General features: G+C 32.8%; 55 protein-coding genes (1 of these 55 running past the window's edge). 27 read left to right on the forward strand and 28 right to left on the reverse strand.

Annotated elements, in window-relative coordinates:
• The 9 genes from metG to RMO70_RS04390 form a co-directional block, all read left to right on the forward strand.
• Window positions 1-2,032 (forward strand): methionine--tRNA ligase (gene metG / locus RMO70_RS04350; protein ID WP_310555196.1); only part of this gene is annotated, 2,032 nt, incomplete at its 5' end.
• Window positions 2,033-2,047: 15 nt separating this feature from the next.
• Window positions 2,048-3,484 carry a hypothetical protein gene (locus RMO70_RS04355; RefSeq protein WP_310555197.1) on the forward strand — a complete coding sequence of 479 codons (1,437 nt, stop codon included), beginning with the start codon at window positions 2,048-2,050 and terminating at the stop codon, window positions 3,482-3,484.
• Window positions 3,485-4,174: an HAD family hydrolase gene (locus RMO70_RS04360; protein WP_310555198.1), complete on the forward strand. Its 690-nt coding sequence runs from the start codon at window positions 3,485-3,487 to the stop codon at window positions 4,172-4,174.
• Window positions 4,175-4,241: 67 nt separating this feature from the next.
• Window positions 4,242-4,865: a chloramphenicol acetyltransferase gene (locus RMO70_RS04365; protein WP_310555199.1), complete on the forward strand. Its 624-nt coding sequence runs from the start codon at window positions 4,242-4,244 to the stop codon at window positions 4,863-4,865.
• Window positions 4,865-5,767 carry a histone deacetylase gene (locus RMO70_RS04370; protein WP_310555200.1) on the forward strand — a complete coding sequence of 301 codons (903 nt, stop codon included), beginning with the start codon at window positions 4,865-4,867 and terminating at the stop codon, window positions 5,765-5,767. The genes RMO70_RS04365 and RMO70_RS04370 overlap by 1 nt, the downstream gene beginning before the upstream one ends.
• Before the next feature lie 85 nt (window positions 5,768-5,852).
• Window positions 5,853-6,263 (forward strand): BrxA/BrxB family bacilliredoxin, encoded by a 411-nt coding sequence (locus RMO70_RS04375; protein WP_310555201.1) that lies wholly within the window; start codon window positions 5,853-5,855, stop codon window positions 6,261-6,263.
• A gap of 85 nt (window positions 6,264-6,348) precedes the next feature.
• Window positions 6,349-7,080 carry a lysophospholipid acyltransferase family protein gene (locus RMO70_RS04380; RefSeq protein WP_310555202.1) on the forward strand — a complete coding sequence of 244 codons (732 nt, stop codon included), beginning with the start codon at window positions 6,349-6,351 and terminating at the stop codon, window positions 7,078-7,080.
• 57 nt (window positions 7,081-7,137) lie between these two features.
• Window positions 7,138-8,127, forward strand: coding sequence for an acyl-ACP desaturase (locus tag RMO70_RS04385; protein WP_310555203.1), 990 nt, complete (start codon window positions 7,138-7,140; stop codon window positions 8,125-8,127).
• A gap of 80 nt (window positions 8,128-8,207) precedes the next feature.
• Window positions 8,208-8,855 carry an HD domain-containing protein gene (locus tag RMO70_RS04390; protein WP_310555204.1) on the forward strand — a complete coding sequence of 216 codons (648 nt, stop codon included), beginning with the start codon at window positions 8,208-8,210 and terminating at the stop codon, window positions 8,853-8,855.
• A 3-nt stretch (window positions 8,856-8,858) separates the two neighbouring features.
• On the opposite strand, the gene RMO70_RS04395 is transcribed toward RMO70_RS04390, so the two are convergent.
• The 6 genes from RMO70_RS04395 to RMO70_RS04420 form a co-directional block, all read right to left on the reverse strand.
• Window positions 8,859-9,977: an ATP-binding protein gene (locus RMO70_RS04395; RefSeq protein ID WP_310555205.1), complete on the reverse strand. Its 1,119-nt coding sequence runs from the start codon at window positions 9,975-9,977 to the stop codon at window positions 8,859-8,861.
• A gap of 147 nt (window positions 9,978-10,124) precedes the next feature.
• Window positions 10,125-10,907: an enoyl-CoA hydratase-related protein gene (locus RMO70_RS04400; protein WP_310555206.1), complete on the reverse strand. Its 783-nt coding sequence runs from the start codon at window positions 10,905-10,907 to the stop codon at window positions 10,125-10,127.
• 11 nt (window positions 10,908-10,918) lie between these two features.
• On the reverse strand, window positions 10,919-12,337 hold the full coding sequence (locus tag RMO70_RS04405) for a HAMP domain-containing sensor histidine kinase (RefSeq protein ID WP_310555363.1): 1,419 nt from the start codon (window positions 12,335-12,337) through the stop codon (window positions 10,919-10,921).
• Window positions 12,338-12,393: 56 nt separating this feature from the next.
• Window positions 12,394-12,948 (reverse strand): CopD family protein, encoded by a 555-nt coding sequence (locus RMO70_RS04410; protein WP_310555207.1) that lies wholly within the window; start codon window positions 12,946-12,948, stop codon window positions 12,394-12,396.
• 14 nt (window positions 12,949-12,962) lie between these two features.
• Window positions 12,963-13,994 carry a ferrochelatase gene (hemH, locus tag RMO70_RS04415; protein ID WP_310555208.1) on the reverse strand — a complete coding sequence of 344 codons (1,032 nt, stop codon included), beginning with the start codon at window positions 13,992-13,994 and terminating at the stop codon, window positions 12,963-12,965.
• A gap of 83 nt (window positions 13,995-14,077) precedes the next feature.
• Complete coding sequence (locus RMO70_RS04420; protein ID WP_310555209.1) at window positions 14,078-14,950, reverse strand: AraC family transcriptional regulator; 873 nt, start codon at window positions 14,948-14,950, stop codon at window positions 14,078-14,080.
• Window positions 14,951-15,179: 229 nt separating this feature from the next.
• On the opposite strand from RMO70_RS04420, the gene hemA reads away from it, so the two are divergent.
• The 16 genes from hemA (at window position 15,180) to RMO70_RS04500 (ending at window position 30,128) form a co-directional block, all read left to right on the forward strand.
• Window positions 15,180-16,421, forward strand: a complete 1,242-nt coding sequence (hemA, locus tag RMO70_RS04425) for a glutamyl-tRNA reductase (protein ID WP_310555210.1) — start codon at window positions 15,180-15,182, stop codon at window positions 16,419-16,421.
• Window positions 16,422-16,547: 126 nt separating this feature from the next.
• Window positions 16,548-16,805 carry a GxxExxY protein gene (locus tag RMO70_RS04430; protein WP_310555364.1) on the forward strand — a complete coding sequence of 86 codons (258 nt, stop codon included), beginning with the start codon at window positions 16,548-16,550 and terminating at the stop codon, window positions 16,803-16,805.
• A gap of 129 nt (window positions 16,806-16,934) precedes the next feature.
• The gene (gene hemC / locus RMO70_RS04435; protein WP_310555211.1) at window positions 16,935-17,855 is read left to right on the forward strand and encodes a hydroxymethylbilane synthase; all 921 of its coding nucleotides are present in this window, start codon (window positions 16,935-16,937) and stop codon (window positions 17,853-17,855) included.
• Complete coding sequence (locus RMO70_RS04440) at window positions 17,855-18,529, forward strand: uroporphyrinogen-III synthase (RefSeq protein ID WP_310555212.1); 675 nt, start codon at window positions 17,855-17,857, stop codon at window positions 18,527-18,529. Before hemC ends, RMO70_RS04440 begins: the two co-directional genes overlap by 1 nt.
• Window positions 18,530-18,602: 73 nt before the next feature.
• Window positions 18,603-19,628: a uroporphyrinogen decarboxylase gene (gene hemE, locus RMO70_RS04445; RefSeq protein ID WP_310555213.1), complete on the forward strand. Its 1,026-nt coding sequence runs from the start codon at window positions 18,603-18,605 to the stop codon at window positions 19,626-19,628.
• Window positions 19,629-20,122: 494 nt separating this feature from the next.
• Window positions 20,123-20,662, forward strand: a complete 540-nt coding sequence (locus RMO70_RS04450) for a GNAT family protein (RefSeq protein ID WP_310555214.1) — start codon at window positions 20,123-20,125, stop codon at window positions 20,660-20,662.
• Complete coding sequence (locus tag RMO70_RS04455) at window positions 20,659-21,378, forward strand: DUF3667 domain-containing protein (protein WP_310555215.1); 720 nt, start codon at window positions 20,659-20,661, stop codon at window positions 21,376-21,378. The genes RMO70_RS04450 and RMO70_RS04455 overlap by 4 nt, the downstream gene beginning before the upstream one ends.
• A gap of 3 nt (window positions 21,379-21,381) precedes the next feature.
• Window positions 21,382-22,284: an oxygen-dependent coproporphyrinogen oxidase gene (hemF, locus tag RMO70_RS04460; protein WP_310555216.1), complete on the forward strand. Its 903-nt coding sequence runs from the start codon at window positions 21,382-21,384 to the stop codon at window positions 22,282-22,284.
• A gap of 20 nt (window positions 22,285-22,304) precedes the next feature.
• On the forward strand, window positions 22,305-23,327 hold the full coding sequence (gene hemB, locus RMO70_RS04465) for a porphobilinogen synthase (RefSeq protein ID WP_310555217.1): 1,023 nt from the start codon (window positions 22,305-22,307) through the stop codon (window positions 23,325-23,327).
• Between the two features lie 4 nt (window positions 23,328-23,331).
• Complete coding sequence (locus RMO70_RS04470) at window positions 23,332-23,703, forward strand: c-type cytochrome (protein WP_310555218.1); 372 nt, start codon at window positions 23,332-23,334, stop codon at window positions 23,701-23,703.
• A 135-nt stretch (window positions 23,704-23,838) separates the two neighbouring features.
• On the forward strand, window positions 23,839-25,176 hold the full coding sequence (locus tag RMO70_RS04475) for an ammonium transporter (RefSeq protein ID WP_310555219.1): 1,338 nt from the start codon (window positions 23,839-23,841) through the stop codon (window positions 25,174-25,176).
• A gap of 42 nt (window positions 25,177-25,218) precedes the next feature.
• Window positions 25,219-25,689 (forward strand): methylated-DNA--[protein]-cysteine S-methyltransferase, encoded by a 471-nt coding sequence (locus RMO70_RS04480; RefSeq protein ID WP_310555220.1) that lies wholly within the window; start codon window positions 25,219-25,221, stop codon window positions 25,687-25,689.
• A 103-nt stretch (window positions 25,690-25,792) separates the two neighbouring features.
• The gene (locus RMO70_RS04485; RefSeq protein ID WP_310555221.1) at window positions 25,793-26,506 is read left to right on the forward strand and encodes a 3'-5' exonuclease; all 714 of its coding nucleotides are present in this window, start codon (window positions 25,793-25,795) and stop codon (window positions 26,504-26,506) included.
• 10 nt (window positions 26,507-26,516) lie between these two features.
• Window positions 26,517-27,527: a hypothetical protein gene (locus RMO70_RS04490; RefSeq protein WP_310555222.1), complete on the forward strand. Its 1,011-nt coding sequence runs from the start codon at window positions 26,517-26,519 to the stop codon at window positions 27,525-27,527.
• 70 nt (window positions 27,528-27,597) lie between these two features.
• Entirely contained in the window at window positions 27,598-29,037 is a 1,440-nt protein-coding gene (locus tag RMO70_RS04495; RefSeq protein WP_310555223.1) for a nucleoside recognition domain-containing protein, read from the forward strand.
• Window positions 29,038-29,171: 134 nt separating this feature from the next.
• On the forward strand, window positions 29,172-30,128 hold the full coding sequence (locus tag RMO70_RS04500; protein WP_310555224.1) for a leucine-rich repeat domain-containing protein: 957 nt from the start codon (window positions 29,172-29,174) through the stop codon (window positions 30,126-30,128).
• A gap of 87 nt (window positions 30,129-30,215) precedes the next feature.
• On the opposite strand, the gene RMO70_RS04505 is transcribed toward RMO70_RS04500, so the two are convergent.
• From RMO70_RS04505 to dprA, 9 genes are all read right to left on the reverse strand, one after another.
• Window positions 30,216-32,972, reverse strand: coding sequence for a M4 family metallopeptidase (locus tag RMO70_RS04505; RefSeq protein ID WP_310555225.1), 2,757 nt, complete (start codon window positions 32,970-32,972; stop codon window positions 30,216-30,218).
• 244 nt (window positions 32,973-33,216) lie between these two features.
• Window positions 33,217-33,870, reverse strand: coding sequence for a CoA transferase subunit B (locus RMO70_RS04510; RefSeq protein WP_310555226.1), 654 nt, complete (start codon window positions 33,868-33,870; stop codon window positions 33,217-33,219).
• Window positions 33,871-33,927: 57 nt separating this feature from the next.
• A complete protein-coding gene (locus tag RMO70_RS04515) occupies window positions 33,928-34,626 on the reverse strand; it encodes a CoA transferase subunit A (protein WP_310555227.1) in 699 nt (232 codons plus the stop codon).
• A gap of 98 nt (window positions 34,627-34,724) precedes the next feature.
• Window positions 34,725-37,052, reverse strand: coding sequence for a transglycosylase domain-containing protein (locus tag RMO70_RS04520; protein ID WP_310555228.1), 2,328 nt, complete (start codon window positions 37,050-37,052; stop codon window positions 34,725-34,727).
• A gap of 1 nt (window position 37,053) precedes the next feature.
• Entirely contained in the window at window positions 37,054-37,554 is a 501-nt protein-coding gene (locus RMO70_RS04525) for a gliding motility lipoprotein GldH (RefSeq protein ID WP_310555229.1), read from the reverse strand.
• Window positions 37,529-38,791 carry a regulatory iron-sulfur-containing complex subunit RicT gene (locus tag RMO70_RS04530; protein WP_310555230.1) on the reverse strand — a complete coding sequence of 421 codons (1,263 nt, stop codon included), beginning with the start codon at window positions 38,789-38,791 and terminating at the stop codon, window positions 37,529-37,531. Before RMO70_RS04530 ends, RMO70_RS04525 begins: the two co-directional genes overlap by 26 nt.
• A gap of 244 nt (window positions 38,792-39,035) precedes the next feature.
• Entirely contained in the window at window positions 39,036-40,388 is a 1,353-nt protein-coding gene (locus RMO70_RS04535; RefSeq protein WP_310555231.1) for a rhodanese-related sulfurtransferase, read from the reverse strand.
• Between the two features lie 147 nt (window positions 40,389-40,535).
• Window positions 40,536-40,931, reverse strand: coding sequence for a hypothetical protein (locus tag RMO70_RS04540; RefSeq protein WP_310555232.1), 396 nt, complete (start codon window positions 40,929-40,931; stop codon window positions 40,536-40,538).
• An 81-nt stretch (window positions 40,932-41,012) separates the two neighbouring features.
• Window positions 41,013-42,113, reverse strand: a complete 1,101-nt coding sequence (dprA, locus tag RMO70_RS04545; RefSeq protein WP_310555233.1) for a DNA-processing protein DprA — start codon at window positions 42,111-42,113, stop codon at window positions 41,013-41,015.
• Between the two features lie 76 nt (window positions 42,114-42,189).
• Between dprA and RMO70_RS04550 the strand changes: the two genes are divergently transcribed.
• Both RMO70_RS04550 and RMO70_RS04555 read left to right on the forward strand, forming a co-directional pair.
• A complete protein-coding gene (locus tag RMO70_RS04550; RefSeq protein WP_310555234.1) occupies window positions 42,190-43,152 on the forward strand; it encodes an SPOR domain-containing protein in 963 nt (320 codons plus the stop codon).
• A 103-nt stretch (window positions 43,153-43,255) separates the two neighbouring features.
• Window positions 43,256-43,765, forward strand: a complete 510-nt coding sequence (locus RMO70_RS04555) for an acyl-CoA thioesterase (RefSeq protein WP_310555365.1) — start codon at window positions 43,256-43,258, stop codon at window positions 43,763-43,765.
• A 58-nt stretch (window positions 43,766-43,823) separates the two neighbouring features.
• On the opposite strand, the gene RMO70_RS04560 is transcribed toward RMO70_RS04555, so the two are convergent.
• The 13 genes from RMO70_RS04560 to RMO70_RS04620 all read right to left on the reverse strand — a co-directional run.
• Complete coding sequence (locus RMO70_RS04560) at window positions 43,824-45,035, reverse strand: M23 family metallopeptidase (RefSeq protein ID WP_310555235.1); 1,212 nt, start codon at window positions 45,033-45,035, stop codon at window positions 43,824-43,826.
• Window positions 45,036-45,815, reverse strand: a complete 780-nt coding sequence (locus RMO70_RS04565) for a DUF4292 domain-containing protein (protein WP_310555236.1) — start codon at window positions 45,813-45,815, stop codon at window positions 45,036-45,038.
• Window positions 45,816-45,819: 4 nt separating this feature from the next.
• Window positions 45,820-47,148: a tetratricopeptide repeat protein gene (locus RMO70_RS04570; protein WP_310555237.1), complete on the reverse strand. Its 1,329-nt coding sequence runs from the start codon at window positions 47,146-47,148 to the stop codon at window positions 45,820-45,822.
• A 134-nt stretch (window positions 47,149-47,282) separates the two neighbouring features.
• Window positions 47,283-48,293, reverse strand: coding sequence for a sugar phosphate nucleotidyltransferase (locus RMO70_RS04575; RefSeq protein ID WP_310555238.1), 1,011 nt, complete (start codon window positions 48,291-48,293; stop codon window positions 47,283-47,285).
• 76 nt (window positions 48,294-48,369) lie between these two features.
• Window positions 48,370-48,804: a dUTP diphosphatase gene (gene dut, locus RMO70_RS04580; RefSeq protein WP_310555239.1), complete on the reverse strand. Its 435-nt coding sequence runs from the start codon at window positions 48,802-48,804 to the stop codon at window positions 48,370-48,372.
• Window positions 48,805-49,017: 213 nt separating this feature from the next.
• Window positions 49,018-50,499 carry a polysaccharide biosynthesis C-terminal domain-containing protein gene (locus tag RMO70_RS04585; RefSeq protein ID WP_310555240.1) on the reverse strand — a complete coding sequence of 494 codons (1,482 nt, stop codon included), beginning with the start codon at window positions 50,497-50,499 and terminating at the stop codon, window positions 49,018-49,020.
• Window positions 50,500-50,593: 94 nt separating this feature from the next.
• The gene (locus RMO70_RS04590; protein WP_310555241.1) at window positions 50,594-51,082 is read right to left on the reverse strand and encodes a hypothetical protein; all 489 of its coding nucleotides are present in this window, start codon (window positions 51,080-51,082) and stop codon (window positions 50,594-50,596) included.
• A 22-nt stretch (window positions 51,083-51,104) separates the two neighbouring features.
• The gene (locus tag RMO70_RS04595) at window positions 51,105-52,625 is read right to left on the reverse strand and encodes an AAA family ATPase (protein WP_310555242.1); all 1,521 of its coding nucleotides are present in this window, start codon (window positions 52,623-52,625) and stop codon (window positions 51,105-51,107) included.
• Between the two features lie 78 nt (window positions 52,626-52,703).
• A complete protein-coding gene (locus RMO70_RS04600) occupies window positions 52,704-53,534 on the reverse strand; it encodes an ATP-binding cassette domain-containing protein (RefSeq protein ID WP_310555243.1) in 831 nt (276 codons plus the stop codon).
• Window positions 53,535-53,536: 2 nt separating this feature from the next.
• On the reverse strand, window positions 53,537-54,310 hold the full coding sequence (locus tag RMO70_RS04605) for an ABC transporter permease subunit (RefSeq protein WP_310555244.1): 774 nt from the start codon (window positions 54,308-54,310) through the stop codon (window positions 53,537-53,539).
• An 85-nt stretch (window positions 54,311-54,395) separates the two neighbouring features.
• Window positions 54,396-56,210 (reverse strand): OmpA family protein, encoded by a 1,815-nt coding sequence (locus RMO70_RS04610; RefSeq protein ID WP_310555245.1) that lies wholly within the window; start codon window positions 56,208-56,210, stop codon window positions 54,396-54,398.
• A gap of 19 nt (window positions 56,211-56,229) precedes the next feature.
• Window positions 56,230-57,069, reverse strand: coding sequence for a DNA damage-inducible protein D (dinD, locus tag RMO70_RS04615; RefSeq protein WP_310555246.1), 840 nt, complete (start codon window positions 57,067-57,069; stop codon window positions 56,230-56,232).
• A 3-nt stretch (window positions 57,070-57,072) separates the two neighbouring features.
• Window positions 57,073-57,671: the 3' portion of a hypothetical protein gene (locus RMO70_RS04620; protein WP_310555247.1), read on the reverse strand. The gene runs 526 nt beyond the window's last position; the window shows 599 of its 1,125 coding nt (coding positions 527-1,125); the start codon falls outside the window, past its right edge — the gene reads right to left on this strand; the stop codon is at window positions 57,073-57,075.

A 57,671-nucleotide genomic window follows, 5' to 3' on the forward strand; every position in this document is an offset into this window, starting at 1 on the left:
TACGGCAGCTTTGCCATATACAAACGGGCCTATTCACATTGGGCATTTAGCCGGTGTTTATGTGCCATCAGACATTTATGCACGCTATTTGCGACTGCAAGGAAAAGATGTGGCGTTTATGTGCGGTAGCGACGAACACGGTGTTGCCATATCGATGAAAGCAAAAAAAGAAGGCATTTCTCCACAAGAAGTGATTGATAAATATGATGGAATTATCAGGAAGTCGTTCCTAGATTTTGGGATTTCGTTTGATAATTATTCGAGAACTTCGGCGAAAATTCATCACGAGACAGCTTCGGAATTTTTCAAGAAATTGTACGATAATGGCGATTTTATTGAAGAAGTTACCGAGCAATTGTATGATGCGAAAGCCAATCAGTTTCTTGCCGATCGTTTTGTGGTGGGAACTTGTCCGAAATGTGCCAACGAAGAAGCGTATGGCGACCAATGCGAAAAATGTGGTTCGACCTTGAATGCAACGGATTTAATAAATCCAAAATCGACAATAACTGGAGAAATTCCGACCTTAAAATCGACCAAACACTGGTTTTTACCTTTGGACAGATACCAAGATTTTTTGAAAGAATGGATTCTAGTTGGTCACGCCAAAGATTGGAAAACCAACGTACTTGGACAAGTAAAATCGTGGTTGGACGATGGTTTGAAACCTCGTGCCGTTACAAGAGATTTGGACTGGGGAATTGATGTTCCTGTGGCTGGAGCCGAAGGAAAAAAACTATACGTTTGGTTTGATGCGCCTATTGGCTATATTTCGGCAACCAAAGAATGGGCAGCTCGTGAAGGCAAAAACTGGGAAGATTACTGGAAAAAAGAAGATACGAAACTAGTCCACTTTATAGGAAAAGATAATATTGTTTTTCATTGTATAATTTTTCCGGCGATGTTGAAAGCCGAAGGAAGTTATATTTTGCCAGAAAATGTGCCTGCGAATGAGTTTTTGAATTTGGAAGGAAACAAACTTTCAACTTCAAAAAATTGGGCGGTTTGGTTGCACGAATATTTGGAGGATTTTCCAGACAAGCAAGATTCGTTGCGTTATGCGTTGACTTCGAATGCACCAGAAACGAAGGATAACGATTTTACTTGGAAAGATTTTCAGGCGAGAAATAATAATGAATTGGCAGCAATCTTTGGAAATTTCATCAATCGAGTGGTGGTTTTGACCAACAAATATTACGAAGGAATTGTACCAACACCAAACGAATTTTCGGAAGTTGATGAAAGAACATTGGCTGAGTTGAAAGCCTATCCAGCCGTTATTTCATCTTCTATTGAACGTTATCGTTTTAGAGAAGCGCAAGGCGAATTGATGAATGTTGCCCGTTTAGGAAATAAGTATTTGGCCGATGAAGAACCTTGGAAAGTGATGAAAGACAATCCAGAAAGAGTGAAAACACAAATGTATGTGGCATTGCAAATTGCGGCTGCTTTGCAGGTTTTGTGTGAGCCATTTTTGCCTTTTACATCTAATAAATTGGCGGCCATTTTAAAAATAGACAAATTGAGTTGGAACTCCGTTTCAGAAACTTCTGATTTGATTCCTTATGGTCACAAAATTGGCGAAGCGGAAATATTATTCTCGCAAATTGAAGACGATCAAATTCAAAAACAAATTGACAAACTAGAAGCAACAAAAAAAGCCAATGAGATTTCTCCTATCGTCGAAATGACAAAACAAAAAGAGTTAATTCAGTTTGAAGATTTTGCCAAAATGGACATTCGTACTGGAACGATTTTGGAAGCCGAAAAAATGCCTAAAGCCAATAAATTATTAATTCTGAAAGTCGATACAGGAATAGATGTTCGCACCATAGTTTCAGGAATTGCCGAACATTTTTCACCCGAAGAAGTGGTTGGAAAACGCGTGACGGTTTTGGTAAACTTGGCACCAAGAAATTTGCGTGGCGTGGATAGTCAAGGAATGATTTTGATGACAAATTTACCTGATGGGAAATTGGTTTTTGTAAATCCAGATGTGGATGGTGTTGGGAATGGGGAAACTATAAATTAAAAAAAAATTAAAAAAATGATTAAAAAAATTACAATCTTCGCATTATTATTGAGTTTTAGTTCTTTTTCGCAAGAATTAGTAGGTTCAATTCCTTTAGAGTTGAAGAAAGGCACAGATGTTTTTCAAATTGTGAATGAAACAACAAAACAAACTACTTTCTTTTTAAGTGATAATAAAAAAGTGAAAGCCATTCGATTAAATGAGAAAATGCAAGTTGTGGACACTATGTCTGTACCAAGACCAAATAGCAAATATTCTAAAATGATTGGTACTTGTGGCGATAAATCAAATCCAATGCTATTTTGGGCCTCCTCAAATGATAAAGAAATTTTAACTCAAAAATTTAAGTTTTTAGAGCATAAAACTTCCGAGCAAAAATATGATTTGACTTTTATAGGAGAAAAAGTAGTTGAAGAATTTTCTTTAAATGGTAATTTTTATATTATTTCAGTGATTAAAAACACCAATTCTCTAAAATTTTATGTTTTCAATGAAACTGAAAAAACTGAAAAAACGATAGATTTAAATGGTTTTAATTTTTTAGATTCCGATATTAAAAGAACAACTTTTTATAATGTACTTTTGGAAAACTTTTACGGAAAACAAGAATCTGGATCCATCGAAAAAATAACATCCGACAGCCCAATTTCATTAGCATTGAGTTACAAAAAGAGAAAGGTTTATTTAGAAAACAACAAATTAACTTTTACTTTTGATAATAATTCACTTTATACCCAATTAATAATGGTTGATTTGAAAACCTTTATTGTAAAAGAAAAAATGATTAAAAAACCAGATTTAATGAAAGATCCTTCAGCAGAAGTAAATGAACTTGAATCAAATTCTTTTTTACATCAAGATAAACTATTTCAAATAAAATCTTCACCAAATTTGATTAAATTTTCAATAAAAGACTTAGATGATAAGATTTTATATGAAAATACAATTCACAAAGAGAAACCAATCGACTTTAGTAATTCAGAAGTTTTTTTAGAAAATGGAAGTTCAAAAAACAAAAAGACTATCGAAAACTCTAAATTCATTAGAAAAGTAAATAATCAATCTCCTGCTATCTCCTGCTATAAACAAGATGATACTATTTTGGTAACAATTGGAAGTGTTTCTCAAGTTCAACAACAAATGAGTAACAAAATGATGGTTGGAGCTATGTTTGGAGTTGCGGGAGTTTTGCTTGCATCAGCATTGAGTAGTCCTACAATGGAAAACTTTAATGCTTATGCAAACAGAGAAGTAACCTACGTTAATTGCCTTTTTAATCAAACAGGAGAACATATAACTGGAAGTGTAAAACCTTTGGCATTTGAAAAAATAAGAATTTATCTTGAAAATAACCCAACTGTTTCTTCTCAAACTATTTTCAAACTTGAAAACGATTATTATTTAGGATCGTTTTTAAAAAATGAATATTCATTTCGAAAATTTGTCAACTAAATGAACCTAAAAGTAATCGCTTTCGACGCCGACGACACACTTTTCTTGAACGAACCCTACTTCCAAGAAACGGAACAAAAATTCTGTGCATTGATGAACGATTACTTGTCGCATCAAGGATTGTCTCAAGAATTGTTTCGTGTAGAAATTCAAAATTTACCTTTGTACGGTTATGGAATCAAAGGTTATATCTTGTCGATGATTGAGGCTGCAATGAAAATTTCTGACAATACGATTTCTATGGAAATTATTGAAAAAATAATTGACTATGGAAAAGAATTGCTTCAGAAACCTATCGAATTATTGGATGGTGTGGAAGAAACACTAGAAGCATTAAAAGGAAAATACAAGCTTGTTGTGGCAACAAAAGGCGATTTGAAAGACCAACAACGCAAACTTCACGATTCAGGTTTAGGTCATTATTTTCACCATATTGAAGTAATGTCAGACAAACAAGAAATAGATTATCAAAAATTAGTAAAACGTTTAGATATTGAGCCTTCCGAGTTTTTTATGATTGGAAATTCTCTCAAATCAGATGTTTTACCAGTATTGGGAATTGGTGGTTATGCTGTTCATATTCCATTTCACACCACTTGGGAACACGAAAAAATAAGTCATAAAGTAGAACATCCTAATTTTAAAACTTTTGAAAAAATAACAGAAGTACTACCTATTCTATTAAAATAAATCGACTTTTAATTTGTTAATTTTTTATAAATTACTAAAAATTAGCTAATTAACGGTAACTATAAAAATGAAACAAAAGCTAAATCTAGAAACTTGGAACCGTAAGGAACACTATTTGTTTTTTAAACAAATGGAAGAGCCTTTTTTTGGCATTACCACAACTATCGATTGTACCAAAGCGTATGAAAAAGCCAAAGAATTAAACGTCTCTTTTTTTACCTATTATCTTCACAAAACTTTGGTTGCAGTAAACGAAATTGAAAATTTCAGATACAGAATACTAAATGACGAGATTTATATTTTTGACCAAATCGATGCTTCTGCAACCATATTGCGTGCTGACGAAACCTTTGGATTTTCGCAAATAGAATTTTCTGAAGATATTTTAAAATTTTCTAAAAACACCGAAAACGAAATTACTAGAATCCAAACAACGACAGGGCTTTTTACAAGAGATTTTACCGAAAATTTAATTCATTTTTCGGCTTTGCCTTGGATTAATTTTACTTCATTTACACACGCTCGAAGTTTTACTTGGCCTGACAGTTGTCCTAAAATATCCTTCGGAAAAATGATGGAAGAAAACGGTAAAAAAACAATGGCGATGTCTGTTCACGTACACCACGGATTAATGGACGGATTTCACATTGGACAGTTTGTGCATTTGTTTCAAAAATTACTAGATAAATAATGCTCCCCATAGCTTTCCATCCTATTTATAAACACCCTTTACCTGAAGGACATCGATTTCCAATGTTAAAATACGAATTATTGCCAGAGCAATTATTATATGAAGGAACAGCAGACAAATTAGATTTTTTTGAACCTGAAATTGCAGATTTAGAACATATTTTAGCTGTTCACACTCCAGAATACGTCGATAATCTATTGAATTTAACACTAGATGCAAAAGTTGCTCGAAAAATAGGTTTCCCATTATCTGTTCAATTAATCGAAAGAGAATTACGCATTGCAAACGGCACAATTCTAGGATGTGAAAAAGCATTGCAAACAGGTGTGTCATTTAATATTGCCGGCGGAACACACCACGCATTTACTAATCGAGGTGAAGCATTTTGTATGTTGAACGATCAAGCAATTGGAGCACAATACTTGTTAGATAAAAAATTAGCTTCAAAAATACTTATTGTAGATCTCGATGTGCATCAAGGAAATGGAACAGCAGAAATTTTCAAAAACAATTCTAATGTTTTTACTTTTTCGATGCACGGAAAAACAAATTATCCCTTCAAAAAAGAGGTCTCCAATATGGATATTGCACTAGAAGACGATACAAACGATAGTGAATTTTTATCTATTTTAAAGGAAAATTTACCAAAAGTGATAGAAAATCATAAACCTGATTTTATTTTCTATTTGGCTGGAGTCGATATTTTAGCAACTGATAAATTAGGAAAACTAGCTTGTACAATTGATGGCTGTAAAAAAAGAGATGAAATTGTGTTTTCTCTTTGCAGAAAACTAGAAATACCAGTTCAAGTAAGTATGGGAGGTGGTTATTCGCCAAAAATTAAAACAATAATTGAAGCACATGCCAATACCTATCGAGTTGCAAAACAAATTTTCGATTAACTTTCGTTAAAAAACTACTAACATTCGGCTTACTTCCTGTCAAACTTTGTAACTTTGTAACTCAGTAACTTATTAATACAAAATTATGTATCCAGCAGAAATGGTAAAACCAATGCGTGACGAGTTAGTCAATGTAGGTTTTCAAGAATTATATACCGCATCAGAAGTAGAAAATACAATTGCTAAAGAAGGAACAACTCTTGTAGTAGTAAATTCCGTTTGTGGTTGCGCGGCAAGAAATGCACGTCCAGGAGCTTCTATGAGTTTAGACAATAGCAAAAAACCAACAAATTTAGTAACTGTATTTGCAGGTGTCGATAAAGATGCTGTGGATGCAGCTCGTAAGTTGATGTTTCCCTTTCCACCTTCATCACCAAGTATGGCTTTGTTTAAAAATGGAGAATTGGTGCATATGTTAGAACGTCATCATATTGAAGGTCGTCCAGCAGAATTGATTGCAGAAAACCTAAAAGATGCTTACAACGAATATTGTTAAAAAAAATTATAAAACGCAAATCTAAACCACGTTTTGCGTGGTTTTTTTATTTAAAAAAGTATATTTGGAAGATATTTCAAATAAAATGGAAAAAATAATATCATATCCAATATCTATAATTTATTATTTGTGTTTTGTGATTTGTCTTTTGATATTTCACCCAATACAATGGATTTGCCTGAATGTTTTTGGCTATCAGACACATAAAAAAAGTGTAGATTATTTGAATTTTTTTTTAGTGAAATGTACTAATTTATTAGGAACAACGTATCTATTTGAAAACAAAGATTCAATCCCCAAAAATGTTCCTATTATTTTTGTTGCTAATCATCAAAGTATGTATGATATTATTGCAATAATTTGGTACTTACGTCGTTTTCACGCCAAGTTTGTAAGCAAAAAAGAATTGGGAAAAGGAATACCAAGTGTTTCATACAATTTGAGACACGGCGGTTCTGTTCTAATTGACAGAAAAGATTCAAAACAAGCCATATCAGCCATTTCTGGATTGTCAAAATACTTAGAAAAAAACAAACGATCGGCAGTAATTTTTCCAGAAGGAACCAGAAGCAAAACCGGAACACCAAAGAGATTTGCTGAAAGCGGACTCAAAATGCTCTGTAAATATGCCCCATCTGCATATATTGTGCCAATAACAATTAACAATTCGTGGAAAATGGTTAAATTTGGAACTTTTCCGATGGGTTTAGGAAACAAACTACAATTTGTCATTCACGATGCTATTGCAGTAAAAGACTTTCCATTTGAAGAACTGATGAAACGCACTGAAAAAGCAGTAATACAATCCATAAAATAAAAAACATTTGAATTTTAGGTCAAATCCTAAATTGCAAATTCTAAATTCTAAATTAAAATGTCAACACACAATATACGCTTAGAAGTAATGAAATCATTGGAAAATAAAATTGATGGATTTGTCGATCAATATCTTATTCCTGTGGAAAAAATATGGCAACCTACTGATTTTTTGCCCAATTCAGAAAACGAAAATTTCTTTGAAGAGGTAAAAGAATTGCGAGAAATAGCTAAAGAATTGCCTTATGATTTTTGGGTAACTTTAGTTGGTGATACCATAACCGAAGAAGCACTACCAACCTACGAATCGTGGTTGATGGATGTGGATGGTGTAGGGCAAGTAGAAAACAATGGCTGGTCAAAATGGGTTCGCCAATGGACAAGCGAAGAAAACCGACACGGAGATTTACTCAACAAGTATTTGTATTTATCAGGTCGTGTTAATATGCGTGAAATCGAAATTACAACCCAACATCTTATTGCTGACGGTTTTGATATTGGAACTGGTCGTGATCCATACAAAAATTTTATATATACCAGTTTTCAAGAACTAGCAACCTATATTTCACATAATCGAGTGGCTCAAATCGCCAAGCAATATGGCGACAACAAGTTGTCTAAAATTTGCAAAATGATTGCAGGAGACGAAATGCGTCACCATCATGCCTACTCGGAATTTGTAAATCAAATTTTTAAAGTAGATCCTAGTGAAATGCTTATTGCTTTCAACTTTATGATGAAACAAAAAATAGTTATGCCAGCACAATTTTTGCGAGAATCAGGCGAAAAAATAGGTTCTGCATTCTTGAATTTCTCGGATTCAGCACAACGAATAGGGGTTTATACCGCTAACGATTATGTAGATATTATGCAGAAACTTATTGAAAAATGGGAAATCAGTACACTTTCTGGACTAACTGACGAAGCCGAAAAAGCGAGAGATTACTTGATGAAATTGCCAGCAAGAATGGCAAAAGTTTCTGAAAGATTGATTATTCCTGTGGAATCACAATTATTTAAATGGGTAGAACCAGCTATGGTAAGATAATTAAAAATGGATTAAAAAAATTACAAATGTTGATTATTGAAATCGTTTCAATAATCAACATTTTTTATAAATAGAATATTATGGATAATTTGATTGAAAAAACAATCGCATTTGTAAAACAACAACTTCAAAATGCCGAAGGCGGTCACGATTGGTTTCACATTGAACGTGTTTATAAAAATTCCGTTTTAATTGCTAAAGAAGAAAATTGTAATTTAGAAATTGTTCAACTTGGTGCATTACTTCACGATATTGCTGATAGTAAATTTCACAATGGCGATGAATCTATTGGTCCAAAAACGGCTAGAAATTTTTTGGAATCTGTAAATGTTTCGGAAGAAACAATTGCACACATTATATGTATAATCGAAAATATTTCTTTTAAAGGCGGAAATTTTGACAAGAAATTCACATCTAAAGAACTTGAAATTATACAAGATGCCGACAGATTGGATGCCATTGGAGCAATAGGAATTGCTAGGACTTTTAATTATGGTGGATTTAAAAATCGTCAGTTATACAATCCTGAAATTCTTCCAAACTTAAATATGAGTAAGGAGGAATATAAAAACTCGGAAGCACCAACATTGAATCATTTTTACGAAAAATTGTTGCTTCTTAAAGATAAAATGAATACCGAAACTGGTAAAAAAATTGCTCAAGAACGTCATAATTATATGGAAACGTTTCTGGAGCAATTTTATGGGGAATGGAATGGAAACAAGTAAATACTATAACAAATAATCCCAAAAATTCTCTTTGTGAATGACTTGGGTTGTTTTTGGGTGGTATTTCTCTGTAAATGATTTTGTGAATTTTACTTTGACATTTGGATTGAATTTAATTTCAAACGCTTCAATTTCGTCGTTTTTTATTTCCAAAAAATCAATTTCTGCTTGTTGTGTGTTTCTCCAAAAATAAGTGTCTTTATATTGTCTTTCATAAGATAATTTCTTTTTTCTTTCGCTAATAATAAAATTTTCCCATAAAGATCCGTAATCATCGCGAAGTTCTATGGGTTTAAAGTTTTTGATTATTCGATTGCGTAAACCATTGTCCCAAAAATATATTTTCTTGCTTTTTTTAATCTCATTATCCTGATTTTTACTAAAAGCATTTAAACTAAAAACGATGAAGTTTTTTTCGAGAATATCGATATACTTTTCAACCGTTAACCGATTTATTCCTAAATCATTGGCTAAAGAATTTGTGCTAATTTCTGAACCAATTCTAAATGCCAACATCTGAACTAATCTTTGTAAACTAGATGATTTTTTGACACCTTCTAGGTTTAAAATATCTTTATAAAGGAAACCCTCTGTTAGATCATTTAATATTTTTTCTTCTTTACCCAAATTTGTAACTACTTCAGGATAATATCCATAAACCAAACGATGGTTTACCAATCTTGTTTCTTCTATAAAATTAGTGTGTTGAACCATTTCCGAATAACTCAACGGAAAAAGTTGTAGTTCTTCCTTACGACCAACCATAGATTCTTTGGTTTTATCAGCCAATTCAAATGCACTACTTCCTGAAGCAATAACTTGAATTTCAGGAAAATTATCCACCATTCTTTTTATTAATAATCCAATATTATGAATCATTTGAGCTTCATCGATAACCAAAATGGAGTTGCCACCAACAATTGCTTTTAGCCTATCGGAAGTTATGTTTTCTAACAAAAGCTGAGTGTCTGGCTCATCACCATTAAGCCAAAGAAAGCTGTTTTGTTTGATAGTGTTTCTTATCAGAGATGTTTTACCAACTTGACGAGCACCAAATACCAAAATCGCTTTTCCCTTAAAAAGATAAGAATCTATTTCTGATTGTTGGGTTCTAGCTATCATATTGCATCGATTTATAATGCAAATATATAATAATTTGATATTACAACATCATAAAAGTATAATAATTTAATATTATAATATTATAAAAATATAATAATATGATATTACGATATCAAAAAAAGTATAATAATATGATATTTGGAATGTTTAACTCCCTGTAAAAACTGCTCTTCTTTTTTCTAAAAAAGCCGTAGTTCCTTCTTTAAAATCATCGGTAGCGAAACACTCTCCAAAAGTTCTAATTTCCACATCATAACCATTTACACCGTCTTTAAAATTGGCATTCACAGCTTCAATAGCTTTGGAGATTGCGACTGGTGAATTTCGCATAATTTTATCTGCCAAAGTATTATAAGTAGCATACAAATCGGCTTGAGGGACAACGTGATTGACTAATCCATAAGCTTTTGCAGTTTCTGCATCAATCATTCCAGCGGTCATAATCATTTCCATAGCACGTCCTTTACCAACTAGTTGTGGCAAACGTTGGGTTCCGCCATATCCAGGAATTACTCCAAGTGAGGTTTCTGGCAAGCCCATTTTGGCATGATCAGAAGCTATTCTGAAATGGCAAGCCATTGCTAGTTCTAGTCCGCCACCAAGTGCAAAACCATTAATGGCAGCGATGACTGGAGTTTTCAAATTTTCGATAAAATCGAAAAGTATTTCTTGTCCTTTTGCTGCTAGTTTTGCTCCATCTTCTGATGAAAAATGAGCAAATTCAGAGATATCGGCACCAGCCACAAAAGCTTTTTCACCACTTCCTGTAATCACAATTACTTTAATTTCTGGATTTTTTTCTGCCGTTTTTAAAGTTTCGTGCAATTCTTGAATGGTTGCTTTGTTCAACGCATTTAACTTTTCTGGACGATTTATAAAAATAGTTGCAATGCCCTTTTCGTGTTCGATGATGATATTTTGTAAAGCCATAATTTGGTTTTTTATTGTTTAATAATAGGTAGAGTAACTTTAAAAGTAGTTCCTTTTCCTAATTGTGATTCAAAAGTAATAGTTCCGTTGTAATTTTCGATAATATTTTTAATAATTGCTAATCCTAAACCCATTCCGCTAGATTTTGTAGTAAATTTTGGTTCAAAAATACGTTCAAAATCTTCTTTTAAAATGCCTTTTCCGTTGTCTTTTACTTTTATAATGGCATTGTTAGATTCCTTTTTTACTGTAACAATAATTTGTTTGTTTTCTTGTTCCTCTGAGATAGCCTGTATAGCATTTTTAACCAAATTGTTTACAATACGTATCAATTGGGTTTTATCAATTTTAGTAATTATTTCTTCTGAATCGGATTCAAACTGGATGAATTCTTCATTGAAAATATCCAAAGTCAGTTCCACAATATCCACGACATTCAACGTCTCGTTTTGTTGTGCTGGCATCGATGCAAAGTTAGAAAAAGCAGAAGCCACAGCACTCATCGTGTCTATTTGTTGAATCAAAGTTTTGGAGTAATCGTCTAGTTTTTGATTAACTAAAGGATCGTTAACATCAAATTTTCGTTGAAAACTTTGCACTGTTAATCGCATTGGTGTGAGAGGATTCTTGATTTCGTGAGCCACTTGTTTTGCCATTTCACGCCAAGCCTCTTCTCGTTCGCTTTGTGCGAGTTTGTTGGCACTTTCTTCCAGTTCGTCAATCATTTTATTATATGATTTTACGAGTCTGTCAATCTCGTAACTGTTGCTGGTTAACTCAATTTTTTCATTTTTTTCGGTCAAACTAGTTTCTGTCAATTTATCTGAAATTGTTTTCAGTGATTTTGTTATAAATCTTGACAAATAGTATGCAATAAATACAGAAACAATAATCATTGAAATGTAAACCAATCCAAAAACGGAAAGAAAATTTTCAAGTTCATTTTTATAAAAAGTATCGTCTTCCTTATATGGTAATTTTAAAATTCCAATGGGTTTGTTTTCTACATAATCCATCAGATAACTATAGGAATATCGGTATTTATCACCTTCTTTTTCTGCTAAAGTCACAAAACGATTTTCGTTAGAGAGCTTTACATTTTCAAGGATATAAGTAGGGATAATTGGTGCCTTTTCAATTTTTGCATTAGGTGCATTGGAATTGATAAGCAACAACCCATCCAAATCATAAACATTGATAACAAGATTATGAATGTCTGATATTTCGAAAATTCTAGATTGAAAGATAGACGGAATATTTTGTGTTATTAATGGATGTGGTGTCTTGGAAAGAATATAAACAATGTGTTCTTTGATTTGTTTTTCCTTACGCTCCAATCTTTCTTGATGGTATTCTTGGCTTTCTATTTGAAATTGAATAATAGAAACTGATGCAACTAAAATCGAAGAAATAATGGTGATAAGAATCATCGAAAGAAAAATTCTTACACGCAACGACCAACTTTTGATAGACAAAATAGTATGCATTAAGATTTGTTTTTGGCTCTTATTCGTTTATAAAATTTAAAACCTAACATTAACAAAATTGAAAATAGAATAATTCCGACAACTCCATAAATCCAATTAAATTCGTTTTTTAAAACCACCAAAAAAACAACAGCAAATAAGATTATTGTGGCTCCTTCATTCCAAAGACGCATATAATTAGAAGAATATTTGAATTTTTCATTTTGTAATTGCTTAAAAATTTGATGGCATTTTAAATGATACAAATACAGCACAAAAACAAAGCCAAGTTTCACGTGCATCCAAGGCATTTGCAACCAAGCTTGTCCCAAAGGCGTAAAAAATAACATCCAATAAGCAAAAAAACTCGCTAAAATGGCGCTTGGCCAAGTAATAATGTACCACAATCTGTAGGACATTATTTTAAATTGAGAAAGTATAATTTCTCGATCTGGCGATGGTTTTTGGTTGGCTTCTATTTGATATACAAACAAACGAACAATGTTAAATAATCCCACAAACCATGTGATTACAAAAATTAAGTGAAGTGATTTTAGGTAATTGTAAAGTTCCATTGAAAATCTATTATCTATTCTCTATATTCTTTTACTTTATTAAACTCACCAATCCAATCTGCAACCAATTCACACCAGGCATCTTCATCATTCAAACAAGGAATAGCGGTAAACTCTTCACCACCGTGATGCAAAAATTCTTCGTTGGCTTCCATTGCAATTTCTTCTAAAGTTTCTAAACAATCTGATACAAATGCTGGAGTTACAACAGCCAGTTTCTTGATTCCTTTTTTAGGCATTTTGTTGATTTCAACGTCGGTATATGGTGTCAACCATTTATCACCAGCCAATCTTGATTGGAATGTTTGACTGTATTTCTCTTTTGGAATATTCAAATATTCAGTAACCAATTTTGTGGTTTCATAACATTGATGACTATAACAAAACTCGTGTGCCGGCGAAGGTGTGCTACAACACGTTCTATCAATTTTGCAATGCGATTTGGTTATATCGGTTTTACGAATATGACGTTTCGGAATTCCGTGGTACGAAAACAATAAATGATCGTATTCGAAACCTTCTAAATGCTTTTTGATACTTTCGGCTAAAACCTTGATGTAATCAGGTTTGTTGTAAAAAGCAGGAACCGTAGTGAATTTCATTTCTGGAAAATGTTTGGCTCGCAATTCTTCTGCCAAAACCAAAATTGTAGTCGTGGAAGCCATTGCGTGCTGCGGATACAAAGGAAAAAGCATTACTTCATTCACACCTTTGTCTTTCAATTCTTGCAAGCCTTTCATAATGGTAATCGTACCATAACGCATTGCTAATACTACTGGAATATCGACTAGACTTTGTACTTTTTTGTGCATTTTTTTAGAAATCACAATCAGTGGAGAACCTTCGTCAGTCCAAATCCTAGCATAGGCTTCTGCTGATTTTTTTGGTCTGGTTTGCAAAATAATGCCACGAACCAATAAAGCTCGCAACAAAAATGGAACATCTATTACAAATCGATCCATTAAAAATTCATCTAAATACGGCTTAACATCTTTTGCGGTTGGGCTTTCTGGCGAACCAAGATTTACGAGTAATACTCCTTTCATAGTAATTTTAAAATTTTTATAAAAGTAACTATTCTTACTTTTTTATCGGTTTGATTAACATTTTTTTATTTGTTGTTTGGGTTTTAAACATTCACATTTAACCCCATCAAATATTTTTTCGGCGTAGTGCCAAATTTCTTTTTGAACGCTGCAATAAAATGACTTCCTGTGCTATAACCTATCTTTAAACCCACTTCATTCACATTATACGAACCCGAATCAAGCAATTGTCTTGCATATTCCATTTTGTGATCAAACAAAAATCCGTAAACCGTATCTCCATAAATTTGCTTAAAACCCATTTTGAGTTTCTTCAAATTCAATCCTATTTGATCAGAAAGTTCCTGTAAACCTGGAGGTTCTGCCATATTAGCAATTATAATTTCTTTGGCTTTTTTAATTTTCAATACATTTTCTTCGTCAATCAAAAACGGACATTGCTCGGCGTTTGGATCTTCGTTTCTGTTGAAAAACAAACTTAGTAATTCGTATCCTTTTCCTTTATAATACAAGTTTTTAATGGATGGATTTAAGTTGTAATGAAACATTTGGTTCAGTACAATTGCCATTGATGGAGAAATGTTTTCTTCTCCATAATATTTTTTATCCTGATTTTCTATGCTCAAAAACGGAATGTGTTCAGTGTCTGCAGAAAACAATCCGTGAAATTTTTTGATAGAAACCAAAATCGAAATCACCCAAGATTTAGGCGCAATTTCCAAATGCAATGGCAATTCTTTCTGTGGATTGTAAAAAAGCAAAGACTTTTCTTCTTTCAAATCTAAAGTATAATTTCCTTGATTGAAAATAAATTTTGCATTGCCTTTTAACCCAAAATGAAACTGAATCAAGTCGTTATGAACTTGACGTTCGAACGAGATCTTCTCGTCAGAATCATTCTGAAAACGAATTAAAATAAAATCGTCATCAATTTTTATTTCTTCTCTAGAACCCACAGCGATATTTTTTTAAGTAAATAAAAATCAAAAGTGAATTATTTATTTAGAATTGTTCTAAATTAATAAATTCAAAAGTGTTGATTTTAATACAAATTTAAAAGAAATAACGATAAAAAGACACTTTTAATTGTAAAAATCTTTAAGCGACACAAATAGACCTTCTAGCGTTACTTTTGTAAAGACGATAGTAATACTTTTGTTTTGCTTTTTACTTGAAGTGAAAACTATGGAGAACAATACAATGTCAAAGCACGTTTCTTTTTACGCCATTGGGCTAAATTACAAGAAAGCCGATGCCGTGATAAGAGGGAAATTTAGCATTGACACACAATCTAAATCCAACTTATTATTACAAGCCAAAGAAGAAGGAATCGAGAGTTTAATCGTTACTTCTACCTGTAACAGAACCGAAATTTACGGTTTTGCACAACACCCATTTCAATTAATCAAATTACTTTGCGAAAATTCTAACGGAACCGTAGAAGATTTTCAGAAAGTTGCATATGTATATAAAAACCAAGAAGCTATTTCCCATTTATTTAAAGTAGGCACTGGTTTAGATAGCCAAATTTTGGGCGATTTTGAAATTATAAGTCAAATAAAAATTGCTTTTAATGAGAGCAAATTGCTCGGATTAGCCAATGCTTTTATGGAAAGATTGGTAAATGCAGTAATTCAAGCCAGTAAAAAAATAAAAACCGATACCGAAATTTCTTCAGGAGCCACCTCAGTTTCGTTTGCTTCGGTTCAGTACATTCTAAAAAACGTAGAGAACATTAAGGATAAAAACATTTTGCTTTTCGGAACTGGAAAAATAGGAAGGAATACCTGTGAAAATTTGGTAAAACATTCCAAAAACGAACATATTACTTTAATAAACAGAACGAAAGACAAAGCCGAAAAATTAGCTGGTAAACTCAATTTGATCGTTAAAGATTATGCAGATTTGCAGCTAGAACTTCAAAAAACAGATGTTGTTGTTGTAGCAACTGGGGCACAAAATCCAACTATTGACAAGGCGATTTTAAACTTAAAAAAACCATTGTTGATTCTGGATTTATCAATTCCAAAAAATGTTCACGAGAATGTAAAAGATTTAGAAAATGTAACGTTAATACATTTGGACGATTTATCTCAAATTACAGATGAAACACTCGAAAATAGAAAACTACACATTCCTGCCGCAGAGGTTATTATAGAAGAAATTAAAGACGAATTTATTGCTTGGATGAATGGCAGAAAATATGCTCCAACGATTCACGCTTTAAAAGCAAAATTAAATACAATTAAAGAAAAAGAATTAAATTTTCAACGTAAAAAATTATCTTCTTTTGATGAAGAACAAGCAGAACTTATTAGCAATCGCATCATTCAAAAAATAACCAATCATTTTGCAAATCATTTAAAAGATGAAGACACTATGGTGGATGAAAGTATCAATTATATTAATAAAATATTTCAATTATAGCTTAAAATTATTTTTAGTTAAAATTAAAACATTAAGAAATTAAGAATCATTAAGAATATTATAAAATGACTAAAAAAGAAATAACCAAATTATCTTTTGAAATAACTGTATTTGCAATAAAAGTTCATAAAAGACTGGGGGCCAGGTTTACTAAAAAGTGTTTATGAACAGTGTTTAAAGTTCGAATTAGAGAGAAATGGTTATGATGTAAAACAACAACTTGTCGTTAAAATTGAATATGATAATTTAGAACTTGAATCAACATTAAGGATAGATTTATTGGTTAATGATAGCGTGATTGTTGAACTTAAAACAGTTGAAAACATTTTAACAATACACGAAGCGCAACTTTTAACCTATATGAAATTATTAGAAAAACCTTAAGGATTACTAATAAATTTCTACACAACAAATATCTCAAAATCATTGAAACCATTTGTTAATGAGTTTTTTTCAAGATTAGAAGATTAAAATCTTAATGAACCTTAATTTCTTAATGTTTCAAAAATAATAATGGTAAATAAAACAATAAAAATAGGAACTCGTGATAGCGAACTCGCACTTTGGCAAGCCAAAACGGTCGAAAAATTACTCAACGATTTAGGTTATAAAACCCAAATAGTTGCTGTAAAATCGCAAGGCGATTTATTGTTAGACAAACCACTCTATGAACTCGGAATTACGGGAATTTTCACCAAAACATTAGATATTGCAATGATAAATGGCGAAATCGACATTGCCGTGCATTCTATGAAAGATGTTCCTACAGCATTGCCAATCGGAATGATGCAAGCCGCAGTTTTGAAACGCGCCAACGAGAAAGACATTTTGGTGTACAATAACAATCTAGATTTTTTAGATTCAGAAGGGACAATTGCTACTGGAAGTTTGCGTCGTCAAGCGATGTGGCTCAACAAATATCCGAATCACAAAGTGGTCGATTTGCGTGGAAACGTGAATACTAGAATGCAAAAGCTAAAAGATAATAATTGGAACGGAGCCATATTTGCAGCCGCAGGATTGGAAAGAATTAACATCAAACCAGAAAATTTTATCGATTTAAATTGGATGATTCCTGCGCCTGCACAAGGCGCAATGGTAATACACGCAATGCAAAAAGACGAGTTTTGTAAAGTTGCTGTTGCCGAATTAAACAATCTCGAAACCGATATTTGTACCTATATAGAACGTCAATTTCTTAAAACTCTTGAAGGCGGTTGTACAGCACCAATTGGCGCATTAGCCACTTTCGATGAAGATGAAATAACCTTCAAAGGTGCTTTATTATCCATTGATGGAAAACAAAAAATTGAAGTCGATAAAGTTGTTCCAATTCAAGAATGGAAAAAATTAGGATATAATTTAGCCCAAGAAATTCTTAGTGCTGGAGGAACAGAATTGATGACAACTATAAAAAATAGTTTGAAAAAATAATGGAAAAACAAACAAGCATATTATCTACAAAAACATTGTCTTCAGAACAAAGACAGGCATTTATCGATGCTGATATTGATATTTTGGAAGAAGATTTTATCGAAATAGAAAATACTGATTTCGAATTAAAAAACATCAATGATAACCTTATTTTCAGTAGTCAAAATGCGGTTTTAAGTTTGATAGAACAACCCAATTGGGAAACACTAAAAACAAAATCTGTTTTTTGTGTTGGTATAAAAACCAAAGAATTGTTAGAAATAAATGGCTTTTCCGTAGATGTTTATATGGATTATGCATCCGAATTGTCAGAAATTATAACATTAATTTACGCTAATGATAGTTTTACTTTTTTTAGTGGCAACTTGCGCAAAGAAACATTACCTGAAGCATTAAAAGCTGAAAAAATTAAATTTAACGAAATTGAAGCATATCAAACAAAATTAGCGCCTTTTAAATTATCAAAGGAAGAAAAATTTGATGGTATTTTGTTTTTTAGTCCATCGGGAGTTGAAAGTTTTTTGATAGATAATAAAATCAAAACGGAAACTTGTTTTTGCATTGGGGAATCCACAGCAAGTGCATTACATAAAATTACAAAAAACATAATTATTGCCGAAAATCCAACTATAGAAGATGTGATTGCAGAAGTAATAGAATATTACAATAATTAAAACTTCGCGACTTTACAATTTTGCGAAAAAGAATTCGTGAAAATTTGTGTAATTCGTGGTTAAAAATAAAAAAATGATCAAAAACGACCTGTTTCTAAAAGCCTTAAAAGGCGAAACCGTGCAACGACCACCAGTTTGGATGATGCGTCAAGCGGGAAGATATTTACCAGAATTCATCGCTTTGCGTGACAAATACGATTTTTTCACACGCTGTCAAACACCAGAATTGGCTTCAGAAATCACGGTGCAACCCATTCGTAGAATTGCTCCAGATGCGGCAATTTTATTTTCGGATATTTTGGTTGTGCCACAAGCGATGGGCATTGAAGTGTTGATGAAAGAAAATCTTGGGCCATTTTTACCCAATCCAATAAGAACCATTCAAGATGTGGAACGGGTAATTGTTCCAGACGTTCACGAAACTTTGGGTTATGTTTTTGATGCCATCAAACTTACCAAAGAAATGTTGAACGACGAAGTGCCACTAATTGGTTTTGCGGGTTCGCCGTGGACGATTTTTTGTTATGCTGTAGAAGGAAAAGGCTCTAAAAGTTTTGACACTGCCAAAGGATTTTGTTTTTCCAATCCAGTTGCAGCGCATGTTTTATTGCAAAAAATAACTGATACTACGATTGCTTATTTAATCGAAAAAGTAAAAGCTGGTTGCAACGCCATTCAGATTTTCGATTCTTGGGGCGGAATGCTTTCTCCTGTGGATTATCAAGAATTTTCCTGGAAATACATCAACCAAATTGTGGAAGCATTGGCTGAAATTACACCAGTAATTGTTTTTGGAAAAGGATGTTGGTTTGCATTAGGCGAAATGGGAAAATCAAAAGCATCCGCACTTGGAGTAGATTGGACTTGTTCGCCGAGAAATGCACGTTATTTGTCTGGTGGGAATATAACGTTGCAAGGAAATTTTGATCCTTCGAGATTGTTATCGCCTATTCCAACCATCAAAAAAATGGTGCACGAAATGATTGACGAATTCGGAAAAGACAAATATATTGTAAATCTTGGTCACGGGATTTTACCAAATATACCTGTGGATCACGCAAAAGCGTTTGTTGATGCTGTGAAGGAATATAATCCGTAGATAATATTTTATGGGAGAAGATTTTATAAAAAGTAATTTAATACAGCCCATCTTTTTTGGCTTTGGATTAGTTACTTTTATTTTAATCTATTTCAAAATAGTTTTAAAAATTAACACACAAAGACTTATAAATTCTTCAATATATATTATTAGATTTTCGGGAATACTATTTTTATTATTATGGAGTTTTTCGTTAATAAAAGATGAAAACTTAATAAATCGATTTAAGGGTAAATATTGGTTTTTAGGTTGGTTTTTAATGTTTACATATCCTATTTAAGTCAAGTATTTTGGTTCAAAAAAATTAGAAATTCAAATTTATTAACTTATCTAATTTCAATACTTTTTATTATTTCAAATTTGATTTTTTCTGGAAAAATTACTTGTTTTGATGGTGATTGCGATTTTAATTCTTTTTTGACTGAAATTTTAAAACAACTTGGAATTTACATTTTAATTCTTTTATCAGTAACTTACATTACAAAAAACAACAAATGAAATTCACTAACTGGAAACTTGATAAAATAGAAAACATTCTTGCTGAAGATTTTTTTGATTTGATTGATAAAAATAGAAATCATATCAATAAAACATTTCCCGTTACGGTTTCTAATTGTATTGATTTGGAAATGTCAAAATCATTTGTTGCAAATAATATTCAAATCGAAAAAGAAAAAACAGGTTTTTATTTTTACATAAGAAATATAGAAACCAACCATTTAATAGGTTATATTGGCATTAAAAAAATTGATTATAATATTTCAAAATGTGAATTATTCTATTTCATTGACAAAGATTTTGAAGGAAAAGGAATCATTTCAAAAGCAATTTCTGATGTAATCGTTTTTTGTTTTAAAGAATTATTGATGAACAAGATCTATATTTGTACTTCCAAAATAAACTTTGGGAGTCAGCAAATCGCATTAAAAAACAAATTTATACAAGAAGGAGTTTTACGTCAAGAATTCAAAAATGGCGAAGGTGTTTTGGAAGACATTAACTATTATGGATTATTGAAATCAGATTATAAATGACAAATTGTAAAAACTGTAACCATCAAGTTGTAGATGACTTTTGTTCAAAATGTGGACAACCAAAGAACATAAAAAGAATTGATTTTCAGTATATGGTTCATGAAATTCAACATCTTCTTCATTTTGAAAAAGGGTTCCATTTTACAGCTTGGCAACTAATCATAAAACCAGGAAAAACAATTCGTACCTATTTGTTTGAAAACAGAAATAAATATGTAAAACCAATCGTTTATTTGTTTTTCGCATCGTTAATTTTTACTTTGTTTACCTCATTTTTTCATATCACATATACTTATTTAAATGTAGGTTATATTGAACCGTTAAAAGATAAAGTAAATTTAAAAGTCATAGACAATTGGTTAATTAACCATATTGCGTACACCAACATTATTGTTGGATTCTGTATAGCACCTTGGTTGGTATTGTTATATAGAAAGAGAAAATACAATATTTTCGAAATGATTGTAGTGATGTCCTATGTTTTAGCGACAGGTTTACTTATTATTTTACCACTAATTGCGTTAATTAAAATTACAAGTTCTTTTAGTAATTTGACCATCTTCTTTATTGTTTATCAAATTTGGGCAATTGGACAGTTTTTTGGAGAGAGAAAAATAGTAAACTATCTAAAAGCATTATTGGCATTTATATTAGGCGTATTAACGCACGTTGCCATCTTTTTTGTAATTGGATATGTCAATAAATATTATATGTAAGCCATGAAAAATAAATTCTATAAATACATACAAAATCTGCAAGACCAAATCGTTTCAGGATTAGAAGCTGTCGAAGGAAAAGCCAAATTCCGAGAAGACATTTGGGAACGACCAGAAGGTGGTGGCGGAAGAACACGAGTTATCGAAAACGGTGATGTATTTGAAAAGGGCGGTGTTAACATTTCCGCAGTACACGGAAAATTGCCGGATGCTATGCAAAAGATGTTTGGCGTTGGTGAAGCTGATTTTTTTGCATGCGGATTGAGCTTAGTTATTCACCCAAAAAACCCAATGGTGCCAACAGTTCACGCCAATTGGCGTTATTTCGAAATGTATGATGACGATGGCAAAGTCATCAATCAGTGGTTTGGAGGAGGACAAGATTTAACCCCATATTATTTATTTGAAGAAGACGCCATTCATTTTCATCAAACTTGTAAAACGGCTTGTGACAAACACAATGTGGATTTTTATCCAAAATATAAAAAACAATGCGATGAGTATTTCTGGAATGCACACAGAAACGAAGCACGAGGCATTGGCGGATTATTTTTTGATTATTGCAAAACCACTCAAGAAATGTCAATGGAAAATTGGTTTAATTTTGTAACCGAAATTGGCAATAGTTTCCTAGAAGCTTACATTCCAATAGTAGAAAAAAGAAAAAACATACCATATTCAGAAGCGCAACGAAGTTGGCAAGAAATTCGTCGTGGTCGTTATGTCGAATTCAATTTGGTTCACGATAAAGGCACGTTATTTGGTTTAAAAACCAATGGTAGAATCGAAAGTATCTTAATGAGTTTGCCACCGCATGTACAATGGGTTTATGACCATCATCCTGAAAAAGGAAGCAAAGAAGAAAAATTGATACATGTTTTAGAAAAACCAAAAGATTGGATATAGAATTCCAAAATTAAAACTTAATGAACCTTAATTTCTTAATGGTTCAAAAAAATAAATATATGTTAAGAAGAAACCGTCGTTTAAGAAACAACGAATCTATAAGAAGTCTGGTTCGCGAAACTATTTTGCATCCAAACGATTTTATAGTTCCCCTTTTTATAGTTGAAGGGTCGAATATAAAGGAAGAAATTCCGTCGATGCCCAATTATTTCCGAATGAGCTTGGATAATATCGAAAAAGAAGTCAAAGAACTTCAAAGACTCAACTTGAAATCGGTATTGCTATTTGTAAAAGTTCTCGATAATTTAAAAGATAACGCTGGAAAAGAAGCGCTTAATCCAAACGGTCTAATGCAGCGCGCTATAAAAACAGTGAAAAATGTTGCGCCTGAAATCATAATAATGACTGATGTGGCCTTAGATCCATATTCCATTTATGGTCACGACGGCATTATAGAAAACGGTCAAATTGCCAACGATTCAACAGCTAATTTTTTGGCAGAAATGAGTATTTCTCACGCACAAGCTGGAGCCGATTTTGTAGCGCCAAGTGATATGATGGATGGTCGAATTCAAACTATTCGCCAAGCTTTAGAACAAAATAATTTCATCAATACAGGAATTTTAGCCTATTCTGCTAAATATGCTTCAGCACATTACGGCCCATTTCGTGACGCTTTAGATTCTGCTCCAGTTGATTTGATGGATATTCCAAAAGATAAAAAAACTTATCAAATGGATTACCACAATCGTATCGAAGCCATTCGTGAAACCGTTATGGATGTTAAAGAAGGCGCCGATATTGTGATGGTAAAACCTGGAATTTCGTATCTTGACATTGTTCGAGAAGTTAAAAATGCAGTTGATGTTCCTGTTGCAGTGTATCAAGTTTCAGGCGAATATGCAATGATAAAAGCAGCTTCAGAAAGAGGCTGGCTGGATCACGATGCCATTATGATGGAACAAACTACATCTATAAAACGGGCTGGAGCCGATATGATAGCCAGTTATTTTGCTAAAGATATTGTAAAATTGATTTCCTAAAATAATGAAAAAATTAATTCTAGTATTGTTTTTTAACCTTCTCTTTTCTTGTAAAGAAGAAAATAAAAAAGAACAATTATACCCAGAAACAATTCAAACACCTATCCAACTTGGGCAAGAAATTTTTGAAGGGAAAGGAAATTGTGTGGCGTGTCATTTGGTAAACAAAAAAGTAATTGGCCCAAGCATTCAAGAAATGGCAAAAATTTATAAAGATAAAAAGGGAAGCATCATTGATTTTTTGAAAAACGATGCGAAACCCATTGTAGATCCAAGTCAGTATGACGTTATGAAAACTAATTTTATAATTACAAAAAGTATGTCAGACGAAGAGTTAAAAGCAATTGAGGCTTATATTTATTATAATATAGAATAATTAATTATTTAATAAAAAATGTGTAAATAATTTATTAAATTAATAAAAATCAAAAATAGCCCTCTTTTTTTTAACCGTAAATATAAAAATAACATATTTTTTTTTAATTTTACCCTAAATTTAATAAGGTAAAATATGAAAACTGGTAAAAAATGGATTGTTTCGTTTGTGATAATTACTATTGTATCCATACTTGGATTGTTCTGGAAAGAGAATCCTAAAATAGATAAAACCAATTTTAACGACGAAACCTTTCTAAATTTTGCCGATATCGCTTGGATATTAACATCATCTTGTCTGGTTTTAATAATGACTCCTGCATTATCTTTTTTTTACGGCGGAATGGTTGGTAAGAAAAATGTAATATCCACTATGTTGAAGAGTTTCATTTGTTTAGGTGTAATTACAATTCTTTGGGTAGTTGTAGGTTTTAGCTTGTCTTTTGGGTCTCCTCTTGGATTTAGTATAAACGGTGTTCATTATGGTATTTTTGGAAATCCATTCGATTATTCATTTTTTGACCAAGTTGGTGCTTTACCTCACAAAGTATTAGGAACTACTATTCCATTTGCACTTTTTGCGCTTTTTCAAATGAAATTTGCCATTATTGCTCCAGCTATTATCACAGGAGCATTAGCAGAAAGGGTTCGTTTTATTTCCTTTTTATTATTTATTAGTCTTTTTTGTGTGTTTATTTACGCCCCTATTTGTCATATGATTTGGCATCCCAACGGATTATTCGGAAGTTATTTTGGAGTAAAAGACTTTGCTGGCGGAACCGTAGTGCATATGAGTGCTGGTTTTGCTTCGTTGGCAGGTGTTTTAGTTCTTGGGAAACGAAAAAACAAAGAACATATTCCAACAAATATTCCATTCGTACTTTTAGGAACAGGGCTGTTGTGGTTTGGTTGGTTTGGTTTTAATGCTGGTTCTGCACTTGCTGCCAATGCAACTGCTGTAATGGCTTTTGCAACTACTACATTAGCATCTGCAACTGCAATGATCACCTGGATATTTTTTGACAGATTAAATGGTCGAAATGTTTCTGCTTTAGGAGCTTGCATTGGTGCGGTTGTTGGGTTGGTAGTGATAACTCCCGCAGCTGGATTTATCACAATCCCTGAAAGCATCTTTTTTGGTTTTATAGGAGCAGTAGTTTCTAATAAAATGATTTATTGGGAGAAACTAAAATCAATTGATGATACTTTAGATGTTTTTGCCTGTCATGGCATTGGTGGAATTACAGGAATGATTTTAACTGCAATTTTTTCTCATGGCGAAAATTCGAGCTTACTTCATGGCGGCATCACAGTTTTTTCAAAACATATGATGGCATTGGTTTTAATTTCAATTTTTACATTTGGTGGTGCCTATTTACTTTTCAAACTCACAAATTCAATAATTTCCTTGAGAGTTTCCGAAGATTCAGAAGATTTAGGACTGGATATTTCTCAACACAACGAAAGAATATAGTCTTCTTTGTTTTAATAGCCAGAAGTTTGCTATTTTTATCAAATGGAAACTTGCTTCATCAACACACCTTTAGGAATTGCCAAAATTGTTGGTGATGAAAATGGTATTTCTGAAATTTCAGTTATTGATGATGGCAAAATTTCAAATAAAATTCCTGAAATTCTTCAAGAAGCCGTTGCACAATTTCAAGACTATTTTGAAGGAAAACGAACTGATTTTTTTTTAAAAATTAATCCAAAAGGAACTGATTTTCAACAAAAGGTTTGGCAAGAATTATTGAATATTCCTTTTGGGAAAACCATAAACTATTTAGAATTAGCCAAAAAATTAGGTGATCCAAAAGTTATTCGTGCTGCTGCATCTGCAAATGGCAAAAACCCATTATGGATTGTTGTTCCGTGCCATCGAGTTATTGGAACCGACGGTTCACTTACGGGTTACGCTGGCGGATTGTGGCGTAAAAAATGGTTGTTGGAACACGAAAACCCAACAAATCAACAAAGTTTATTTTGATATTTTAAACACAAATTGCGCTAATTAGCACTAATTATTTTATATTCGTGAAATATAATTAGTTTTTACTTTTGTGTAAATTTGTGAAATTCGTGTCAGAATTATGATTGAAAAAATTCGCTTAGACAATATACTTTTCCTCGATATCGAAACTGTTCCTGAAGAAGAAAATTTCCATTCGCTTGACGACGAAATGAAACAACTATGGGAACTCAAAACCCAATACCAGCGCAAAGACGATTTCTCGGGAGAAGAATTTTATGACCGAGCAGGAATTTGGGCAGAGTTTGGGAAAATAGTTTGTGTTTCAGTTGGTTATTTTACGACCAAGGGTGACATTCGTAATTTTAGAGTGACATCATTTTTTGGAGAAGAAAAGAAAATTTTACACGATTTCATCAATCTTTTAAACAATCATTTCAACCAACCTCAACACGTTTTGTGTGGTCATAATGCCAAAGAATTTGATATTCCTTTTATTGCTCGACGGATGATCATCAATCAAATCTCTATTCCAAACAAGTTGAATTTATTTGGAAAAAAACCATGGGAAATTCCACATTTAGACACTTTAGAATTATGGAAATTTGGCGATTACAAACATTTCACTTCGTTAAAATTGATGTGCAAAGTTCTAGGGATTCCAACTTCAAAAGGCGATATTGATGGTAGCCAAGTGGGTCATGTTTTTTATGTTGAAAAAGATATTGATAGAATTGTGACGTATTGCGAAAAAGACACCATTGCAGTTGCTCAAATTTTCTTGCGATTGCGAAAAGAAGATTTATTGATTGAAGAGGAGATTATTCACGTTTAAAAATTCACTTATGGATTTATATAATTATTCAGATGTTATTGAGTATTTAAATAAAAATATCGGATTTTCAGATGAAGAGATTTATGATTTTAAAAAACAAGATTTATCAGATAACTTTAAAGATATATTTGGAAAATATTTCTTTTTTTGTCAAACTAATTTGTTAGAAGAAAATCAAAAATTTAATATTTATCCTGCAAGTTTTTATTTCAAAAACGATTCTACAAATAACGCCGCTGCGGATTACTATGAAAATGGATTTTATCTAATTAATATAAATGAAGGTTTTTTTTATAATTTATATGAAATATTTTTAGGAGATAATAATCTATTTAAAATAAATAAGACGCTACAGGAACTTTTGTTCTTAAACAACGGTAATAAAATATCAGTAAATTATTTAATGTTTCAAGCATCTACATTATTTACGTTTTATCATGAGTTAGGACATTTAATCCAATATTCTGGTATGTATGGTAAAAGTTCAAATTTGAACAATAGTGAATCATATAAAAATGATGCTAAACCATTTGATTTTAATAACCATTTGATGGAATATGATTCAGATTTGTATGGAGCAAGTTATGTATTGAATCATATTTTAATTTATTTTGATGAATTAGATTATGAATTAAAAAACACACAAAATTATGAAAAAACACTTTCATTAGGTCTTTCATCGATAATAATAAATTTCCTTCTTTTACTTGGTAAAGATTATAAATCAACAAAAGTTTTCTATCGTGAAACTTATCATCCGCATATTTATATTCGTATTTTTTACATAATGGATCATTTCATATCAAATTCAGTTGACGAAAAATATGAGGTTAAAAGTAATAATGTTTTAAAAAGTTCAATTGATATTGTTTCACAATTCTTCCCTGATGGAAATTTAATTTTAAAAAATCTATTCAATAGTTTATTAAATGATTTTGATAATATTAAAAAATATTATGATGACATTTATGATGGTTCAGAAAAATTAATGTACTTAGCAAAACATAAACAACAAGTTTAAAATAATATACATTGTCTTTTTATTAAAGAATAAATTAATTTAATAATTACATTAGCAAAAAAACAAAATTATGGTATTAAGTAGATTCTGGTTAGCAATTTTTATTTCATCAATTGTATTTGTAGTATTCAGCTTGTTTTCGGGCAATAGTTATACGATTGATTATGTATTGAACGGTAAGAAAGATGATCCTATCTTGATATCTGAAAAATACTTAAATCAAGTCCCTGCATTTGTAAAAGACAGCATTGAGAAAGCACCAGAACAAACTATTGTTGTTAATAAAGTAGATGCCAATCCAGATACTACTTATGTTTACAAGAGTAAAACCGTAAAAATATATAGCGGTGTTCAAAAATCGGACGGATTATTACCCACTTGCAAAAACAGTTTGTTGGATTTGATTATTCCGTTAATTGCATATTTGGCTTTTTTCTGTGGCATTATGGAATTGCTCATTATTTCTGGTGCTGCCGAAAAATTAGCTCAAAAATTAGGTCCTGTTTTTGGAAAAATATTTCCGTCGTTGCCTAAAAATCACGAATCTATCTCGTATATGACGATGAATTTTGCTGCTAACTTTCTAGGGTTAGATTCTGCAGCAACACCTTTTGGACTCAAAGCTATGCAAAGTTTGCAAGAATTGAATCCTGAGAAAGACAAAGCCAGTGATCCGCAAATTATGTTTATGTGTTTGCATGCAGCTGGTTTAACCTTGATTCCAACTTCGATAATTGGGTATCGTGCTGCGGAAAATGCTGCCAATCCTGCCGATGTTATGTTGCCTTGTATTATCACTTCATTCATTGGTACTATTGCTGCTTTTTTAATTGTTGGTATTCGACAAAAAATTAATTTTAAAAGCGCTTCGCTTGTTGTAGGGTTAGTAAGTTTAATTGCAGCTATTGTTGGATTGTTGTTTTATGTAAACACTTTAGATTTGATTGGGAAAAACTTTTTTACGTCGAATCTTTCTGGTTTACTTTTGGTTTTAATCATTGCATTTACATTGGTTTTTGCTTTTGTTAAAGAGAAAAAATTTGTGGAAAAAGATACTACTATTTTTGATACGTTTGTAACTGGGGCCAATAATGGTTTGAAAACTGGAGTTACCATTTTCCCTTATGTTATGGGAATGTTGGTGGCTATTTCTTTTTTTAGAAACAGTGGTTTGTTTGAAATTATAAGCAACGGAATTTCATTTATTTTCTCGAATATTGGTGTGAGCAAACAAATCACTGATTCATTGCCTGTTGCTATGCTAAGACCTTTTAGTTCTGGTGGTTCACGCGGTTTTATGATCGATTCGATGCGTAACTTTGGCCCAGATTCTTTTACAGGGAGATTGAGTTGCATTTTTCAGTGTAGTGCCGAAACTACTTTTTATGTAATTGCGGTTTATTTTGGTTCTATTAAAGTAAAAAACACACGTTATGTTCTTAGCACAATGCTTTTGGTCGATTTAATATGTGTGATTACCGCTATTTTGGTTGCAAGTTGGTTCTTTTAGGAAAGAAAATTAATTTTTAATGTAAATTTATTCTTATAAAAAATAATAAAAACAACATTTAATCGAAATTAAAAAGCACATTGTCAGGTTTTTGAAATTTAAGTATATCTTTGTGATATCTAAATTCTACAAAAATGAAATTCTACAAAAGAGTGTTTTTAATAGCCTTATTTAGTTGTGTGTTTTTACCTACTAATGCGCAAATCAGCAAAAATATTATTGCAATTCTGAATGATCCAAATGCCGAAAATTTAAAGGAATTGGATTTATCTAATAAAATGCTTACTAAACTTCCTGCTGAAATTGGGCGATTTGTAAACATTGAAAAATTATTCTTAAGTAACAATAATTTACAAGCGCTTCCTATAGAACTTTCTAAACTTACCAAGTTAAAAGAATTGCATTTGAGCAACAATCAATTTCTGCGTTTTCCAGTAGAAATTTGTAAACTTACAAGTTTAGAAAGATTGGATTTACAACGAAATAAAATTGAATCCATTTCACCATCAATTGGAAATTTATCCAAATTAAAAAAATTAGACTTAAGCCGAAATCAATTGGTTGAAATTCCAATAGAAATTGAAAGACTTTTGAAATTGAATGAGTTGAATTTTTTTGATAATAAAATCAAAGTTCTTCCTGTAGAAATTGGAAAATTAGTAAATTTAAAATCGTTGAATATTGAGAAAAATCAAATTCAACTCCTTCCAGCTGAAATTGGAAGTTATCCTTCTCTAGCGGTTTTAAATATAAAAGACAATAAGATTCAAGTTATTCCAAATGAAATGGGGAAACTCGTTAATTTAACTCATTTTAATTTTGAGCAAAATCAAGTTAAAAAAATACCCTCAGAAATAGGAAAGCTTACCAAGTTAACGTTGTTGGATGGAGATAACAATCAGCTAAGAAGTATCCCTTCTGAAATTATTAATTTAGTTAATATGAAGGAACTTTATTTAGGCGGAAATGCATTTACTGATGTTCCAGAGTCATTGTTTTTGTTTTTAAAAAATTTAGAATTCGCGCAATCCCAAGAAGTTATAAAAATAATAACTACTAAAGAAAAAGAAATTAAAGTAGTAATTAAATAAGACAAATAAAAAAATACCCCCAAATAGTGTCTAACTTTTTGGGGGCAGTCTACTGTGAGGCATTTTAGTTTAACAAACAAACTCAAATTATTTTTTTACAAACTTTTTAGTAATTGTTTTTTGACCATCATTTAGTTCAAAAATATACAATCCAGCAGTAAGATTAGAAACATTAATTTCATTTTGATTTAAGTTTCCAGCTTTAACTTCTTGTCCAACCAAGTTGTAGATTTTATACGTTGTATTTTCATCATTACTAACAACAATATTTAAAACACTATCAGTAGGGTTTGGATATAAATTAAATTCTGTTGCATTGGTTTGATTATCATTACTTTCAGCAATAGAAGAAACAGTTGTTCCTGTAATATTTACAGAATAATCTTCCACTTGACCATATGTGAATGATTCACAAGAGGTTGGAATTGCATTATATTTCATAGAAACTCTCATTCTAGTGACGCCAACTGATGCTGTTGAAGGAATAGTTATACTTCCAGAGACAGGAGTTGTTTGAGAAGCGGCTTTAGAAAAGACTAATTCACCACTATCGGTAAACAATCCATTTTTGTTGTAATCTATCCATACTGCATACCCTTCATTATACTTAGTCGAAGTCCATGCTGGAGTAATTGTTATAGTATTAGCAGTTCCTTTTGTAACATTTGTTGATTGCGCTGTGAAATTTTCGTATCCTGCTGTTCCAGTAGAAATGCTGTTTATGGTTCCAAAAACAACTTTCCCAATTCTTTCGTCAGCAGTATTATTACCTTTGGAAGCACAATAAGTAACAGAGGGTATTAATGTTGTTACACTTACTGCATTACTAGAATCTGATAAATTTCCAGCAGCATCTTTTGCTTTAATTGTAAATGAATATGTAGTTGACCCAGTTAAACCAGAAACAGTTCCACTCGTTCCTGTTAAACTAGTTATAAGAGTAGTTCCATTATAAACATTATATCCAGTTACTCCAACATTATCAGTAGACGCAGTCCAAGACAAATTAGTTGAAGATGATGTTGTTCCTGAAGCAGCTAAACTAGCAGGAGTTGATGGGGCAGTAATATCTGTTGAACCACCTACAAAAGCAGCACCTACTCCCACAGCGTACCAAGCGTTTGTTGTTGCAATTACCTCTGCTGATTCAGCACCATATAAATCAGTTGCTGCCTGAATACCTGATGTTCTTGCATTGGCAAAAGTTGAATTCGCAGATAGGTAAACGGTCTCTAAACGATAAGCAATTTTTGCTGCTTTATCAATAGAAATTCCAGTTACATTGTAAGCACTTCCTTTGTCGTTTGTTCCAGATTTCCCAATTGATAAAATATAAAACCAATGATTTAAAACCCCTGAATTAGTATGAACACCACAATAGTCATTTGATTGAGTTGGAGTTCCGCAATTAATAACTCTCCAATTTGTTCCACCATATGTGTCAGGCTGTCCTTCTGCTTTTGGATTGCTCATCGAGCGTAATGCTATGTGAGCAGCTCTTTTTTCAATGTCTTCACCTATTAACCAAGTTTGTTTTCCAGGTGCTGCAAAAAATTCTACACAAGCGCCCCAAATGTCTGAAAACCCTTCATTCATCGCTCCAGATTCTCTTTGATAGGCTAAATTTGCACTAGTTTCACAAACAGCATGGCCAATTTCGTGAGCAGCAACGTCTAGTGAAGTTAATGCATCAAATAATGTTCCACTTCCATCACCATAAGTCATTCTTGTTCCATCCCAAAAAGCATTATCATAAGCATTACTATAATGAATATAGCTGTTAATTTTGGCTCCTGAATTATTGTAACTATTTCTGTTATGAGTACTTGAAAAATAATCAAATGTCTTTTCTGCTCCCCAATGTGCATCTAAAGCAGCATTGTCTTTATTAGTATTATTAAATTCTGCGGCAGTCCAGTCGTTGTTTACATCCGTAAAATTTACTGCTGATGCATAATTTGTTCCTTTTTTCATATTGTAGGTCTGAACACCGCCTCCACGAGTATTGTCGGATAATATATAAGACGACCCGCTCAACAAGGTTTGGATAGATTGTATTCCAGAATACCTCGTTGCGGCATTAGCTGCTACGATACTACTTTTTTTATTAAACAAAAAAGATGCATTGTTTTCACTAGATTTTGCTTTCCCATGTGCATGCTCTCCTATGTGTTTGATGGTAGCATTGTAATATAAAACGCTTCCTGTATTTGCATCAATATACAAATCGCCTCTACTAACTGGGTTTGTAGCATAAATATCAAATTTATAAGCTAAAAAGAACTTATCCGAAGTTCGGCTTTTCCCTTGTTCATTCATTGATGGTAATAAAACCAATTCACCTTGAGGTTTTTTATAACCAATAGTTTCAGCATCTTCTTGATTGTCCCACATGTATTTTGAGGCTCCAATGTAATTAACCGCTTTACTAAAAGCTTCATTTTTTGATAAAGAAGGAGTTGTCTTAACATTTGAAATATTATAAAACTCACCACTCATAGATTCAATTTTTCCGTTTTTAGAATGGAGCGCATACGTTGAATATTCAACTTTTATGCCTTGGTGAAATAATTGAAATTTTTCGTGAGTAAATCCTTGAGGGTCAATTTCGGATTTGATTTTTGAGAAGCTTTGGTTTGGTTTTAAACCCAATTGTTCTTTGAAAACTTTTTGAGAATCAGAATTTTTGTATTCTGCTTTTTCATTGAATGTGATTAGGCTAGGTATGCCATTTTCACTTTTGCTTTTTTGTTTTACGTGCTTATCTGTTTCTTGTGCCAGTGCAGATAGCGTAAACATAGATACAGCTAAGACTGTAACAATGTTGCCATAGTTTTTTTTCATAATAGTTGGTTTTTGGTTGGTTAAACTTGAATCAAGTGGTTAGTTTAATTCTTAAACATTTGCTAATTTAGTTAAGTAATTTTAATTAATTAATGTTTTCTTTACATTATTTTTAATGTAATCGACTAAATGTAAAATTAACTATCAATGTGTTAAAAATAATCGACGAATGGTATTAAAAACAAAAAAGGCAAAAATTGATATAATTTTTGCCTTTTCCAATGTTTTTTTTGAGTCTAAAAACTTATATTTTCATTTCTGGAACTTCACCCTCTATGATTAGATTTGCTTCTGTAGAAGCAATAATATGTTCAATAGAAACTCCTGGTGCCCGTTCTAGTAATTTAAATCCTTGAGGCGTGATTTCTAAAACAGCTAGTTCCGTAACTACTTTTTTTACACAACCTATTCCTGTCAATGGCAATGTGCATTTTTTTAAGATTTTACTTTCGCCTGCTTTGTTGATATGCATCATAGCTACAATAATATTTTCTGCTGAGGCTACTAGATCCATAGCCCCACCCATTCCTTTGACCATTTTGCCAGGGATTTTCCAGTTGGCAATATCTCCGTTTTCTGAAACTTCCATTGCGCCAAGGATTGTTAAATCTACGTGTTGTCCTCGTATCATTCCAAAACTTGTTGCTGAATCAAAAAATGATGCGCCTTTAAGTGTTGTAATAGTTTGTTTTCCTGCGTTGATGATGTCTGCATCTTCTTCACCTTCAAACGGAAATGGTCCCATTCCAAGAACTCCATTTTCACTTTGAAATTCGACAGCAATAGATGGACTAACGTAATTTGCTACTAATGTTGGTATGCCAATGCCCAAATTTACGAAGTAATTGTTTTTTACTTCTTGGGCTATTCGTTTTGCGATGTCTTCTTTTGTTAACATATTTAATGTGGCAATTAGATAATTTGCTAATTAGATAATTCGTTTTGTAATTTTTAATTATCTAGTTCTAACGGTTCGTTGTTCAATTCTCTTTTCGTATTTTTCGCCTTGAAAAATTCGTTTGACAAATATGCCTGGAATATGAATTTGATTTGGATCTAATGTTCCAGCTTCGACGAGTTCTTCGACCTCAGCAATAGTTATTTTTGCAGCTCCAGCCATACAGGAATTGAAGTTTCTTGCAGTTCCTTTAAAAATAAGATTTCCAGCCGTGTCGCCTTTCCAAGCTTTTACTATGGCAAAATCTGCTTTGTAGGCGTGTTCCATTATGTGCATTTTGCCATTGAATTCTCTTGTTTCTTTTCCTTCAGCTACTTCTGTTCCATAACCTGCGGGTGTAAAAAAAGCGGGGATTCCAGCTTGTGCTGCGCGGCATTTTTCGGCGAGTGTACCTTGTGGTGTGAGTTCTACTTCGAGTTCTCCAGATAACATTTGGCGTTCAAATTCAGCATTTTCGCCTACATAGGAAGAAATCATTTTTTTGATTTGGCGCTTTTGTAATAGTAGTCCTAATCCAAAATCGTCTACACCTGCATTGTTTGAAATACAGGTTAGGTTTTTTATATCTTTTTTAACGAGTTCTGCAATACTGTTTTCTGGTATACCACAGAGTCCAAAACCTCCAAGCATTATGGTTTGAGAGTCTTTTATGTCGTGTAATGCTTCTTGAACATTGTTTACTTTCTTGTTAATCATACTGTTTGTTTTTAGCCCTGATAGTAATGAAAATCCTTTTTTTAGGCTTTTTTGCCTAAAAAAAGATTGCAATGGATAGCAGGAATAGCTTCAAAAAATTATAATCCAAATTCTTCAGTTGGTTGCTCTTCTTCTTCAGGTTTTATGGCTGTTGAATCGGTTTCTACACTAGGTCTTTGTACATATATTGGAGCACAATCTACTTTTATGGATAAATCTGAAGGTTTTTCAAATTTTTCTTTGGATATATGCAAGTTTTCATCTGCATAGCATTTTTTCATGAATAATCCCCAGATTGGTAGTGCCATTGTGGCTCCTTGTCCGTTTGTAATGGTTCTAAAATGTGCGGATCGATCTTCGTTTCCTACCCAAACTCCTGTTACAAGATTGGGTACCATTCCCATAAACCAACCGTCTGACTGGTTTTGTGTGGTTCCCGTTTTTCCAGCTATTGCGTTTTTAAATCCGTATGGATATCCTGTTACTCGTTTGTAAGCATATCCGCCAGATCCTGTATTTCTTAGTCTTTCACCTGATCCTGATTCAGTAACTCCTTCTAGTAATTTGATTACGGCATAGGCAATGTCTTTGCTTAATACATCTTTGGATTCGAGTTTTGGTTCGTACACTATGTTTCCGTTTTTGTCTTCAATTTTAGAGATTACTTGCGGTTTCATATAGATTCCTTCGTTTGCAAATGTGCTGTAGGCTGCCACCATGTCTTTGACGGTGATGTCAACTGCACCTAATGCGATTGAAGGTTGCGATGGTATTTCACTATCAATTCCTAGTTTTCTAGTTAGTGTTATAACGGCGTCTGGTCCTGTTTTGTCTATTAGTTTTGCTGAGACCGTATTTATTGAATTTGCTAATGCTTTTTTTAGGGTTACCATTCCTCGGTATCTTCCGTCAGAGTTTCGTGGCTCCCAGTCTTCGGTTACATTATGCTTTCCTTTATGAATCATAAATGGTCCGTCTATGATTGTATCACAAGGTGACATCCCGAGCTGTTCAATAGCGGTTGCATATACAAATGGTTTGAAGGTAGATCCTACTTGTCTTGCTCCAAGATCTACGTGGTCGTATTGAAAATAGCGGTAATCAATTCCGCCAACCCAAACTTTTACTTGTCCTGTTTGTGGTTCCATTGACATCATTCCCGGTTGTAGAAAATGTTTGTAATACTTTATGGAATCCAAAGGTGTCATTTCTATTTCTTTGTCACCATCCCAAGAAAAAACAGTCATTTTAGTTTTTACACTAAATGATTTTATAATGTCTTCTTCTTCTTTACCTTGTTCGGTCATTAATCGCCAACGCTCGGTATTGCGCATTGAACGATTCATTATTTTGTCAATCTCTGGCTTACTGATGTTGAGAAATGGAGCGTTTTTGTTTTGCTTGGCTTCAAGAAAAAATTCTTCTTGTAGGTTTTTCAAATGCTCTTTCACGGCTTCTTCAGCATACAATTGCATTCTTGAATCAATGGTGGTATATATTTTTAAACCATCAGCGTAAATATTGTAATCTGACCCGTCCTCTTTTTTATTTTCTTGCACCCACGTTTTCATATATTCACGCAAGTATTCTCTAAAATAAGTAGCCGTTCCTTCGTTGTGTTTTTCTGGAGAAAAGGTTAGAGAGATTGGTTTTTTTGAAAAATTTTCTTTAGCTGATTCAGACAAACATTTGTTTCTAACCATTTGTCCTAAAACAATATTTCTTCTTTTTTGAACTTTTTCAGGTCTCCTTACAGGATTAAATGCTGACGGATTTGTTAACATTCCAACTAACATTGCGCTTTCATCGACAGTTAAAGCCATTGGTTCTTTTGCAAAATATACTTTGGCAGCTGATCGAATTCCTACCGCTGTATTGACAAAATCTGCTTTGTTAAGATACATTGCAATAATTTCGTTTTTAGTATATTGCCTTTCTAGTCTGATGGCAATAATCCATTCTTTAGCTTTCTGAACAATTCTGAGCGGTAAAAATTTTGATCCTTCTTTATGGAAAAGAAGTTTTGCTAATTGTTGTGTCAGTGTACTTGCACCTCCATTAGAACCTAGTCTTAACGCTGCCCCAAGTGTTCGTTTTCCATCAATTCCAGAGTGCTCTCTAAAACGTTCGTCTTCGGTAGATATTAGTGCGTCTACTAAATGCTTTGGTAAATCTTTATATTTTATTGGGGTTCTATTTTCATTATAGAACTTACCCAAAGTAACTCCATCTGCTGAAATAATTTCGGTTGCTAAATTAGATTCTGGATTTTCCAATTCAGAGAATGATGGCATAGAGCCAAAAAGTCCCCAAGATGCAAATAAGAAAAACAACAATACCCCTCCAAATGCAATGCAGAAATATTTCCAGAATTTTTTCACATAATGCGAATGATCTGTTTTGTGAGAATTCAGTTTTTGTGCCATTTTATTTCTGTTCTAACGATTCTATTCTGAAACCTATATCGGTTATTCCTTTTAGTTTTTCAACTCCTTTTACTTTGCCTGTTTGACGAACGGCTTGTGAAATCGAGAGTTTGTATTTCCCTTTTTCAGTAAATTTAGCATTTTCTTCATACCACAATTTACTTTCTTTAATGTCTGAAAAGCCCTCTCCTAGCATTGATCCGTCTGGGTTTGCCATTTGATATTCCAGCGTGTCAACTTTAATTTTTCCTGATGGATGTTCTAATTTTACAATTAAAAACAAATTACTGTATTCGTAATCATCGTTTGCACGAATGTTTATAAATAAATTATTTGCCTTTTGAGTTAACTGGTTTTCAAATTCAAAATTGACACTTTGCTTTTTGTTCCAGCCGTCTTTAAAAGTATGATATTCATCAAAGACTTGAGTTTTGTCACACGATATACAAAATATCGCAAGAACAAAAAAAGTGATACTATGTATTAGAATCTTTGTTTTCATTTCTAATTTTTGGACCGTTTGTATTGGGATTGTTCTGGTTTGGAATTATTTTTTTTACTGGCTTTACACTTGTTTCTTGGTTTTGTTTTTGAGCTTGTTGTGGGCGACGATTTTTGTTCGGTTTTTTAGTATTATTACTCTTTTTGGGTTGATCAAAACGAGTTAAACTATCTTGCCCCATTGCGTTTTGAAAAGTTTTTTCGACTGCTGGTTTTTCAATTTCTATTGCAAAATCTTCTAGTGCAACCACTTTAATTTTTTGCTTGTTTTGAGCTATAATTTCTTGTACTTGTTCAACTTTTAGAATATGCCATTGTGCAAAATTGCCTATATAAGCAAACCACATTAATCCTTTAAAAATATCTATTTTTTGACAAATTGCATCACCTTTTTCAGTAGAAAGTTTGGTTTCCATGTCTGGAATGTCTTTAAGAGCATCCATATAAGTATCCAATTCGTAATTCAAACAACATTTTAATTTTCCACATTGTCCTGCCAATTTTTGCGGGTTTAAAGACAGTTGCTGGTATCTTGCTGCAGCCGTGTTTACGCTTCTAAAATCTGTAAGCCAAGTAGAACAACACAATTCACGCCCACATGAGCCTATACCACCAAGTCGAGCAGCTTCTTGGCGAAAACCTACTTGTTTCATCTCGATTCTAGTACTAAAAGCACCAGCAAATTCTTTGATTAACACTCGGAAATCAACTCTGTCTTCGGCGGTGTAATAAAACGTTGCTTTGGATCCATCTCCTTGAAATTCAATGTCTGAAATCTTCATTTGGAGTTGTAATCGAATCGCAATTTCACGAGCACGAACTTTCATTGGTTCTTCTTTATCTCGAGCTGTACTCCAAATATCGATATCTTTTTGAGACGCTTTTCGGTAAATTTTAGCGACTTCGCCCTCATGATTGACTTGCTTTTTCTTCATTTGAACTTTAACAAGTTCGCCTGTAAGCGTTACAATACCTACATCATGTCCTGGAGAAGCTTCAGTAGCTACTACATCTCCAATACTTAAGGTTAGCTTTTCTGTATTGCGGTAAAACTCTTTTCTTCCATTTTTAAATCGTACTTCTACACAATCAAAAGGAGCTTGTCCTCCTGGTAATGTCATATTTGAAAGCCAATCGAAAACTGTTAATTTGTTGCAGCTATCGGTGCCGCAAGTCCCATTATTTTTACACCCCTTTGGTGCACCACCATCGGAAGTTGAACAACTTGTACATGCCATAATTTTGAATATATATTGATTGCTTCATATAAAAGCTACTTTTAGTAAAAACGTTTTGAGTGTAAATATAGTGCTTTTTAAATTTCAAAAAGCAAAAACACAAAAAGCAAAACACAAATAAGCTCCAATTTTAAAAAATTCAAACATTGAATAATGTTTAATTGGACTGTTTTTTTATAGAAAATTGTATTCTTGGAATTTATTTGTGACTTGGTATATATATATATTTTGGTATTTATAAAATTTACTTTTCTAGTTTATACAACACATCAGACAATCGTATTCTAAAAGGCAATTTAAAACTCACGCGGTCGCCTTTTTTAGCTACTTGTTCTTCTTTTTTTAGAATAAACATTGATTCGAGAACAAAAATTTCTTCGCCAGTTGTTTTCCCTTTAATGAGTAATGTATCTCCAATATTGATTTCCTTGTCTTCAATTAAAAACTCACCAATGCTTGATTTAGTATAATAATGTTGGGCTTTGCCAATATAGGTTTTGGTTAATTTTGGTTTTATTTCTTCTCTTTTTTGGGGTTTTTCGGAAGAAAATAATTTTATTCCCGACGCTTTTTTGAAAACTAAGGCTTCCGCTTTTCCTTTCTTGAAAATTTTATTTCCGTTTTTTATGCCTTGTCGTAATTTTACTTGTTCGTCTAGTGGCAAATGGGTTGTTTCTTGGCATTCGTACGTACAGCAATTTTCCAACAATTCTTTACAATCATCACATTGAATAAACAATAAGTGACAACCATCGTTAGCGCAATTTGTATGCTCATCACAAGGTTTTCCACACTGGTGACAATTGGAAACAATATCTTCCGTAATTCGTTCGCCCAAACGCTGATCGAAAACAAAATTTTTACCTATAAATTTACTATCTAAACCTTCTTCTTTTATTTGTCTTGTATATTCAATAATTCCGCCTTCGAGCTGGTATACATTTTTGAAGCCTTTGTGTTTAAAAAAAGCCGATGCTTTCTCACAGCGAATTCCACCTGTGCAATACATCAACAAGTTTTTATCTTCTTTGTGATTGGCAAGCTGCTCTTCAATAATAGGTAAGCTTTCGCGAAAAGTATCTACATCTGGAGTTATTGCGCCAACAAAATGACCTATTTCACTTTCGTAATGATTTCGCATATCAACAACAATGGTGTTTGGATCATCTAATAAAGTATTAAATGCTGCTGCTTTAAGATGAATGCCAATATTCGTAACATCAAGCTTATCATCGTTTAAACCATCGGCTACAATTTTGTCACGCACTTTGATGGTTAGTTTTAGAAATGAAAGGTCGTCTTGTTCGACTGCAATATTCAGTCGAATTCCTTTCATAAAATCATATTTTTCAATGGTTTTTTTAAACGCATAAAAATGATCCGCAGGCAATGACAATTGTGCATTGATTCCTTCGTGGGCAACATAAATTCTACCTAAAACCTCGAGTGCGTTCCAAGCAAGAAATAATTCGTTACGAAATTGTGTGGGATCTTGTAGTTGCGCATAAGCATAAAACGACAAAGTCAATCGTCGTTTTCCAGCATTGTCAATCATTGCCGCTCGTTCTTCTGCGCTTAAGGTGTTGTACAGTTGCATGCTATAAACAAATTAAGTTTGAAATTTTTAATTCTAAAAACTAGAATATGAGCGCAAAGTTAGTTTTTTTTCTAAATTGAAAAAAACAAAATCTTCCTGATTTTTTGAAACCAGAAAGATTTTGTAATAAATTTATTTTTTAATATCTTAATTTATAACACTGCAAACGCCATTCACACAGCCAACATTTGTTGGTGGTTGAACAAACATACAGTCGGAAACTGCATTAGTTAACACGTTGTATTCTGCTTCCAAATTGTTGTATTCCAAAACCATTTCTTGCAATGTGGCACTATTTATACTATTCGGGAAAAGCAAATATTCTTTTGGACCACCGCACGCTTTTGAACCAAAAGCAATGCTACCACAACCAACAGTTTCTGAGCAATCGAAAGTAGCAATGTACTTGATAATTGCTTGTTTCTTTTGGATTAACTCCGTTAAAATAATTGTGCTTCTTGGATTTACTTGAACTTTGTTTTCAGAACATTGAAAACTTTGTAACATTAAGGAGAGTGCTATAATTTTTAGTAACCATTTCATATTAAGTTTTTTTAGTGATTGTTATATTGAAGATGGTAATAGTGAAAAAAGGTTGCTTGGTATGATGTTAAAATTTTATATTCATATCACCTCAAACAATTTCCCTGGCAACGGTCTCATTACGCCTTTCAATTCCATATTTAATAACACTGAAGATAATTTAAAAATAGGCAAATTGCATTCTATGGCAATAACATCCATTTGTTCTTTGCCGTTTTTTTGGAGAAAATCAAAAACAAGTTGTTCATGTGGTTCCAGCGTAACAAACAGTTGTTTTTGAACCGATTTTTCTTTCGGCTCTATATCCCAGTTTAGCATATAGACCAAATCGGCTGCACTGGTGAGTAAATTGGCTCGTTGTGTTTTTATCAAGGTATTGCATCCTTGACTGTACTTGTCTGATGCTCTTCCAGGTACTGCAAAAACATCTCGGTTGTAATCGTTTGCTAAATTTGCGGTAATCAAGGAGCCGCCTTTGTCAGCACTTTCAATGACTAATGTTGCTTCCGAAATTCCTGCCACAATACGGTTTCGCCTGACAAAATTTTCTCTTTCTGGACTGGAATCACTCCAAAACTCCGTCATAAAACCACCGTTTTCTTCGACTTTAGTCATATACTTTTTGTGGGTTTTGGGATATATTTGATTTAATCCGTGCGCTAAAACACCTATGGTTTGCAAATTATTTTCCATAGCCGCTTGATGTGCTACAATATCGACTCCATAAGCAAAACCGCTTACAATAACTGGGTCAAGTGGTGCTAAATCAGCAATTAACTTTTTACAAAAATCGATTCCGTAAGATGTGATTTGACGTGTACCCACAATACTAATAATTCGCTTTTTTTTTAAATTGATATTCCCCGCTGTAAAGATTAAAATAGGACCATCAATACAGTTTTTTAATCTTTCTGGATAATTTTCATCTTTAAAAAACGATACGTTTATTGCGTTGTCTTGAATGTATTTGAGTTCTTTTTCGGCTTGACCAAAAACAGTTTTGCTTTTTAAATTTTGTAACAAAACACTCCCAACTCCATCAATAGCGGCAAGTTGGGTGTTTTTTGCTTTAAAAACAGCTTCGGCGGAACCACAATGGTTGAGCAATTTTTTTGCCATAATATCGCCAACACCTTCCACTTTTTGTAGTGACAATAAGGAATGTAACTCGGTTTCTGTCATAAATTTTTAAATATTTATAAAATAAAGCTAACTTGTTAACATTGTTTGTTAATAAAAATTATTATTTTTGCTTATTATGAATATAGCTCATCACTTATCGCAATTACTATACCGTTATCAGTGCGTTTCTGTACCTGGTTTTGGTGCTTTTTTGACTGAAAACGTCTCTGCAAACATACAAGAAAGTAATCAAACTTTTTATCCTCCAAGGAAAGTTATTTCGTTTAATGCGCATTTGAAAAACAATGATGGTTTTTTAGCCAATCATATTTCTAATTCAGAAAAACTGACTTATGACAATGCTTTGCTTGCTATTGAGAGAGAGGTAAAAACTTGGAATTCAATATTGCAAAACAATGAAAGTCTATTGTTAAAAAACATTGGTGATTTAAGGCAGAATAGTGAGGGTAATTTGGTTTTTAGTCCGTCAAACCATCTTAATTATGCAACCGATTCGTTTGGGCTGAGTTCCTTTGTATCACCAGTTGTGAAACGAGAGCAGTATAAAGAACTTGTTCAAGAATTTGGTGCGATTGAAACTTCTTTGCCTGTTGTAAATGAAGTGGAAATAGAATATGAGAATCGCCGTTATATAAATCCTTATTTAAAATATGCTGCTATTTTTGCGCTATCACTTGGTGGTTTAGGTATCGGTTATTCAAGCTATATTTCACAAACTGAAAAAGCAGAAACACTACTTGTACAAGCAGAAGTTCAAAAAGAAGTGGAAGCTAAAATTCAAGAAGCTACTTTTTTTATAAGTACTCCTATTGTTGATGTTACGAATAATGCTCCTGCTGAAAAAATAGTTTCTTTTCATATTATGGCCGGTTCTTTTAGAAATAAAAGAAATGCGAAAAAGGAATGTCAAAATTTAATTTCAAAAGGATTTGAAGCTACGATATTATCAAAAAATAGCAACGGGCTTTATCCTGTAGCCTACGGAAGTTATTCAACTCACACAGAAGCGGAATACAATTTGAATCAAATTAAAGAAAAAAGCAATAAAGACGCTTGGCTTTTGATAGAAGAAGAATAAGCCTTTTTTATAAAATAGCAACCACTGGTTCACTTATTTTTAATTTGTGAATTTGTGGTTTTTTTAAGTTACATATCCTTCCTTTTATAAAATATAAAAAATGATGCAACCTAAATTTCCTTCAGAATCGTTAACAATATTAACTGATTTAGTATTACCGAGTGAAACCAACCCATTAAACAACTTATTTGGAGGAGAACTTTTAGCTCGAATGGATCGTGCTGCAAGTATATCAGCAAGACGTCATTCCAGACGAATTACCGTCACTGCATCCGTAAATCACGTGGCGTTTAACAGAGCAATTCCTTTGGGAAGTGTCGTTACTGTTGAAGCTAAGGTTTCCAGAAGTTTTAAAAGTTCGATGGAAATTTTCATAGATGTTTGGGTAGAAGATCGTGAATCAGGTTCTCGTTCCAAAGCGAATGAAGCCATCTATACCTTTGTAGCGGTAGATGAAACAGGTCGTCCAGTAGAAGTGGCACCGATTATCCCTGAAACCGAAGAAGAAAAATCTCGTTTCGATGCTGCTTTGCGCAGAAAACAACTGAGTCTTGTTTTGGCTGGAAAAATGAAGCCTGAAGAAGCCACAGAGTTAAAAGCATTGTTCGTATAAATACAAAAAGAGTTCACAAATGTGAACTCTTTTTGTATTAGGATTAACCCATTAAAGTTTACATATTCACAATCCAAGACTGAGGATTCAACTTGGTTGTATTTTGAAAAATCAAAAATTTAAGAATCGCTTTTCCAGTAAAGTTGTTAAAATGAATTTCTCCGATGGCTTGTTTAGTCGCTAGTTTATCTCCTTTTTTAACAAAAACTTTTCCTATATTGGAATATGTAGTGGTGTAATCTCCGTGGCGAACCATAACTGTTGCCGTACCGTTTGCCGCCATTTGAACATCACTCACTTCTCCAGAAAATACGGAACGCGCTTTTGCTCCTTTTTCGGAAGAAATTTCAATTCCGCTGCTTTCAATTATGATGGAAGGCTCTAAAGGATGGGGTTGTCTTCCAAACTTTTTAGTAAGTAATCCTTTTTCAACTGGCCAAGGCAAACTGCCATGATTTGATTTAAAATCGTTTGCTAATGCTTTAGCCTCAGGAGTTAATACAAATGAGGTTGTATTTGTTGTGTTTCCAACTTTCTTATTTGCAGCCGCAATAGCTTCACGAATTAATCGATCAATTTGTCTTTCTATCGATTTAGATTCTTTTTGTTTTTTCTTAATATCAGCAATAATTTTATTCTTGTCTTTCTTAATCGAATTTAAAAGTCGTTGCTGCTCTTGCTTTTCTTTTTCAAGTTCTTGTTTTTCTTTTTCGCTTACAGCTATAAGTTTTATTTTTTCTTGTTTTTGAGACGATAATTTGTTGTTGAATTTTTCTAATTCATCTGTTTTAGCTTTGATTTCTTCCCCTTGCATTTTACGAAAGCTTGAATATTGCTTCATATATTGTGCTCGCTTATAGGCTTGCAAAAAGTTTTCAGAGGATAGTAAAAACATTGCTCTGCTTTGTTCTGACCTGCTTTTGTATGATTTAACAATCATTTCAGCATAATCTTCTTTTAGAATTTTTAAATCTTTTTTCAAATTGTTTACACTAACTTGATTTATGTACATACTATTTCCTAAAACCTTAGCTTGTTTGGCAGTGGTATTGATTAATTTTTGCTGCAAATTAATTTTTACGGTTTGCTGGACAACAACAGTGGTTACTGATCTTTCTTTCTTTTTTTCTGTTTTAAGCAATTGTTCCTGTGCACGAATTTCTTCTTGAAGACGCGCTTTTTGAGCTTCAAGTTTTCGTTGTTTGTCCTCTTCTTGACCCCAAGAAAGTGTGCTGGATAATAGTAAAAGGCAAAATATATACTTTAACATTTAGTTTATTTTAATTTGTTCGTAACCACTAGGAACGCTGTAAGGATATGTCAATTCTTCGTTGAAAGTAGCATTTTTATATTCAATAGAAATTTTAGTAGTCTTACTGTCTTGATTTGCAAAAATAAGAAGTTCTCCTGGTAAAACAGTTTCTGGATATGGTTTATAATTCAAATAATTCACAATTAATTTTCTTTGCGGCTGCACTTGTTCTATTTGTTGGCTTGTTAACCAAAAAGAGTTAATGTCAAAAACGAAAGTTTTATTGAATTTCCCTTGTGAAATTTCTTCCAGTTTTGGCGCATTATTCTCAACAATCATTCTATATTTTCCTTTGGTTAAATCATCGATAGCTTGCCCTAATATTATGTTTTGCACTTTCTGAAAATCCAAATCGGTTCCTAGCCAATTGCTTAATGTTTTGTAATCTCCTTCAAAAAATTTATTTCCTGCTTTTTCATAATACCGCACTTGTGTAGGTGTGATTATTGCTTTTGCCATTGTAATACCAATAAATTTGACACTTATCAAAATAATCTCGTTTTTCTTGATTCGAATGTCCGCTGACAGACTTAGAGATTGTTTTGCATCTTCATAATCGACTCCCGCTTTGATGTATGCGGTTTTAAAATCACGCTTTAACCCATAATGATTTTGAATAATATTGGCAATTGTTTCTTTCGAAGCGTCTTTGTTTTCACTATTTTGCATCACTGCTTTTTGTTTCGATTTACAAGAAAACAATACAAAAACTAGGAGTGCATATAAAATTTTATTCATTAATTTACTTTTTTAATTTAGACAATCTCGTTTTATAGACTGTGCTTTTACTTGTGTTTACTATCCCGTCCGAAGCTTCGACTAATTGTTTCAAGAAGTCGATTTCTAAAGCTACATTTTCAACTACATAATCTATGCCTGATTCTAAAAAATCAATAGCATTTTTATATTTTTTTAATTTATTTGAGGCTTTTCCAGCAAAAAAATAATACTCTGGCTGATTCGGATAGGTATCAATTAAATCAGAAGCTTTGGATTGCATTTTTTCAAAATTAGTAAATTCTTCATAGGAAACTAGTAGAAACAGGTTGGTTTCTTTATCTTCATTACTCGCTTTTTCTAGATTTTTTATAGCCAACTCCCAGTTTTTTTTCTTGAAATAAAATTTACCTATTTCTTTGTAAACACTAAATTCAGAATCGTTTTCAAAATAAGATGTTGCTGTAGTTAATTGTGGTTCGAAAGTTGGGTTTTTTTGTACAAAAATCAGAAACTCATTGTACATTTTGTACTTGATTTTCTTGTCAATTTTTGTGCTTTTCAAAACGATTTCTAATGATTTTACGGCAGACTCTCCTTTGTTTTCATTGACATAATATTTGTATAAAAAAACATGTGCCCATTCTGAGTTTGGAATGTTGTTTTGAAGTTTTTCTGCTACTTGCCTGGCTTTTTCTTCTTGATTGTTATCAGAATACAAATAAATTAAGGATAGATAATTTTCTTCAATTAAAGGGGTTTGTTCTATGGCTTTTTCTAATTCATTTTTACTCGAAGATTGTGTTTTTGATTGGGATAAAATCTCCAATTTGTATCGGTCTCTAAAATCTGTTTTACCAACACTTTGGTCTAAATCATTAATTAAAACCAAGGCTTTGTCATACTGGTTGGTGTACATATAAAGAGAAACTAAATCTTCTTTATAATTTTTATCCAACGGAATTATTTTTTGAGCCATCAAAATAGCTTGATTGTAATTTTTAGTTTCATAATACACGTCAAACAAATCGATCAAAAACCATTTGTTCACAGGATCAATTGCAACTGCCTTCATATAGGCTTCTTCTGCATTTGCATAGTCTTTTCTAAAAAAATAATTTTTACCCAATTCGTGATAAATAACGGCGTTTTCGGGTTGTGATTTAAGACATTTTTCAAGTAACTCAATTGCCTTGTCATAATTTTCAATTCCTTTTTGTATTAAAGAATCGTAATAGTATTCTTCAAATTCGTTTTTGTCTAAAGCTACATCTTCAGGTTCGACTTGTGCCAATAGTGAAGTGGTATTGCAAAGCAAAAGTGTGAAAATTATGATGTGAATTATTTTTCTCATTTTTTAATATAACATCTCATAACATTAGAAAATAAAAATTTGATCTTAACTGTTCTCGATAAAATTTTTGTTCCGTTTCACTTCACAAAAACACTCGAAATGACGCCCCTGCTAATTATATTAACTAGTTGTAATTACTCTAAAACCGAATAGTCGCCAATGCTTATACTTGTAAAATTCCCGTCAAAACTGGCGTGATTTCCTATCATCGCATTGTCTAGATTGGCATTTTTGATATGAGCGTGTGTTTGAATCAAACTGTTTTTTATAGTACTGTCAACAATATGTGTTCCTTTGCCTAATGATACGTTTGGTCCAACAGTTGTATTTATTAAATATACATCCTCTGCGATGAAACATGGCGGAATGATAGTGGAGTTTTCTAGCTTCACATCTGGTGAAACTAAATTTACACCATCTTGATGTAAAAATCCTAGTAATCTAGAATTGGTGTCCACTGTTACGTTTTTGTTACCACAATCCATCCACTCGTCTACTTTTCCTGGAGCAAATTTCATGCCTTTTATTTTCATATTCTCTAAGCCATCTGTAAGTTGGTACTCACCTCCTTTTACAACGTTGTTGTCTAGTAAATATTGTAGTTCCGAGCGTAAGGCTTCGCCTGATTTAAAGTAGTAAATTCCAATAATCGCTAAATCGGAAACAAAGTCTTTCGGTTTTTCGATAAAATCGACAATTTGATTGTTCTCATTCAATTTTACTACACCAAATGCACTTGGGTCTTCGACTTGTTTTACCCAGATTACAGAATCCGCTGATGTGTCGAGTGTAAAATCGGCACGGAAAAGTGTGTCGGCATACGCCACAACTATTGGTCCTTGCATTGACTCTTTAGCACACATAATGGCGTGTGCCGTTCCTAATGCTTCGTTTTGGTAATAAATGGTTCCTTTCGATCCTAGTTTTTCAGCAATAGCAATTAGGTCTTCTTCGACTTTTGGTCCAAAATCTTTGTGGATGATAAAGGCAATTTCGTCAATTTTTTGATTGATAACTCCTGCAATATCTTCAACTAATCGATGTACTATAGGTTTTCCTGCAATTGGGATTAGTGGTTTTGGTATTGTAAGTGTGTGTGGACGAAGGCGTGATCCACGACCTGCCATTGGTACTATTATTTTCATATTTTTATTTATATATTGAAGGATTGAAAGATTTAAAAATTAATAATTATAATCTTTCAATTTTTTAATCTTTGAATTATTTCACTCCTGTGCTTCCAAATCCGCCTTCGCCTCTGTCTGTTCCGCTTAGTTGTTGTACTAGTTCCCATTCTGCTCGTTCGTGTTTGGCAATAACCATTTGTGCAATTCGCTCACCGTTTTGAATCGTGAATACTTCGTTTGATAAATTTACTAATATTATCCCGATTTCACCTCGATAATCCGCATCGATTGTGCCTGGTGAATTGAGTACTGTGATTCCGTTTTTGTATGCTAAACCACTTCGTGGACGAATTTGAGCTTCAAAACCTACTGGCAATTCTATGAAAAGCCCTGTGGTTACTATGGCTCGTTCGAGTGGCTGCAAGGTTATTGGTTCTTGTATAAAGGCACGTAAATCCATTCCAGCCGAAGCAATGGTTTCATAACTTGGTAATGAATGATTTGATTTGTTATTGATTTTGATATTCATATTTTGATAAAATTCTGATTATTAGCAATGCTGTTGGTCTAGCCGTGATGGAAATGAAAATCCTTTTGAAATCTCATTACCTTTTTTCTTGTTCTAAAAAAGCGACCAAAGGAAGCTCTTTTTAGGGCTTAGAAAAAAGTAATTGAGATAAAAAAGATTGAAATGTACAGCGCGAAATAGCTCCTGATTTCTCCTATAGTCGAAAGTTTGTTTTTATTTTCTCTTTAAAATTTTTAATACTACTTGTTTTTCGTTTCGGTAAATATAATACGCAAAAATGAGTAGTGCAAGTATTCCGAAAATATAGCTTTCCCTAAATTTAGGAATGTAAAATGATAGTGCTGATAGCGTTATTGAAATTCCCAAATAAGCTCCAATTTTATTGATTTCGTAGGGTATTGGATATTTTTTTTGACCGAGATAAAAAGATATAAACATCATACTTCCGTAGGCAGCAATAGTAGCTATTGCGGAACCGTAGTAGCTGAATTTTGGGATTAGTAGGTAGTTCAAAACCAGCGTTATTACTGCGCCAGTGATGGATATGTAGGCGCCTATTTTGGTTTTATCTATAAGTTTATACCATACCGAAAGGTTAGTGTAAATGCCCAGAAAAAAATTTGCAAGAATAATGAGTGGAACTACTTTTATGGCTTCCCAATAGCTTGGATTGGGTACTAATAGCATTTTGAGAATGTCTATAAAAACGATTACAAATAGTAGTATAAACGATCCTGTGATTACAAAATATTTAGTTACTGTGGCATAGGTTTGAGGTGCGTTTTCTTGGTCAGCGTGACTGAAGAAAAACGGCTCGATGCCCAGTGTATAGGCTGTTCGGAACAAAACCATAAACATTCCTATCTTGTAACAGGCGGAATAGGCTCCAATGTCGTCTTTTGAAATGTGAAACTTATCCAGTAGAATTTTGTCGAAATGTTCGTTGATCGCAAAGCCTATTCCTGCAATGAGAATGGGTAAACCGTAGTGTAACATTTTTTTCCAGAGTGTAAAATCAAAACTCCACTTGATTTTGAAATAGTTGGGCGAAAGCACCAAAAATGTGAGCAAACTGGCTATTACATTTGATATGAAAATATAGCCTACTTGAAAATTTTCAAAATAAATGGTGTGAAAAAAACTATCTGGATTCGTTGCGATTTTAGGCAATACAATTAAAAAGAAAAGGTTTAATGTAAAATTAATTACTACATTTCCAATTTTGATTACCGCATAAGCCATTGGTTTTTTTTCGGCTCTAAGTTTTGAAAAAGGAATGGTTGCGAGTGCATCGAATGCTAATATCCAAATGGTGTATGTTATATAATGTACTTTAATATTGGACCAACTGGCTAATGTGTTTCTAAACAATAAACTACTAAAAAGAAATACTATAGTTGTCCAAAATATAGAAATAGTAGCTGTTGACGTGACTTTTTTCTTGTTTTGCTTTGCCAGTTCGCTATCGCTCGTGCCTTCGAGATTGTAAAATCGGAAAAAGGCAGTTTCCATTCCGTAGGATAAAACAACATTGAAAAATACTAAATAAGCGAATACGATGGAAACGTCTGCAAATTCTTGTTTTGGTAAAACATCAGTATAGAGTGGATTGAGTAAAAAGCTAATCATTCGAGGCAATACTGTTGCCAAACCGTAGATTAGTGTTTGTTTGAAAAGTGATTTATATAGACTCATTTTTAACACAAATTACACTAATTTTCACTAATTGCAAGCTAGTTTAAACTGCTTCGATATGTGTTATTTGTGTTTATTTAAAAAACAAAAATAACTAATTTCTTGGTCTTGCAGAAGGATATGCGATAAGTTCTTTTTCTTTTATGTTTTGAATTTTTACTTTAATTACTTTTTCGTTTTTGACAAATTCTAAAATGGCTTCATTTGGTTGTAAATCAGAATTCAATTTGTTGGTTTCTGGGGTCTTGTTACCGTATTCTTTTTTAGGGTCACTATCAAGAATAATCTCGCTTTTTGGTTTGAATTTAAAATAAGCTACAAAAGTTGTTGGATCTTTTTCTTCAAAATCCGCTTCATTGTTTTGAAAATACACTTTTTTTAATTGTACTCCATTTGGTAAAGCTGTTTTAAATTGAATGTGGAAATTTATGCCACTACCTGTTTCTTGTCGTCCGCCTATCCAACGTTGAAAGTATACCGATTCGATTGCTGAAGGAAGTTTTTCCTGCAATTGCAATTGAGTTGCTTTATTGTTACAGTTTTGGGCTAGGAATATACTAAATATGATGATGATTGTTTTCATTTTTTTAGAGATAATGTTTTATTTACTCTTCTTTTGGTGCTGCAAAATAAACTTGTTTTTCAGTTTCTTTTGGTTCTGGAATGTCTTCTTCTGTTAATGCTCTTAAAACATCTGATGTAATAACTTTTATAGTAACAATTCGATTGGCTTGATTCTGTACACATTTTTCGAATAAATTTCGAATTACACGAGCATTCCCAAAACCTTCATCTTTCTTACTATACAATAAGTCAAACGTGTCTTTGAGTTTTTCTATTGCATCGTCGGTTAAAATAAAATCAGATTTTTTACAAAAGGTTTCAAAAATTGAAAATAGTTCTGTTGGTTTGAAATGTTCAAATTCAAAATAGCGGTTAAATCTTGATCGCAATCCAGGATTGGATTCGATAAACGTTTTCATAGGTTCGGTATAACCAGCAACCACAACCGCCAAATCGTCCCGATGGTCTTCCATTCGTTTGAGCATTGTGTTTACTGCTTCAGAACCATAATCATTTCCAAAACTATTGGCCGTTAAAGCGTAGGCTTCGTCAATAAATAAAACGCCTCCTTTACTTTCTTGAACCGCTTTGTCGACTTTGGTAGCAGTTTGTCCAACAAAACCAGCAACCATTCCTTCGCGATCGGTTTCATATATTTGACCAATGGATAAAAATCCTAAATGTTTGAATATTCTACTTAACAATCTGGCTACTGATGTCTTTCCGGTTCCTGGTGGTCCAAGAAATACAGTATGCAATGCAATTTCTATATTTTTTAATCCTTCAGCAGAACGTTTTTTCTGAATTTCAAGTAAATTAACCAGTTCGTTGATGTCTTTTTTTACATTTTCTAGTCCGACCAATCCATTGAGTTCTTCGAGTACTTTTTCTAAAGTATCATCAGTTGGCGGAAAACTCACTTGGCTATTTACATTTTGTTGTGCAATTGTAGGCGAAAGTATTTCCTTTAATTCTGGTGTTTTTTCTATTTCTAGATTATAGGAAAATTGAATAAATTTTTCAAAATGAGTGGTAATTTCTTCCAATTTAGGATGTTTAATTTCTGATAAAACCGAAATTAGAAAATTGGTTTGACTACTATTTTGCGGAATTATTTGATTCTGATTTCTTAATTTTTTTAAATTCTCTCGAAATTCTTTAGTTGAAACTAATTTATTTAAAGTGTTTATGGCTTTTTCATCGGCAAAATGACTATTTCTTAAAGCATCATAATAATAAGCAAAAGCAAATAGTGATTTTTCGGTTTCTAAACCCGATTTTTTTTCATAAATTGAAATCACATCTGACAAGAAAAATTGCTGGGTTTTAAACAGAAAACTATTGGAATTGTTTGGATTTACTTTGGCATTTATCTTTTGAATAAAAACGGCGTCTTTGTTTAATTCTTCGCAAATGGCTAATAAAGTTGTTGTTTCTTTTTTTAGTTCTTGAACAAATGTTTGATTGAAAAAAGTTTTTTCCACATTAATTTCACCTTCAATATATTCTTTGATGGAAAGGAACGATTCTTCTAGGATTGATATTGGGTTTCGTTTTTTCAAAGTTTATTTTTTTAACTAACCACAGATTCACAGATTTTTCAATTAAATATGAAAATCTGTGAATCTGTGGCAAAAATTTTAAGAAATCATCATCTGATGCACAATTTCTTTATACAATTTTCTATGGTCTTCACCATATTCCTTCCACGCCAATCCCATTTCTCGTAAATCATATTTGGCAACTACGGTTCCATAATCTTTTTTGTCGCCATTTAAAGTTGGATGACCAATGACATAAATGGATTGTGACAGTTCGATGGCGAGTTTTATATCGTGTGTTGAAAACAAAAGCGTATTGTATTCTGAAGTTTCGTTCAATAAATCGAAAGCTTTTTTTACTTCTTCAATATTTCCGACGTCCAATCCTGAAAAAGGCTCATCCATAATAATAAATTGGTCGGAAGAAAATAATTGCTCAATAATGGCTGTTCGTTGTCTTTGTCCACCAGAAAGTTCGTTTGGATATTTGTCAACACACGTTTCCAATCCCCATTTATGAATGTATTCTTTTATTTTTTTGTCTTTTTCAGTTTGAGATAAATCTGTTTTTCTTAACGCAAATTGCAACGATTGGGTTACTGTTTTATGTCTGAAAAGTGTATATTTTTGATCAACAAATCCAATATCACCTTCTTTTACTGGTTTGGCAGCATTGTTTTCTTGACTTTCAAAATCTTTGATTAAAATTTTGCCTGAATTGGGATGAACCAAACCAGTTAGTGCTTTAAAAAAAGTAGATTTTCCACGACCCGATCTTCCCACGATGGCTATGGTTTGTCCCGTGCTTTCAACACCTGATCGCACAACATCTTTTTCAATCAAACTGATATCTTTTATAATTACTTTGCCATCATAAGCTACGCTTAAGTTTTCGACATACAAAAGTGCCTCTTTAAAACTGTGTCCCATAATTATATTTTTGAATATCTAAAAATTGCTTTTCTCAAGAAATTGATGCTGAAATCTAATGCTAAACCTATTAGTAAAATAATAATCTGTAAAGCAATTATTCTAGAATGATTGGAAAACTTTTCTGAATTTTTTATCAAAAATCCCAATCCTCCAGCCGCAGCAAGTGTAGATTCGACAGTAACCAACATCATCCAAGTGATGGCAAGATTCTGACGAATCACATCGATAACGTAATCTATTCTTCCTAAAATAATGACTTGCCAAAGCACTTCAAAACGAGAACATTTTAAAGTTTTGGCGTGGTCAAATTCTTCTTGTGGAATACTTGCTATAACCGATATTAATGAGGTCGTTAAAAATGTGGTTAAAAATATAACCAATATCCAAATTTGCATATTTCGAGCATCGTGAATCACATATGTTATATACAATGTTAATCCTGCTAAAGGCAAAAATCTAAATTTGGTAATGAATTCTGCTACTGGTTTGAAAACCGGAATTGGCCAAGAATAGGCAAAAAGCATTGAAGCTACCACCGCAATTGAAATCGAGATAAAACACAATACCAACGAACTAAATATATGCACCACCAATCCTTCTTGAAACAATTCAGAGAAACTCTGAAAAACTTGCTGAGGTGAGGGAAATAAATGTTTTTGTCCAGATGTTGTAATAAACCAAAGCGCAATTACAAAGACAATCCATACCACTAAAATAATGGTTTTTTTTGACTTTGATATTTGTTCAAACGGTGTGAAAAGTTGTTTTATCATAGTTTTGGTTGTAAGTTATAGGTTGTAAGTTGTAGGTTTTGAATAGTAAAAACCAAGAATACATAACTTACAACCTACAACAATTTTATTTCAAGAACGTCACTACAACGCGTCTGTTTTGTGCTTTTCCAGATTCAGAACTGTTGTCTGCCACTGGCTCGTTTGCACCTTTTCCATCAATTAATTGAAAACGGTTTTCTGGAATCCCTTTGTTTTTCAAATAATCAACAACTGCTTGTGCACGTCCTTTTGACAAAGCTACATTTGAATCGGCTTTACCAACATTATCAGTATGACCAACTATGGTTAATTTAGAATTCTCCGCCTGAATGAGTAAGTTGTAAATTTTCTCTAAATCTTTATTTGAATTGTTTTGAATAGCATAACTTCCAGAACCAAAATTAATTTTCCATTCCCCCGATGCCATAACCTCGGTAGATTGTTTGGTATAATCTGCTTTGTCAGCTGTGGTTGATTCAATATCGTTGATGTTTTTTAGGAAATACAGATTTACAGCATCTTCATAAGCCACCACTTTACCTACATTTTCATTAAATCCAAACGGATTCAATTCGGTCAAATAACCAGATACTTGATTGTAAACCGATTTGTAACGATTCACACCATCGGACATTCCAAAATATTGCATACCATCAGCATAGTTGAATACTTTCGAGCCACCCATATTGTATGTTAAACCTCCTTTTGTGCCTTGTTGTCCTTTGAACATTTTGTACCAATAGTCTGCATTTTCAATTTGGTATGTTGTTGCCACAGCTTCTGAAGCACGAACCATCCAATCATCATAGTTTTTCATTTGATTGGAAGCTGTCAATGCCGATTTTAAAATATTAGAAACAATTTCTGGGTTTTTTGTAGCCCATTCTTTCACTCCAATTAAAACTGCTGGCATTTGATTGTTGAATTCTTTGGTAGAAACAATGTCTACAAAACCTGACAATTTATCGAAAACGGTTTTGTCGCCAGGAGTCCAAGTGGCACAACCGTCGATTTTTCTATTTACTGATTTTCCAGTTAGTTTTCCATTGGTTACTTCTTTCAAAGAAACGGTCCAACCTGTGGTTTGTGATTTGATTAATTCTTCTGCGGATTTGATGTAATCGTCATTTTCTGAAGGATAAATATTGACCGCATCTGCATCATAAGTGGCAGGATCTGGATTTACTTTTAGTCCATTTGCGAAGCAATAATTTACGGTAGTAACCCAGTCGCCATCTCCTAAAACTGCAGAAATTAATGCGCCTTTCATCGATTTTGGATCTGATTTCCAGCTAGGCGGCCCAATTAATTTGTCTTCACCATAACTCATTCCAATGGCACCCATTACTTGTACGTGGTATTTGTCTTTACCGTATTTTTCGTCCAATGACTTTTGAGTTGAACTGATGTAAAATGGTGCGCCATCGCCCATAATCATAATTCCAAAAGCACTTTTGTCTGATGTTGGAAATGCTTCGCCTTTGTCAAATTCTTCAATAAATTTCATTTGCATTACGGTCAGTTCTTTCAACCAGTCTTGGCGAATGATTTCTAGATTTACTCCGTTTTTTTCCATTAAAGAACCTTTGGTGGTTTTTGGACCACCGTTTGCAACTATCATTCCAGAAGTTGCGTTCCAAGCATATCCAGCAATTCTAACTTTTGGTTTGCTGCTTACTTCTGAAGAAACATCTTTGGACGGAAGTGCAATTTTTTCTGCATTCGTAACATTGTTTACATCGGCAGAATTCAATTCTATTCCTGTAAGTTGTTTTGAAACTGCGGTTTTAATTCCTGGAGAAATAAAATATATTGCTCCTAGTATAGCACCTATTCCTCCAGCCACAATTAAAAATTCTGAAAAGGTCGTTAATTTTGTTGTTCTTAAAATTTTTCCCATTGGTATGTAAAATTTAGTTTTATTTTTTTGTTTTAAGGTCTTTTAGTACTTTCTTTTCTTCGCTTTCTAATCTTCTTTGAATTTTTTTAACATCTTCTTCAATTGCAAGGTTTTCAGGAATTACTCCTCTTTGTTTTAACATTCCTCGAACTGCTTTGTTGTTTTCGATGTGCTCATTAGAAATCTGAACATCTCCTTTTAAGTTTTTATCAATAACATTATGACTTGTAAGTTCTGTAGCAAAGTCTTTGGCTTTGATAGTCAAAGTAGGTAAAAAATCTGCAAGTGGTCTGCTCTCTGAGATTTTTAAAACCCTTTTCATATCATTTGTTGATTTTCCTCCAAACAATGCTTGATCTCCTTTTGAACGAATAATTGCAAAACTTTTATTATCAACTCCTCTTTCAAATATAATTCCTGATAATTTTTTTTCAGATTTTGATAGTTTTTCTCGAGCTGTTACTCTTGCAACATCTAAAAGGCGTTTTTCTATTATTTCCTGTTTTCGAGTTTGAACTGCAAAATAAGTTTGAGCAAATGCAACCTCTATTTTTGTGGCATCTGCATTTTGAGCAACCAAATAAGAGGCATATCTTGTTAATGCTATATCGTTAATTTCCCGCTGTGCACCTTTTGCAAGTGTTATCATTTTCCCGATGTCGGCAAAATGATTAGAAATTAATTCTCCAGCATTTTGACAAGATATTTTTGATTTATCTAAAACTCTTGTAAAATTATCCCATTTTGTATATCCCAAAATTGTTTGCAAATCTCTTGCGCTCCAACATTCAATTCCTTCCAAAACATAAGAAGCATCTTCAAATTTTTCAAATAACTCAGATATAAATTCTTTTTTCATATTTTAAAATATATCTCCAAAACCTCCAGCATTCAATTTATCGTCTTTGGTCATTTTATAATTTGGACTGGTATATTTGGTTGAATCTGGAATTGTGCTATCGCCCGTTTTGATTTTATCTGCCAAAGAATCTAATCGAGAATACAATTCATCGTTATCTACAGAATATTTAGAAGTCAAAGTATCAATGTCTAACAAATTTTCTGAAGTTCTGGCAATATCCTGTGCGATTGTTGATGTAACAACCTCGAGTGCATAATCCAATTCCCAAGATTGGGTAAACATCATAGCGCTTTTGGCAGATTCTGTTGCTTGTTTGGCATTTTTGGCAAATTCATATTCTTTGCGAAGCATAACGATTGTGGTGTCAAAATCGGCAATTTTAATGTCGATTGCTGTTCCTGCTAACGTTAGTTTTCTATCCATTTTCCCTAAAACATTGGCACGGACACCATACTTTTGAGTGAAATTTTTACTTTGCTCATATTGGTTTGAAACACGTTGTGAATCGCTTAGTTTTCTAGCTAGTTCACTTTGTAAGGTTACATATTCGTCGGTATCTTTTGCAGCTATGCCTTGCAGTTTTACCATTTCGTCCATTG

It is taken from the genome of Flavobacterium sp. (assembly GCF_031422135.1).
Classification (GTDB): Bacteria; Bacteroidota; Bacteroidia; order Flavobacteriales; family Flavobacteriaceae; genus Flavobacterium.

What these genes read in the sequence shown, in the direction of transcription:
- RMO70_RS04355 (WP_310555197.1), top strand. Translation starts at nt 2,048, where the DNA reads ATGATTAAAAAAATTACAATCTTCGCATTATTATTGAGTTTTAGTTCT.
- RMO70_RS04360 (WP_310555198.1), top strand. Translation starts at nt 3,485, where the DNA reads ATGAACCTAAAAGTAATCGCTTTCGACGCCGACGACACACTTTTCTTG.
- RMO70_RS04365 (WP_310555199.1), top strand. Translation starts at nt 4,242, where the DNA reads ATGAAACAAAAGCTAAATCTAGAAACTTGGAACCGTAAGGAACACTAT.
- RMO70_RS04370 (WP_310555200.1), top strand. Translation starts at nt 4,865, where the DNA reads ATGCTCCCCATAGCTTTCCATCCTATTTATAAACACCCTTTACCTGAA.
- RMO70_RS04375 (WP_310555201.1), top strand. Translation starts at nt 5,853, where the DNA reads ATGTATCCAGCAGAAATGGTAAAACCAATGCGTGACGAGTTAGTCAAT.
- RMO70_RS04380 (WP_310555202.1), top strand. Translation starts at nt 6,349, where the DNA reads ATGGAAAAAATAATATCATATCCAATATCTATAATTTATTATTTGTGT.
- RMO70_RS04385 (WP_310555203.1), top strand. Translation starts at nt 7,138, where the DNA reads ATGTCAACACACAATATACGCTTAGAAGTAATGAAATCATTGGAAAAT.
- RMO70_RS04390 (WP_310555204.1), top strand. Translation starts at nt 8,208, where the DNA reads ATGGATAATTTGATTGAAAAAACAATCGCATTTGTAAAACAACAACTT.
- RMO70_RS04395 (WP_310555205.1), bottom strand. Translation starts at nt 9,977, where the DNA reads ATGATAGCTAGAACCCAACAATCAGAAATAGATTCTTATCTTTTTAAG.
- RMO70_RS04400 (WP_310555206.1), bottom strand. Translation starts at nt 10,907, where the DNA reads ATGGCTTTACAAAATATCATCATCGAACACGAAAAGGGCATTGCAACT.
- RMO70_RS04405 (WP_310555363.1), bottom strand. Translation starts at nt 12,337, where the DNA reads ATGATTCTTATCACCATTATTTCTTCGATTTTAGTTGCATCAGTTTCT.
- RMO70_RS04410 (WP_310555207.1), bottom strand. Translation starts at nt 12,948, where the DNA reads ATGGAACTTTACAATTACCTAAAATCACTTCACTTAATTTTTGTAATC.
- hemH (WP_310555208.1), bottom strand. Translation starts at nt 13,994, where the DNA reads ATGAAAGGAGTATTACTCGTAAATCTTGGTTCGCCAGAAAGCCCAACC.
- hemA (WP_310555210.1), top strand. Translation starts at nt 15,180, where the DNA reads ATGGAGAACAATACAATGTCAAAGCACGTTTCTTTTTACGCCATTGGG.
- hemC (WP_310555211.1), top strand. Translation starts at nt 16,935, where the DNA reads ATGGTAAATAAAACAATAAAAATAGGAACTCGTGATAGCGAACTCGCA.
- RMO70_RS04440 (WP_310555212.1), top strand. Translation starts at nt 17,855, where the DNA reads ATGGAAAAACAAACAAGCATATTATCTACAAAAACATTGTCTTCAGAA.
- hemE (WP_310555213.1), top strand. Translation starts at nt 18,603, where the DNA reads ATGATCAAAAACGACCTGTTTCTAAAAGCCTTAAAAGGCGAAACCGTG.
- RMO70_RS04450 (WP_310555214.1), top strand. Translation starts at nt 20,123, where the DNA reads ATGAAATTCACTAACTGGAAACTTGATAAAATAGAAAACATTCTTGCT.
- RMO70_RS04455 (WP_310555215.1), top strand. Translation starts at nt 20,659, where the DNA reads ATGACAAATTGTAAAAACTGTAACCATCAAGTTGTAGATGACTTTTGT.
- hemF (WP_310555216.1), top strand. Translation starts at nt 21,382, where the DNA reads ATGAAAAATAAATTCTATAAATACATACAAAATCTGCAAGACCAAATC.
- hemB (WP_310555217.1), top strand. Translation starts at nt 22,305, where the DNA reads ATGAACCTTAATTTCTTAATGGTTCAAAAAAATAAATATATGTTAAGA.
- RMO70_RS04470 (WP_310555218.1), top strand. Translation starts at nt 23,332, where the DNA reads ATGAAAAAATTAATTCTAGTATTGTTTTTTAACCTTCTCTTTTCTTGT.
- RMO70_RS04475 (WP_310555219.1), top strand. Translation starts at nt 23,839, where the DNA reads ATGAAAACTGGTAAAAAATGGATTGTTTCGTTTGTGATAATTACTATT.
- RMO70_RS04480 (WP_310555220.1), top strand. Translation starts at nt 25,219, where the DNA reads ATGGAAACTTGCTTCATCAACACACCTTTAGGAATTGCCAAAATTGTT.
- RMO70_RS04485 (WP_310555221.1), top strand. Translation starts at nt 25,793, where the DNA reads ATGATTGAAAAAATTCGCTTAGACAATATACTTTTCCTCGATATCGAA.
- RMO70_RS04490 (WP_310555222.1), top strand. Translation starts at nt 26,517, where the DNA reads ATGGATTTATATAATTATTCAGATGTTATTGAGTATTTAAATAAAAAT.
- RMO70_RS04495 (WP_310555223.1), top strand. Translation starts at nt 27,598, where the DNA reads ATGGTATTAAGTAGATTCTGGTTAGCAATTTTTATTTCATCAATTGTA.
- RMO70_RS04500 (WP_310555224.1), top strand. Translation starts at nt 29,172, where the DNA reads ATGAAATTCTACAAAAGAGTGTTTTTAATAGCCTTATTTAGTTGTGTG.
- RMO70_RS04505 (WP_310555225.1), bottom strand. Translation starts at nt 32,972, where the DNA reads ATGAAAAAAAACTATGGCAACATTGTTACAGTCTTAGCTGTATCTATG.
- RMO70_RS04510 (WP_310555226.1), bottom strand. Translation starts at nt 33,870, where the DNA reads ATGTTAACAAAAGAAGACATCGCAAAACGAATAGCCCAAGAAGTAAAA.
- RMO70_RS04515 (WP_310555227.1), bottom strand. Translation starts at nt 34,626, where the DNA reads ATGATTAACAAGAAAGTAAACAATGTTCAAGAAGCATTACACGACATA.
- RMO70_RS04520 (WP_310555228.1), bottom strand. Translation starts at nt 37,052, where the DNA reads ATGGCACAAAAACTGAATTCTCACAAAACAGATCATTCGCATTATGTG.
- RMO70_RS04525 (WP_310555229.1), bottom strand. Translation starts at nt 37,554, where the DNA reads ATGAAAACAAAGATTCTAATACATAGTATCACTTTTTTTGTTCTTGCG.
- RMO70_RS04530 (WP_310555230.1), bottom strand. Translation starts at nt 38,791, where the DNA reads ATGGCATGTACAAGTTGTTCAACTTCCGATGGTGGTGCACCAAAGGGG.
- RMO70_RS04535 (WP_310555231.1), bottom strand. Translation starts at nt 40,388, where the DNA reads ATGCAACTGTACAACACCTTAAGCGCAGAAGAACGAGCGGCAATGATT.
- RMO70_RS04540 (WP_310555232.1), bottom strand. Translation starts at nt 40,931, where the DNA reads ATGAAATGGTTACTAAAAATTATAGCACTCTCCTTAATGTTACAAAGT.
- dprA (WP_310555233.1), bottom strand. Translation starts at nt 42,113, where the DNA reads ATGACAGAAACCGAGTTACATTCCTTATTGTCACTACAAAAAGTGGAA.
- RMO70_RS04550 (WP_310555234.1), top strand. Translation starts at nt 42,190, where the DNA reads ATGAATATAGCTCATCACTTATCGCAATTACTATACCGTTATCAGTGC.
- RMO70_RS04555 (WP_310555365.1), top strand. Translation starts at nt 43,256, where the DNA reads ATGCAACCTAAATTTCCTTCAGAATCGTTAACAATATTAACTGATTTA.
- RMO70_RS04560 (WP_310555235.1), bottom strand. Translation starts at nt 45,035, where the DNA reads ATGTTAAAGTATATATTTTGCCTTTTACTATTATCCAGCACACTTTCT.
- RMO70_RS04565 (WP_310555236.1), bottom strand. Translation starts at nt 45,815, where the DNA reads ATGAATAAAATTTTATATGCACTCCTAGTTTTTGTATTGTTTTCTTGT.
- RMO70_RS04570 (WP_310555237.1), bottom strand. Translation starts at nt 47,148, where the DNA reads ATGAGAAAAATAATTCACATCATAATTTTCACACTTTTGCTTTGCAAT.
- RMO70_RS04575 (WP_310555238.1), bottom strand. Translation starts at nt 48,293, where the DNA reads ATGAAAATAATAGTACCAATGGCAGGTCGTGGATCACGCCTTCGTCCA.
- dut (WP_310555239.1), bottom strand. Translation starts at nt 48,804, where the DNA reads ATGAATATCAAAATCAATAACAAATCAAATCATTCATTACCAAGTTAT.
- RMO70_RS04585 (WP_310555240.1), bottom strand. Translation starts at nt 50,499, where the DNA reads ATGAGTCTATATAAATCACTTTTCAAACAAACACTAATCTACGGTTTG.
- RMO70_RS04590 (WP_310555241.1), bottom strand. Translation starts at nt 51,082, where the DNA reads ATGAAAACAATCATCATCATATTTAGTATATTCCTAGCCCAAAACTGT.
- RMO70_RS04600 (WP_310555243.1), bottom strand. Translation starts at nt 53,534, where the DNA reads ATGGGACACAGTTTTAAAGAGGCACTTTTGTATGTCGAAAACTTAAGC.
- RMO70_RS04605 (WP_310555244.1), bottom strand. Translation starts at nt 54,310, where the DNA reads ATGATAAAACAACTTTTCACACCGTTTGAACAAATATCAAAGTCAAAA.
- RMO70_RS04610 (WP_310555245.1), bottom strand. Translation starts at nt 56,210, where the DNA reads ATGGGAAAAATTTTAAGAACAACAAAATTAACGACCTTTTCAGAATTT.
- dinD (WP_310555246.1), bottom strand. Translation starts at nt 57,069, where the DNA reads ATGAAAAAAGAATTTATATCTGAGTTATTTGAAAAATTTGAAGATGCT.